This window comes from Rathayibacter sp. AY1C9 (assembly GCF_002932315.1).
Lineage (GTDB): Bacteria > Actinomycetota > Actinomycetes > Actinomycetales > Microbacteriaceae > Rathayibacter.
Genome location: NZ_PSVZ01000018.1, coordinates 1 through 55,584 on the forward strand (window position 1 = coordinate 1; position 55,584 = coordinate 55,584).

The window sequence follows — 55,584 nt, forward strand, 5'->3', positions numbered from 1 at the left end:
CCGCCCGCCCGCCCCTAGAAATCGGAGAACACACCACATGACAACGACGTCAGCGACGTCGACGCGCGGTGGAGCGCGCGTCCACGTCCAGCGCTTCGGCACCTTCCTCTCGGGAATGGTCATGCCGAACATCGCGGCCTTCATCGCCTGGGGCTTCATCACGGCCCTCTTCATCCAGACCGGATGGCTCCCGCTCCTCGGCATCGACGCCACCTGGGTCCAGCAGTTCGGCGGCTGGAGCACGGATCCCGACGTGGTCAACACCGGCCTCGTCGCCCCGATGATCACCTACCTCCTCCCGCTCCTCATCGCGAACACCGGCGGCCGCATGGTCTACGGCGCCCGCGGTGGCGTGGTCGGCACCATCGCGACCATGGGCGTCATCGTCGGCGCCGGCATCCCGATGTTCATCGGCGCCATGATCATGGGCCCGCTGTCGGCGTGGCTGATGAAGAAGGTCGACTCGATCTGGGACGGCAAGATCAAGCCCGGCTTCGAGATGCTGGTCAACAACTTCTCCGCCGGAATCCTCGGCCTCCTCCTCGCGCTCCTCGCCTTCGCGGGCGTCGCGCCGCTCGTGGTCGGCCTCTCGACCGCCCTCGGGGCGGGCGTGGAGTTCCTGGTCAACGCGGGTCTGCTCCCGCTGACCTCGCTCTTCATCGAGCCGGCGAAGATCCTCTTCCTGAACAACGCCATCAACCACGGCATCCTCACGCCGCTGGGCGTGCAGCAGGCGGAGGAGGCGGGCAAGTCCTACCTCTTCCTCCTCGAGGCCAACCCCGGCCCCGGCATGGGCGTGCTCCTGGCCTTCGCGTTCTTCGGCGTCGGCGCGGCCCGCGCCTCGGCTCCCGGCGCGGCGATCATCCACTTCATCGGCGGCATCCACGAGATCTACTTCCCGTACGTGCTGATGAAGCCGGCGCTGCTCGCGGCCGTCATCCTCGGCGGTGCGACCGGTGTCGCGACGAACGTCGCGTTCAACTCCGGCCTCCGCGCCCCCGCCTCGCCCGGCTCGATCATCGCGGTGCTCCTGCAGACCGCGAACGACAGCTTCCTCGGCGTCATCCTCTCGGTGATCCTCGCGACCGCCGTGTCGTTCCTGGTGGCCTCGGTCATCATCCGGTCCGGCCGCAAGCGCGACCTGGCCGCGGAGCAGGAGGGCGACGACAAGCTCGCCGCCGCCGTCGCCGCCAACGAGGCGAACAAGGGCAAGGAGAGCGCCGTCGGCTCGCTCATCAACGCCCGCGGCGCCAACGCTCCGCAGGACTCGGCCGGCGCCTCGACCGCGGGGGCCACGGCCACCGCGACCCAGGTCCGGAACATCGTCTTCGCCTGCGACGCCGGCATGGGCTCGTCCGCGATGGGCGCCTCGGTGCTGCGGAACAAGATGAAGAAGGCGGGCTTCGAGGACGTCACGGTCACCAACAAGGCGATCGCCGCTCTCGAGGACGACGTGGACCTGGTCATCACCCAGGCCGAGCTCACGGAGCGCGCCCGCCAGCGCACCCCGGGCGCGATCCACGTCTCCGTGGACAACTTCATGAACAGCCCGAAGTACGACGAGGTCGTCTCGCTGGTCGCGGAGCAGCACGCTAAGTAGTACGCCAACCATTCGGACGGAACCCGTAGGGTGCGACAGAGCGGACACGCTCCGCTCGCCCCTGCGGGTTCCCTCGCTGTCAGCACCTCCACGGAAGGACGCACCCCATGAGCGACGTGCTCACCATCGGACAGATCGACGCCTCCGGCACCGCCACCACGAAGGAGGCCGCCATCAAGGAGGCCGCCGACATGCTGGTCGGCGTCGGCGCGGTCACCCCCGCCTACTACGAGGCCATGCTCGCCCGCGAGGCGACCGTCTCGACCTACATGGGCAACCTGCTCGCCATCCCGCACGGCACCAACGACGCGAAGGACGAGATCCGCTCCTCCGCCCTCTCGTTCGTGCGCTATGCGCAGCCGATCGACTGGGACGGCAACGAGGTGCGCTTCGTCGTCGGCATCGCCGGCGTCGACAACGAGCACCTCGAGATCCTCTCCAAGATCGCGATCATCTTCTCGGAGGAGGACGAGGTGCAGAAGCTCCTCGACGCCCCGGACGCGCAGTCGCTCTACAGCCTGCTGGGCGAGGTCAACTCCTGATGCCCACCGCCGTCCACTTCGGCGCCGGCAACATCGGCCGCGGCTTCGTCGGCCTGATCCTGCACGGCGCCGGCTACGAGCTCGTCTTCGCCGACGTCAACTCCGAGCTGATCGGCCGCCTCGCCGCCGCCGACAGCTACGAGGTGCACGAGGTGGGGGAGGAGGCGGCCACGCACGTCGTCGACCGCTTCCGTGCGATCGACTCGGCCGCCGACGAGGAGGCTCTCGTCCGCGAGATCGCCGCCGCCGACATCGTCACCACGGCCGTCGGCCCGAACATTCTGCGCTTCGTCGCCCCCGTGATCGCGAAGGGCCTCGCGGCCCGCGACGAGTCGGCGCCGCGGCTGGCGGTCATGGCCTGCGAGAACGCGATCAACGCCACGCGCCTCCTGCAGACCGAGGTCGCCGCGAACCTCGGCGCGGACGAGTGGGAGCGCCTGCGCACCCGCGCCGTCTTCGCCGACACCGCGGTGGACCGCATCGTCCCGAACCAGGACCCGGGCCAGGGCCTGGACGTGACAGTGGAGAGCTTCTTCGAGTGGGTCGTCGACCGCACTCCGTTCGAGGGCACCGAGCCGGAGATCCCGGGCGCGACCTGGGTCGACGACCTCGAGCCCTTCATCGAGCGGAAGCTCTTCACGGTGAACACCGGCCACGCGACGGCCGCCTACACCGGCTTCGCGGCCGGAGCGCACAAGCTCTCCGACGCGCTGGCGATGCCCGAGGTGCACGACGCGGTCAAGGCCGCGCTCGAGGACACCAAGGCGCTCATCGTGGCCAAGCACGGCTTCAGCGACGAGGAGCAGCAGGCCTACCTCGAGAAGACGCTGAAGCGCTTCGCGAACCCGTACCTGACCGACACGGTCGACCGGGTGGGACGCCAGCCGCTGCGGAAGCTGTCGCGGCACGAGCGCTTCATCGGACCGGCGGCCGAGCTCGCCGACCGCGGGCGCACGCCGGAGGGCCTGCTCGCCGCGATCGGCGCCGCGCTGCGCTTCGACGTGCCCGAGGACCCCCAGAGCGTGGAGCTCCACGAGAAGCTGGCCGCGCTCAGCCCGGAGGAGTTCGTGGCGGAGGTCACCGGCCTCACGGCCGAGCATCCGCTCTTCGACCGGGTCGTGGCGGTCGTGCGCGGGTAGTCCCGTGGCCGCACGGCGGCGAACGACGACGAGATCCCCTGCTTCTCGCGGGGGACCTCGTCGTCGTCTGCGGCGGCTCGGGCGGAGCGCTAGAACAGCCGCCAGCGGGTGAGCGGCCAGGCCACGGCGAAGACGCGTCCGGTGACCCTGTCGATCGGCACGGTCTTCACGCACGTGTCGATCGGCCCGCCGGCGCCGCGGCACTCGCCGAGCGAGTCGTTGGAGTTCGACCGGTGGTCGCCCAGGACGAAGAGGGAGCCCTCGGGGACGGTGTACTCGTCGAAGCAGCGGAGGGACGCGGGGCTCGTCGTGCAGTCGAGGGTCCCGGCGGTGAAGGGGAAGTCCTCGAACACGTAGGACTCGTCCAGCGGCTTCCCGTCGACCAGCACGTGCCCCTCGGCGTCGCAGCAGGAGACGGTGTGGCCCCCCTCGGCGATCAGCCTCTTGACGAGGAACTCCTCGTGGGAGGGGCCGATGCTGGTGACGTCGCCGAAGGTCTTCACGATCTCGGAGAGGGGGCTGCCGGCCTCGTCGCTCGCGCCCCAGTCGGCGTCGCGCGAGAAGACGACGATCTGCCCCTCCTCCGGCCCGCCCTGGAGGGCGAGGGTGCGGTCGACCAGGATGCGGTCGCCGAAGAACCCGCCGCCCTGGAGGGTGTTCTCCATCGAGCCGGTCGGCACCGTGTACACCTTCACGAAGAAGGTCTGCACCAGGGCGATGACCGCGATCGCCGCCAGGATCGTCACCACCGGGTGCGAGTACCAGCTCCGCCTCGCGGTCGCTGACCTCGTCGTGCGCGCCATGTGCTCTCCCTCCGGCTCGACGGAGCCAGCCTAGGCGGCGGCGGACGCGGGGCCCGGCAGGGGGCGCGCGTCGGGCGCGGAGGCGGAGGAGGGGGCGACACGCCCGAGGTGGCGGAACGGCCGCGATTCGCGTAGCATCGACCCTTGGTGTTTTGCGCGTGCTCCGGCATGCCCGCGAACCCCGATCCGGGCTCTCGCCCGGTGGTGGCTCGTCGCGGAAACATTCGCACGACCAGTACACACACTACTTCCGAACGACAGTGAGGCTATGGCCAAAAAAGACGGTGTCATCGAAATCGAAGGTGCGGTTGTCGAGGCGCTCCCCAACGCGATGTTCCGCGTGGAGCTGACCAACGGACACAAAGTTCTCGCCCATATCTCGGGCAAGATGCGTCAGCACTACATCCGGATCCTCCCCGAGGACCGGGTGATCGTGGAGCTGAGCCCCTACGACCTGACCCGCGGCCGGATCGTCTACCGCTACAAGTAGGCGTTCGCTCCGCTGACGTTCGCGACGTGCGTGTCCTGTAAGGAACGGCCCCGGCATCCGCCGGGAGCACGACGCCAGCGAAAACAAGGACAAGAACAATGAAGGTCAACCCCAGCGTCAAGCGCATCTGCGACCACTGCAAGATCATCCGCCGCCACGGCAACGTGATGGTCATCTGCAGCAGCAACCCCCGCCACAAGCAGCGCCAGGGCTAGTCCCGCTGCTTCCGCGAGGGAGCGCAGGGGCGGCGTGCCGCCTCCACTGCACAACTGAACACACCCGCAGCACCAGAAATCGCGCAGCACCCCGGCGACCCCGGGGTGGACGGCGAGGACACCTTCGGTCGGAGGCCGAGGCACCGGTGCTGCTTCACACCTCCACTCACTCACAGGAGAAGCCACAATGGCACGTCTGGCAGGAGTAGACATCCCGCGCGAGAAGCGCGTGGAGGTCGCACTGACCTACATCTACGGTGTCGGCCGCACTCGCGCGCTCAAGACCCTGAGCGACACCGGGATCGACGGCAACATCCGCGTCAAGGACCTCAGCGACGACCAGCTCGTCTCGCTCCGCGACTACATCGAGGGCAACTACAAGGTGGAGGGCGACCTCCGCCGCGAGGTCGCCGCCGACATCCGCCGCAAGGTCGAGATCGGCTCGTACGAGGGCCTCCGCCACCGTCGCGGCCTCCCGGTCCGTGGACAGCGCACCAAGACGAACGCGCGCACCCGCAAGGGACCCAAGCGCACCGTCGCCGGCAAGAAGAAGGCCGGCCGCAAGTAACGCGGGCGACACGGACCTAGAGGAGATACAGAATTGGCTACCCCCAAGTCGGCCGCGCGCAAGCCGCGCCGCAAGGAGAAGAAGAACATCGCTGTGGGCCAGGCCCACATCAAGTCGACGTTCAACAACACCATCGTCTCGATCACCGACCCCTCCGGGGCCGTCATCAGCTGGGCCTCGTCCGGCGGAGTCGGCTTCAAGGGCTCGCGCAAGTCGACGCCGTTCGCCGCCCAGCTCGCCGCCGAGTCGGCCGCGCGCCAGGCTCAGGAGCACGGCATGAAGAAAGTGGACGTCTTCGTGAAGGGCCCCGGCTCGGGTCGTGAGACCGCGATCCGCTCGCTCCAGGCCGCAGGCCTCGAGGTCGGCTCGATCAACGACGTCACCCCGCAGGCGCACAACGGCTGCCGCCCGCCCAAGCGTCGTCGCGTCTAAGCAGCACTCGCAGCCGTCGGCCGGCCGCACGAACCGCCTCCGGGCGGGGAGTGCGGCCGGCCGACGGATCGCGCATTTCTTTCACAACTCCACACCTCGCAAACGCACGTGTCATATAGCGGACACGTGATCGAAAGGAATCATCAGTGCTTATCGCACAGCGTCCGACGCTCACCGAGGAGAACATCTCGGAGTTCCGTTCCCGCTTCGTCATCGAGCCCCTCGAGCCCGGCTTCGGCTACACGCTCGGCAACTCGCTGCGTCGCACCCTGCTGTCCTCCATCCCCGGCGCCGCTGTCACCAGCATCCGGATCGACGGAGTCCTGCACGAGTTCACGACCGTCCCGGGCGTCCGCGAGGACGTCACCGAGATCATCCTGAACATCAAGGGACTCGTCGTCTCCTCCGAGCACGACGAGCCGATCACCGCCTACCTGCGCAAGCAGGGAGCCGGCCAGGTCACCGCCGCGGACATCTCGGCTCCGGCCGGTGTCGAGATCCACAACCCGGAGCTCGTCATCGCCACGCTGAACGACAAGGCGAAGTTCGAGCTCGAGCTCACGATCGAGCGCGGCCGCGGCTACGTCTCGGCGACCCAGAACCGCAGCGAGTTCTCCGAGGCCGGCCAGATCCCGGTCGACTCGATCTACTCGCCCGTGCTGAAGGTCACCTACCGCGTCGAGGCCACCCGTGCCGGCGAGCGCACCGACTTCGACCGCCTGGTCGTGGACGTGGAGACGAAGGCCGCGATCTCGCCGCGCGACGCCATCGCCTCCGCCGGACGCACGCTGACCGAGCTGTTCGGTCTCGCCCGCGAGCTGAACAACGCGGCCGAGGGCATCGAGATCGGCCCCGCGCCGGTCGACGCGGTCCTCTCGACCGAGCTGTCCATGCCCATCGAGGACCTCGACCTCTCGGTGCGCAGCTACAACTGCCTCAAGCGCGAGGGCATCAACAACGTCAATGAGCTCGTCGCCCTCTCGGAGACGCAGCTCATGAACATCCGCAACTTCGGTCAGAAGTCGGTGGATGAGGTCAAGGAGAAGCTGACGGAGCTCGGCCTGTCGCTCAAGGACTCGGTCCCCGGGTTCGACGGCGCCCACTTCTACAGCTACGACGACGAGAGCATCTAGGTCCTCCGCTCCGGAGCCCCGGCTCCTCGCGTCCGACCTGCTGACACCCCTTTAGTACTGGAGTAAACCCATGCCCAAGCCCACCAAGGGCCCCCGCCTCGGAGGCGGACCCGCACACGAGCGCCTGCTGCTGGCGAACCTGGCCGCGGCCCTGTTCACGCACAAGAGCATCAAGACGACCGAGACCAAGGCCAAGCGCCTTCGTCCGCTCGCCGAGCGCCTGGTGACCTTCGCCAAGCGCGGCGACCTGCACGCCCGCCGTCGCGTCCTCGCGACGATCGGCGACAAGTCGGTCGTCCACGAGCTCTTCACCGAGATCGCTCCGCTCGTCGCCGAGCGCGAGGGCGGCTACACCCGCATCACCAAGATCGGCCCCCGCAAGGGAGACAACGCGCCCATGGCCGTGATCGAGCTCGTCCTCGAGCCCGTCACGCCCAAGGCGAAGAAGTCGCGCACCGCCACGGCGCCCGTGTCCGCTCCGGTGGACGAGGCCCCCGCCGAGGAGCCCACTGCCGAGGAGACCCCCGTCGAGGAGGCGCCCGTGCAGGACGCTCCCGTCGAGGACGCCGCGCAGGACGCTCCTGTCGAGGAGACCGGCGCGACCAAGTAGTCACGCCCCCTCTCCCGAGAGCCCTCCGTCCCCTCCGGGGCGGGGGGCTCTCGTCGTTCCACGGGGCCGAGTGGCGCGAATCGTCGCTTACGATGGCACGGCTGCGCTCGTCGGGTGCGGCCGCGTCACGACCGGCGCTCCCGGGGTCCGCCCCGACGATCCTCGGAGGACTCCTGTGCGACTGCGCTCCTCGGCCGCTGCGGCGCTCCTCGCCCTGGCACTCGCGGGCGGAGTGAGCGGCTGCGCCTCCGGCGAGGTGATCGACGTGCCGGAGTCGGCGGGTCTCGCGAGCACGACCCCCGTGCCGTCGGCCGCACCGACCGTGTCCTCCGTGCCCTCCGTGCCGTCGAGCGAGGGCGTGGACTGCGCGACCGCTCTCCCCGCCTCCCTGGTCGAGCAGGAGGCCGGCTCGACGGCGGGCACCGTGTCGATCACCGCCGCGGGAGACACGTGCTCCTACGCCGTCGACGGCGGCGACCCGGTCGTCGTGCTGACGCTGCACCGCGGGCCCCTCGTCGAGACCTTCACCGGTGCGGGCGAGGCGCTCGGCGCCGTGCCGGTCTCGCTGGGCACGGCCGCCTACTGGGTGCAGGGCATCGCCTCCGCTCCCTCCGAGCTGGCCGTGCTCGCAGGCGGCTGGGAGGCGCGGATCGTCTCCTCGGTCGGCGAGCAGTCGACGCTGGCCGGCTAGGCGGTCTCGGCACTGGCGGCCGTCGACGTCCCGCTCGCGGTCGCCTGAGCCGCGACCACGGCGCGCTCTAGACTCGTCTGATGCTCCACCGCGTCCGCCTCGACCTGGCCTACGACGGCTCGCACTTCTCCGGGTGGGCCAAGCAGCCCGGCCTCCGCACCGTGCAGGGGGTGCTCGAGGAGTCGCTCGCCCTGGTGCTGCGCTCCGAGCAGCACCCGACCGTGACGGTCGCCGGGCGCACCGACGTCGGCGTGCACGCCAGCGCCCAGGTCGCCCACGTCGACCTCACCCCCGAGCAGTGGGGCCGCATCAGCACCGGCCGGCGCCGACCGGGGGAGGAGCCGTTCCCGCCCGCGTCGATCCTGGAGCGGCGGCTCCGCGGGATCCTCGGGCAGTACACCGACGTCTCGGTGCACCGGGTGACGGAGGCGCCGGAGGGGTTCGACGCGCGGTTCTCGGCGCGCTGGCGGCGGTACGAGTACCGGCTGGCCGACGCCTCCTCGATGCGCCACCCGCTCGACCGCACGTACACCACCTGGATCACCGACTCCCTCGACCTCGACGCGATGTCGGCCGCGGCCCGCTCGCTCCTGGGCCTGCACGACTACGCGTCGTTCTGCCGTGCCCGCGTAGGGGCCACCACCATCCGGAGCCTGCTCGACTTCACCTGGGAGCGAGACGCCGACGGAGTCCTGCACGCCCACCTGCGCGCGGACGCCTTCTGCCACAGCATGGTGCGGGCCCTCGTGGGGGCGTGCGTCGCGGTCGGCGCCGGGAAGCTCGAGGCGGGGGCGGTCCCGCTGCTCCGGGACGCCGCCAGACGGACCAACGCGTTCGCGGTGATGCCGGCCCGCGGCCTCATCCTCCGCGAGGTCGACTACCCCGAGGACGACGCGCTCGCCGAGCGGGCCCTGCTCACCCGGGCGAAGCGCACCGTGCGGACCGAGGGGCCGGACCCGGAGGACTCGGAGTGAGGCGAGGGCGCGCGACCGCGCCCCGCGACCCGTGGCGGCTCGGGTCGCACCTCCCGCCGCCGGAGCCCCTGCCGCCACGATCCGTGCTTGGCCGCACGGGGGCTTTGCTGTAATGTCGACCCTTGGTGTTTTCGGCCGTGTGCCGAGCGCCCGAAGTTGAGCCCTCCACCGGATCGGTTCGGCCCCCTCGCGGGTCGAACGGCCACGGAGCGGGATCCACGAACACCTCACTCCGACCAGAAAGCAGCACTCACGTGACTCGCACTTTTTCTCCGAAGCCGGCTGACGTCCAGCACGACTGGATCGTCATCGACGCGTCCGACGTCGTGCTCGGCCGTCTCGCCACCCACGCCGCGGCGCTCCTGCGCGGCAAGCACAAGGCCACCTTCGCGCCGCACATGGACATGGGCGACTTCGTCATCATCGTCAACGCGGAGAAGGTCGCCCTCACCGGCCAGAAGCTCCTTCAGAAGAAGGCCTACCGCCACTCCGGCTACCCGGGCGGCCTCTCGGCCACCACGTACGCCGAGCTCCTCGAGAAGAACCCGGTCCGCGCCGTCGAGAAGGCCATCCGCGGCATGCTCCCCAAGAACTCCCTCGGGCGCGCCCAGCTGCGCAAGCTGAAGGTCTACACGGGATCCGAGCACCCCCACGCGGCCCAGCAGCCGCAGGCGTACGCCTTCACCCAGGTCGCCCAGTAGGCTCCGGCCCTCCCCGACACCCCAGACTTCGAAGACAAAGGATCACCTACACCGTGGCGAAGATCGCAGACCAGATCGACGTGGCTCCCGAGAGCTACTCCACCGAAAGCCCGGCCACCGAGGCGTCCACGACGCCCCGCGCCGTCCTCAACGTCTCCGGCGCAGCCGTGGGCCGACGCAAGCAGGCCATCGCCCGCGTGCGCCTCGTCCCCGGCAACGGCGGCATGACCGTCAACGCCCGCGAGTTCGCGGAGTACTTCCCCAACAAGCTGCACCAGCAGCTGATCACCGACCCCTTCAAGGTGCTCGACCTGATCGGCTCCTACGACGTGGTCGCCAAGATCACCGGCGGCGGCCCCTCCGGTCAGGCCGGCGCGCTGCGCCTCGCCATCGCCCGTGCACTCAACGAGATCGACCGCGAGAACAACCGCGCGATCCTGAAGAAGGCGGGCTTCCTGACCCGCGACGCCCGCGTCATCGAGCGCAAGAAGGCCGGTCTCAAGAAGGCCCGCAAGGCGTCCCAGTTCTCGAAGCGCTAGTCGACGCGGCCTGACGGCCGCACGACCAGCAGCTCGAGAAGGGACTGCGCACCATGCCGCGCCTGTTCGGAACAGACGGCGTCCGTGGCCTCGCGAATCGCGAGGTCACGGCCGACCTGGCTCTCGGCCTCGCCCAGGCGGCCGCCCGTGTACTCGGAGCGGCCGCCCGGGTCGAGGGCCGTCGGCCCGTCGCCGTGCTCGCCCGCGACCCCCGCATCTCCGGTCAGTTCATCGGAGCCGCGGTCGCGGCGGGTCTCGCGAGCGCGGGAGTCGACGTGCTCGACGCCGGCGTCATCCCGACGCCCGCCACCGCCTACCTCATCGCCGACGAGAACGCCGACTTCGGCGTGATGATCTCGGCCTCGCACAACCCCGCCGCCGACAACGGCATCAAGTTCTTCGCCGCCGGCGGACGCAAGCTCCCGGACGAGCTCGAGAACCGCATCGAAGCGGCCCTCGGAGTCCCCCCGCTCACGCCGACCGGAGCCGACGTCGGCCGCATCACCCGCTTCTCCGACGCGGAGGACCGCTACGTCCTCCACCTGCTCGGATCCCTCGAGGGCACCCGTCTCGACGGCCTGCACGTGGTCATCGACTGCGCGCACGGCGCCGCCGCCGGTATCTCGCCCCAGGTGTTCACCGACGCCGGAGCGACCGTCACCGTCATCGGCAACGACCCCGACGGCCTCAACATCAACGACGGAGTGGGCTCCACCCACCTCGACAACGTCGCCGACGCCGTCCGCGCAGCCGGCGCCGACATCGGCATCGCCCACGACGGCGACGCCGACCGCTGCCTCGCGGTGGACGCCCAGGGCCGCATCGTCGACGGCGACCAGATCATGGCGATCCTCGCGACAGCCATGGCCCGCCGCGGCGCCCTCCGCGACGACGTCCTCGTGGCCACCGTCATGAGCAACCTCGGCCTCAAGCTCGCCATGCGCGACGCCGGCATCCGCGTGATCGAGACCGCGGTCGGCGACCGCTACGTCCTCGAGGCGATGAACGACGGCGGCTACTCGCTCGGCGGGGAGCAGTCCGGCCACGTCATCATGAGCCGCTACGCCACCACCGGCGACGGCGTGCTCACCGGCCTCCAGCTCGCGGCCGAGATGGCCCGGACCGGACGCACGATCGCCGACCTGGCCGCCGTCATGTCCGTCTTCCCGCAGACCCTCCTCAACGTGCGCGGCGTCGACCGCGAGGGCGTCCGCGACGACGAGGTCATCGCCTCCGCCGTCGCCGACGCCACCGCCGAGCTCGGCAGCGACGGCCGTGTGCTCCTGCGCCCCTCCGGCACGGAGCCGATGGTGCGCGTCATGGTCGAGGCGAAGACGCAGGAGACGGCCGACCGCCTCGCCGAATCGCTCGCCGCGGTCGTGCTCGAGCGGCTGCGTTCTTAAGGAGCCGCTCCCTGCGCGGCTCCTCGCGGTCGGCTTGGGGAGGTGGTCGCGATGGGTGGAGCGGGGTGCGTTCGCCGCGGGTGAAGCGCTTGGCACGCGGCTGTGTTCGTTGCGGGGCCGCTCCCTGCGCAGCCCCTCGCGGTCGGCTTCGCGAGGTGGTTGCGATGGGTGGAGCGGGGCGCGTTCGCCGCGCGTGAATCGCTTGGCACGCGATTCCCGCCGACGGCTCGTGGGTGGTGCCGAGCCTGCACCGATCCTGCGGTGGAAGGGTTCGGTGAGGTCGGTGGCTGCGCGGTGCGCGCGGCGGCGAACAGCGACCGGGGGCGCGGTCAGATCTTGCGGAGGAGGACCGAGGAGACGGTGTGGTCGGCCTGCTTGCGGAGGACCAGGCTCGCGCGGGAGCGGGTGGGGCGCACGTTCTGCAGCAGGTTCGGCTCGTTGATCGCGGCCCAGATGCTCCGCGCGCGCTCACGGGCCTCGTCCGGACTGAGCGCCGCGTAGCGGTGGAAGTAGGAGTTCGGATTCGCGAACGCGCCCTGCTGCAGGGTGAGGAAGCGCTCCTCGTACCAGCGCGCGATGTCGCTGGTCCGGGCGTCGACGTAGACGGTGAAGTCGAACAGGTCGCTGACCGCCAGGCCGTGACCGGGCACCGGCGGCTGCAGCACGTTCAGGCCCTCGACGATCAGCACGTCCGGCCGCCGCACGACGATCTCGGCGTCGGGGACGATGTCGTAGGAGAGGTGCGAGTAGAACGGCGCGCGCACCTCCGCGGCCCCGCCCTTCACCTCCGAGACGAAGCGCAGCAGCGCCCGCCGGTCGTACGACTCGGGGAAGCCCTTGCGGCTCATCAGACCGCGGCGCTCCAGCTCGCGGTTGGGCAGCAGGAAGCCGTCGGTGGTCACCAGCTCGACGCGGGGCGTGTCCTCCCAGCGGGCGAGCAGCTCCCGCAGCAGGCGCGCGATCGTCGACTTGCCCACCGCGACCGACCCCGCGACGCCGATCACGAACGGAGTCGGCTGCGCGCGCTCCCCGAGGAACGTGCTCGTCGCGCGGTGCAGGTGCCGCGCGCCACCGGCGTACAGGCTCAGCAGGCGCGAGAGCGGCAGGTAGACCTCCGCGACCTCGGTGAGGCTCAGCCGGTCGCCCAGCCCCCGCAGCTGCACGACCTCGGTCTCCGACAGCGGCAGCTCCGTGGTGCGGGCGAGCTCGGCCCAGTCGGAGCGGACGATCTCGACGAAGGGGGAGGGGTGCGCGTCGCGTGCGGGATCGCGAGGAGACGACGGCATGGGGACCGATCCTAGCGTCCGCCCCGCCGGGTGCCCGACGCCGCGGGAGGCGCCTCCGCGCCGCTTAGAATCGAGCGCATGTGTGGAATCGTTGGATACGTCGGTGAGCGCGACAGCCTGGCCGTGCTGCTCGGGGGCCTGAAGCGTCTGGAGTACCGCGGCTACGACTCGGCCGGCGTGGCCGTGATCGACGCCGACGGGCAGCTCGACAGCCGCAAGCGCTCGGGCAAGCTCAGCGTCCTCGTCGACGACCTCGAAGCGCACCCGCTGGCCGAGGGCACCACGGGCATCGGCCACACCCGCTGGGCGACGCACGGCGGCCCGACCGACCGCAACGCCCACCCCCACCTCGCGGACGAGGGCAGGCTCGCCGTCATCCACAACGGCATCATCGAGAACTTCCAGCCGCTCAAGGAGCAGCTGCTCGCCGAGGGCGCCGTCTTCGAGAGCGAGACCGACACCGAGGTCGCCGCGCACCTGATCGCCCGCGAGTACCGCCGCACCGGCGACCTCGTGCTCGCCTTCCAGGCCGTCGTCGCGCACCTCGAGGGCGCGTTCACCCTGCTCGCCCTGCACCAGGACCAGCCCGGCGTGGTCGTCGGCGCGCGCCGCAACTCGCCGCTCGTGATCGGCCTGGGCGACGGGGAGAACTTCCTCGGCTCCGACGTCGCGGCGTTCGTCGAGTTCACCCGCCGCGCGGTCGCCATCGGCCAGGACCAGATCGTCACGATCACCCCGGAGCTCGTCACGGTGACCGACTTCTTCGGCAACCCCGTCGAGACCGAGCCGTTCGAGATCGCCTGGGACGCGTCGGCGTCCGAGAAGGGCGGCTGGTCGAGCTTCATGGCGAAGGAGATCACCGAGGGCCCCGAGGCCGTCGCGAACACGCTCCGCGGCCGCATCCACGAGGGCGCGATCACGCTGCCCGAGCTCGACGCGCTCGGTCCGGTGCTGACGGAGATCGACCGCATCACGATCATCGCCTGCGGCACGGCCGCCTACTCGGGCATGGTCGCCAAGTACGCGATCGAGAAATGGGCGCGCGTCCCCGTCGAGGTCGAGCTCAGCCACGAGTTCCGCTACCGCGACCCGGTGCTCACCCCGCGCACCCTCGTCGTCTCGATCAGCCAGTCCGGCGAGACGATGGACACGCTGATGGCGGTCAAGTACGCCCGCGAGCACGGCGCCAAGACGCTCTCGGTCTGCAACACCCAGGGCGCGACGATCCCACGCGAGTCGGACGCCGTGCTCTACACGCACGCGGGCCCGGAGGTGGCGGTCGCCTCGACCAAGGCCTTCGTCGCCCAGATCGCGGCGCTCTACCTCTTCGGGCTGCACCTGGCCGCGGTGCGCGGTGCCGCCTCCACCGAGCTCGTCGCCTCGCAGGCGGCTCAGCTCGCCGCGATCCCGGAGAAGCTCTCCCGCGTGCTCGACGCCTCCGACGACATCGCCCAGCTGGCCGGCTGGATGGCCGACACCCGTGCGGTGCTGTTCCTCGGCCGCCACGTCGGCTACCCGGTGGCGCTCGAGGGCGCGCTGAAGCTCAAGGAGCTCGCCTACATCCACGCCGAGGGCTTCGCGGCGGGCGAGCTCAAGCACGGCCCGATCGCACTGATCGAGCCTGGCCAGGTCGTCTTCGTGATCGTGCCGAGCCCGAGCGAGTCGTACGAGCTGCAGCGCAAGGTGATCTCGAACATCCAGGAGATCAAGGCCCGCGGCGCCCGCGTCATCGCGATCGCGGAGCAGGGCGACACGGCCGCGATCCAGATCGCCGACGAGGTCGTGCCGATCCCGCTCGCCGACCCGCTGTTCGAGCCGCTGCTCGCCGTCACCCCGTTGCAGATGTTCGCGATGGAGCTCGCCGCCGCCAAGGGCCTCGACGTCGACCAGCCGCGCAATCTCGCCAAGTCGGTCACGGTCGAGTGATCGAGCCGTGATCGTGGGGATCGGGGTGGACGTCGTGGACCTCGCGCGCTTCGAGCGCTCGCTGACGCGCACGCCCCGGCTCCGCGACCGGCTGTTCGCCGAGAGCGAACGCTCGCTCCCCGTCGCCTCGCTGGCGGGCCGCTTCGCCGCCAAGGAGGCGCTGATCAAGGCGCTCGGCGACTCCGTGGGCGCCCGCTGGCACGACATGGTCGTCGAGCGGGACGAGCACGGGAATCCGTCCTTCGCGCTGCACGGCCCGGCCCGGGCGGCCGCGGAGGCGCGCGGGATCACGCGCGTGCACCTCTCGATGACGCACGACGCGGGCGTGGCCTGCGCGTTCGTGGTGGCAGAGTCGTGAGCGTCCCCGCGTCGTACCGAGAGGCGGTGATCGACGTCGACGCGATGGCGGTGAACGCCGCGCGTCTGCGCGAGCTCACCGGCGCCCGCCGGCTGATGGCCGTCGTCAAGGCCAACGGCTACGGGCACGGCGCCCTGGCCGCGGCGCAGGCGGCGCTCGACGGCGGCGCGGACGCCCTCGGCACCGCGGAGCTGCGGGAGGCCGTGGCCCTGCGCGAGGCAGGCGTCGTCGCTCCGATCCTCTGCTGGCTGCACGACCCCGGCGAGGACTTCGACGCGGCGCTCGAGCACTCGATCGACGTCGCCGTCTCCTCGGTCGACCAGCTCGACACGCTCGCGCAGTCGGCGGAGGACCGCGGCGTGCGCGCGGCCGTGCAGCTCAAGGTCGACACGGGCCTCAGTCGCAACGGCGCCGCGGAGGAGGAGTGGCCGCACCTGGCGGAGGCGCTCGCCCGTCACAGCGCTCGCGGCACCGTCCACCTCACCGGGCTGTTCTCGCACCTGTCCAACACCTCGCGCGAGGACGACCTCGCCCAGCTCGCGCTCCTCCGCCGCGCCGAGGCCGTGCTGGCGGCGCACGGGGTGCAGGCGCCGGTCCTGCACCTCGCGGCGACGGCGGCGGCGCTGCGCCTCCCGGAGGCCCGCCTCGACATGGTGCGCAGCGGCATCGCCCTCTACGGACTCTCGCCGTTCGAGGACGAGACCTCGCTCCAGCTCGGGCTCGTCCCGGCGATGACGCTGCAGGGCCGCGTCGCCGGCGTCCGCCGGGTGCCCCACGGGACCGGCGTGAGCTACGACTACACCTGGCGGGCCGAGGGCGGGACGACCCTCGCGCTCGTGCCGTTCGGCTACGCGGACGGCATCCCGCGGAGCGCCTCCGGCGTCGCGGAGGTCTCGATCGGCGGCCGCCGCCACCGGATCGCCGGGCGGGTCGCGATGGACCAGTTCGTCGTCGACGTGGGGGATGCGAGCGTCGCGACGGGCGACCCGGTGACGCTCTGGGGCGACCCGACGACCGGCGTCCCCTCGGTAGACGAGTGGGCGCGGTGGTGCGGCACCATCAACTACGAGCTGGTCACCCGACTCGGGCCGCGGGTCCAGCGGCGGCTGCTGAGCGCGGCGGACGGCCGTGCCTGAGCGCTCCTGGTTCGCGGACCGTGTCGTCGAGGTCGCCGATCCGGAGGCCATGGCGGAGCTCGGCCGCGAGCTCGGCCGAGTGCTGCGCGCCGGCGACCTGCTGGTGCTGACCGGGCCGCTCGGCGCGGGCAAGACGACCTTCACGCGCGGGCTCGGCGAGGGCCTCGACGTGCGGGGTCCCGTGACGAGCCCCACCTTCGTGATCGCGCGGACGCATCCGCCGCTGCACGACGGGCCGCCGCTCGTGCACGTCGACGCCTACCGCGTGGCCTCGCCGGTCGAGCTCGACGACCTCGACCTCGATCCGGTGCGCTCGGTGATCGTCGTGGAGTGGGGGGCCGGGATGCTGGACGGCGTCGCGGAGTCCTGGCTCGACGTGGTCATCGAGCGGCCGACCGCCGGCTCCGACGCCGAGGAGGGCGAGGAGCCGATCGAGCCGCGGACCGTCCGCTTCCGCGGCACCGGCTGGAGCTGAGCCCGCGGGTACCCTGGACGCGTGCTCCTCGCGATCGACACCTCCTCCGGAACCTCCGTCGCCGTCGTCGACTCCGCGGGCGCCGTGCGCTCGGAGCGCACCGAGACCGACACCATGCGCCACGCGGAGGTGGTCGGCCGGCTGATCCAGGAGGCGCTCGAGGCGGCGGACGTGGCTCCCGGGGGCATCGAGGCGGTCGCCGTGGGCATGGGCCCCGGCCCCTTCACCGGCCTCCGGGTCGGGATCGCCGCCGCCCGGGCTTTCGCGCTCGGCCGCGGCGTCCCCACCCTCCCCGTGGTCTCGCACGACGCGATCGCGCTCGCCGCGCTGCGGCACGGGCGCGCCGCCGGCTTCCTCGTCGTCACCGACGCCCGTCGTCGCGAGCTGTACTGGAGCGCCTACGACGGGCTCGACGATCAGGGACTCCCCGTCCGCCTCGCCGGCCCGGGCCTGGACAAGCCGCCGGCCCTCCCGCATCCGGAGCTCCCGCGCCTGGAGGCCGAGTCGGTCTCCGCCGGCGAGCTCGGAGTCGTGGCCGCCCGCCTGCGCGCGGCCGGTCGGCCCGGTGCCGCGGACGAGCCCCTCTACCTCCGCTCGCCCGACGTCACGCTGTCGGCCGGCCCCAAGCGGGTGACCGCATGAGCGAGGCCATGCTCCGCGACGCGCAGGCGGACGACCTCGACGCCGTCATGGCGATCGAGGAGTCCGAGTTCGCCGGCGACGCCTGGTCGCGCGGGATGATGGCGGAGGAGATCCGGAGCCGTCACACCCGGTACCTGGTCGCCGAGCAGGACGGCGAGGTGGTCGGCTACGCCGGGCTCCTCTGCCCCGTCGGCGCCCACGAGGGCGACGTGCAGACGATCGCGGTCGTCGCCCGGGTCCGCCGCACCGGCCTCGGCCGCCGACTGCTGCGCGCGCTCCTCGAGGCGGCCGGCGAACGCGGCGCCCGCGAGGTCTTCCTCGAGGTCCGCGCCGACAACCCCGCCGCGCAGACCCTCTACCGCTCGGAGGGCTTCGAGGAGATCGGCGTCCGCCCCGCCTACTACCAGCCCGACGGAGTGGACGCGATCGTGATGCGCCTGCCGCCGACCCCGACCCAGGAGACCCCGTGAGCACCGGACCCCTCGTCCTCGGCATCGAGACCAGCTGCGACGAGACGGGGATCGGCATCGTCCGCGGCACGACGCTGCTCTCGAACACCATCGCCTCCTCGATGGAGGAGCACGCCCGCTACGGCGGCGTCGTGCCCGAGGTGGCCGCCCGGGCGCACCTGGAGGCGCTCGAGCCCGCCCTGCACGCGGCGCTCTCCGAGGCCGGTGTCGCGCTCGGCGACCTGGACGCGATCGCGGTCACCAGCGGACCGGGGCTCTCGGGCGCCCTCATGGTCGGCGTCGGAGCGGCGAAGGCGCTCGCCGTCTCGCTCGGCCTGCCGCTCTACGCCGTGAACCACCTCGTCGGCCACGTGGGAGCCGACGTCCTCCGGGCCGACGGCAGCGAGGGCAGCCCCGTCGAGGTGCCGACGATCGCGCTGCTGGTCTCGGGCGGGCACACCTCGCTCCTGCACGTGCGCGATCTGGTGTCGGATGTCGAGCTGCTCGGCGAGACCATCGACGACGCCGCCGGCGAGGCCTTCGACAAGGTGGCGCGAGTCCTGGGCCTGCCCTATCCGGGCGGACCGCAGATCGACCGGGTGGCGGCGGACGGGGACCCGAAGGCGATCCGCTTCCCCCGCGGGCTCAGCCTGCCGAAGGACCTCGAGCGCCACCGCTACGACTTCTCGTTCTCAGGGCTGAAGACCGCGGTCGCCCGCTGGGTCGAGAAGCGCCAGGACGCGGGGGAGGAGGTGCCCGTGGCCGACGTCGCGGCGAGCTTCCGCGAGGCGGTCGCCGACGTCCTGCTCACGAAGGCGCTCGCCGCCTGCCGCGACCGGGGCGTGCCGCGCCTCCTGCTCGGCGGCGGCGTGGTCGCCAACGCCCGGGTGCGCGCGCTGGCGGAGGAGCGGTGCGCGGCCGCGGGAGTGACCCTGCGGATCCCGGCGCTCTCGCTCTGCACCGACAACGGCGCGATGATCGCCGCACTGGCGGCGCAGCTGATCGAGGCGGGGCATCCGCCGTCGGGGCTCGGCTTCGGGGCCGACTCGACCCTCCCGGTCACCGAGATCCAGGTCCGCTGAGGCCTCTACCGGGCGGCGGCCGGGCCGCGCAAGCGCCGTCCAGCTTTTTGACAGGCGGATCGTGCCACTGCCACTCTTGGCCGCATCCGCTCGTTCCTGACCCTGGGGGATTCCATGACCACTCCGTACACGCCCGCGTCCGACCGCTACAACATCCTGGCGATCATCGGCTTCATCGCCTCGTTCTTCGTCTCCATCGTGGGCATCGTGCTGGGCTTCATCGCCCTGTCGCAGATCAAGCGCACGGGGGAGAAGGGCCGCGGCCTCGCCCTCGCCGCCGTCATCATCGGCTTCGTCGCGATCATCATCACCATCATCTCGTTCGTCGCGCTCTTCTCGATCGCGGCGACCATGCCCTCGACCGGGTACTGATCGACACGCCTCCGAGGCTCGGGGGCGCCCGCACCACCAGGAGGACACCGTGACCGACGACACCGCGCCCGGACCGCAGACCGGACCGGCGCCCGCGCCGTTCGCCCCTCCGCTCGGCGAGCCGTCGGCGGCCTACCCGCCGCCGACGGCCGCCGCCGATCCCTACCCCGGTCTCCCGCCCCGCCGCCCGCCGATGAATCCGCTCGCGGTCGCGGCTCTGGTGTGCGGACTGCTGGGGCTGGCGCCCGCCGCCATCGTCCTCGGCCACATCGGCTTCGCCCAGGCCCGACGCTCCGGACAGCGCGGCCGCGGTCTCGCGGTCGCCGGCTTCGTGCTGGGCTACCTCGCGATCGTCCTCGCGGTGATCGCCTACCTCGCCTGGACGGCCTTCGTCGGCGACCTGCGCGACGGCGGCTACCTGCCCGCGTGAGCGGACGGAACCCCTCCGCCGCCGCCCGGGTGCTGGCTAGACTCGCGCCATGAGCGACGACAGCACCCGTCCCGGCCCCGGCTCCGACGAGCAGCACGGCTCCGTCCCGGTCCCGCCGGCCCCGCCCGTCGTCCCCCGCACGCTGAGCCTCGTCGGGATGATCCTCGGCATCGTCGGCCTGGTCATCACGCTCTTCGCCGCCGGCTTCGGCTTCCTGCTGTCGGCTCCGGCCGTCGTGCTCGGCTTCCTCGGACGCCGGCGCGAGCCGGCCGCACGCGGCTTCGCGCTGACCGCGATCATCACCGGGTTCGCCGGCATCGCCGTCTCGCTGATCTACCTGGCGGTCTTCCTCGTCTTCGTCGTGGTGGCCCTCGCCGCCGGCACCTCCGGCTACTGAGCCGGCGCGGGCCGCTCGACGCGCTCCGCGAGCAGCGCGCGGTGGCGCCCGGCGATCCGCGTCAGGATCAGCACCGCGCTGCCGGTGCCGGAGAGGCCCAGCCGCTTGCGGAAGCGGGCGGGGTCGACGTCCACCCCGCGCTTCTTGATCTCGAGCACGCCGATGCCGCGGGTGCGCAGCTCCTTCGCCAGCGTGCGCTCGTCCAGCGGCAGCTCGGCGAGGACTCGGAGGCTGCGGAGGAAGGGCGAGGCGGCCGCATCGTCGCCCGTCAGATAGGCGATGCCGGGCGAGAGCATCCGCGAGCCGCTGGAGCGCGCGAGCTCGCCCAGGAGGCGCGCGCGGATCGCGGAGCCGTCCGGCTCGTGCACGAACGCGCCGAGGGGGCCGACCTCCTCGTCCTCGCTGTCGCCCGCCGCGGTGAGCTCGGAGGAGCCGGTCGCGCCGAGCAGCAGAGCGGAGCGGCGCACGCCCGGGCGCGCCAGAGAACCGAACCAGAGCCCGGTCTCGACCAGCTCCCCGTCGACCGAGACCCACTGCGCCTCGGCGTCCCGCGGCAGGCGCTCGCGGTCGAAGCCGGGACCCACCTTCACGCCCACGGGACGATGCTCGGCCAGGCCGAACGCGAAGTCGAGCGAGGGGGAGTAGTCGTCCGGATCGTCGAGCCGGCGGGTCTCGCGGTGGCCCGCCGTGCGGCGTGCCGGGTCCAGGTAGACGGCGTCGAAGCCGTCGAGGTCGAAGGCCTCGGCCGTCGAGTGCACGGCGCTCGCCGCGGGGAACGGGGCGAGGTTGAAGCTGGCCAGGGTCGCGGTGACCTCGTCGGCCTCGACGGCGGTGACCGCCAGGTCGATCGCGGCCATCGCGAGGGCGTCGCCGCCGATCCCGCTGCCGAGGTCGGCGACGCGCGCCGCTCCCGCCGCGGCGAACCGGCCGGCGTGCAGGGCGGCGACGCGCAGCCGCGTCGCCTGCTCGAGTCCCGCGTCCGTGAAGAGCATCGAGCGGGCGAACTCTCCGAACTTCGCCTCCGCCTTCTGCCGGAGCCTCGCCTGGGTGAGCACCGCGGCGACGAGGACGGGGGAGTGGCCGGCGGCCCGGAGGCGTGCCACGGCCCGCACCAGGTCGTCGGACCGGTAGCCGTCGAGGGAGTCGAGGAGCCGGAGGCCCTCGGGGGAGAGGAGCTCGACCAGCTCGTCGCGTCGCATCCGGCCATGGTAGGCCACGGCCTCCCGGCGGGTCCGCCGCCCCGCTTGGCACTCTGATTGCACGAGTGCCAGCGGAGCCCCTACGATGGATCTAGCACTCTCGGAGCGTGTGTGCCAGAACCGCGTTCCGCCCACATCGTCGTCAAGAAAGAGGTCAACCGTGTCGGTGTCCATCAAGCCGCTCGAAGATCGCATCGTCATCAAGCAGGTCGAGGCGGAGCAGGTGACCGCTTCCGGTCTCGTCATCCCCGATACCGCCAAGGAGAAGCCGCAGGAGGGCGAGGTCGTCGCCGTCGGACCCGGTCGCATCGACGACAACGGCAACCGCGTGCCGCTCGACGTCGCCGTCGGCGACAAGGTGATCTACTCCAAGTACGGCGGAACCGAGGTCAAGTTCGGTGGCGAGGACCTGCTGGTCCTCTCCGCTCGCGACGTCCTCGCGGTCGTCGTCCGCTAGGCAGCATCCCTCGGAAGGGCCCGTCGACCTCGGTCGGCGGGCCCTTCCGTCGTTCCCGGTCCTCCTCGCGACCAGTGGCCTGATCCGCCCGCTGCGGGGCCGTCCTCCCACCCCGCGCCTGCGTAGCATCGGGGGAGTGACCAGCTCCCGCACCCCTGCCGAGGCCGTCTCGCCGTCCCCTTCGGACGTGCCCGTCGGCGAAGGAGTGGAGGCGCTCGGAGCGGCGGGACGCCCGGGCGGGATGTCCGGCACGGGGCTGCTGTTCGCGTTCTCGGCCTACCTGCTCTGGGGTGCGATGCCCCTCTACTTCATCGCGATGGCGCCGGCCTCGCCGTTCGAGATCGTCGCGTTCCGGGTGCTCTTCTCGCTCGTCTTCTGCGTGATCCTGCTCACGGTCCTCCGCGGCTGGCGCTCCTTCGGCGCGCTGCTGCGCCGCCCCCGCCTGCTCGGCGTGATGGCGATCGCGGGCGTGCTCATCTACGTCAACTGGCAGGTCTACGTGATCGCCACGACCACGGGCCACGTCATCGAGGCGGCCCTGGGCTACTTCATGAACCCGCTGGTCACGGTGCTGCTGGGCGTCCTGGTGCTGCGCGAGCGCCTCCGGCCCCTGCAGTGGGCCGCGATGGGCGTCAGCGCGGTCGCGGTGCTGGTCATCGCGGTGGGCTACGGATCCTTCCCGTGGATCTCGCTCGCCCTCGCCTTCTCGTTCGGCCTCTACGGCCTGGTGAAGAGCCGCGTCGGCGGCACGGTGGACGCGGTCGGCGGGCTGACGCTCGAGACGCTCTGGCTGACGCCGCTCGCCGTGGTGCAGCTGGCGGTCGTCGGCTCCACGGTGGGGCTGACCCTGACGACGGAGGGGACGGGGCACGCCCTCATCCTCGCCTCGGCCGGGATCGTCACGGCCGTCCCGCTGCTCCTGTTCGCGGGCGCCGCCCGGCGCCTCCCGCTGTCGATCGTCGGCTTCGTGCAGTACCTGACGCCGTTCCTGCAGTTCCTCGTCGGGGCCTTCGTCCTGCACGAGGAGATGCCGCTCGAGCGCTGGATCGGCTTCGCGCTGGTGTGGGCCGCCCTGGCGATCTTCTCAGGCGACCTCGTCGCCGCGGAGCGCAGACGGCGCCGATCCTCCGTCTGATCTGCGGAACGCGTCGTCCTGGCGCGGCGCGACAGCGGAATGGTAACGATCCGGTCGCGAAACGTATTGGTAACACCCCTGTATTGTTCACGGCTGCTTCGAAGGTTAGGTTGGCCGAGCGGTTGCCACCGGCGCCGCTCCCACTGACACACACCTCTCAAGGAGCAACATGGGCGTTTACGCGAAGGCCGGCTCGGCCCGCGCGCGGTCCCTCCGGGCAACCCTCGGCGGCGTCGCCATTCTGGGCGCCAGCGCTCTCGTCCTCGCCGGCTGCGCCGGCGGCGGCGACAGCGGATCGAGCGGCGACAGCGGCTCGGGCGACCTGTCCCTCAAGATCGGCACGATCCTCCCGCAGACCGGCACCCTCGCCGTCCTCGGCCCGCCCGAGATCGCGGGCGTCGACCAGGCGGTCGTCGACATCAACGACGCCAAGGCCGGCATCACGATCGACGTGGAGCAGAAGGACTCGGGCGACACCACGACCGACATCGCGACGCAGTCGGCCACGTCCCTCATCGCCGACAACGTCTCCGCCATCATCGGCGCGGCGTCCTCGGGCGTCTCGAAGACCTTCATCGACCAGGTGACCCAGGCGGGCGTCGTCCAGATCTCGCCGGCCAACACCTCGCCGGACTTCACGACCTACGACGACGACGGCTACTACTGGCGCACCGCTCCCTCGGACGTGCTCCAGGGCCGAATCCTCGGCAACAAGATCCTCGGCGACGGCAAGACCAACGTCTCGATCCTGTACATGAACGACGCGTACGGCACCGGCCTCGAGAAGAACATCAAGGAGACCCTCGAGGCGGGCGGAGCATCCGTCGCGGCCGAGGAGATCTTCGAGCCGGCCTCGACCGACTTCAACTCGGCGCTGACCTCGGTCCTCGCCCCGAACCCCGACGCGCTGGTCGTCATCTCGTTCGACGAGATCAAGACCATCGCGGAGCAGCTCTCGGCCAAGGGCTTCGACTTCTCGAAGCTCTACGGCACGGACGGCAACTACGGCGTCATCGGCGAGTCCGACACCAACGTCGACATCGCCGGCGCCCAGTTCACCAACCCGGGCGTCCAGGCGTCCGAGGACTTCCAGGGCAAGCTGCAGTCGCTCGTCGAGTCGCAGGGCAACGACGCGCTGACCGTGTTCAGCTACGCGCCGGAGTCGTACGACGCCACGGTCCTGACCGCTCTCGCCGCGCTCCAGGGCAAGGCGACGGACGGTGCGACCATCCGCGACAACCTCATGTCGGTCTCGGAGGGCGGCACCAAGTGCACGACCTTCGCCGACTGCGCGAAGCTCATCGCCGACGGCGAGGACGTCGACTACGACGGCCTCTCCGGCCCGATCTCGTTCGACGAGAACGGCGACACCAGCGAGGCCTCGGTCTCGATCTACAAGTACGGCACGGGCAACACCACCTCCTTCGAGGAGACCGTCGAGGGTTCGCTGAACTGATGACGCGGTGACGCGGCTCCTGCCGCATCCCTGAGGGGCTCGGTCTTCGGACCGGGCCCCTCCGCCGTTCCCGGAGCGGAGAGCAGGAGACGCGCCGGTCGTGCGGACGCAGCGAGGCGCGGCGGTCGTCCGGGAGGGTGGCCGCTGTCGGGTGCGGGCGGACGGCTCCGCGGCGTCCAGGGCCCGGCGTGGCGTCGAGGAGCCACCCGGGAGGAGGAGCGGCTCTGACGGCCTGTACGCGCCTCCGAGCGCCTCTCCCGGCCTCGAGGGGGCGCCCTGCCGAACCGCGGGCGGGAGCGACGACGTCGAGCGGGAACGCAGAAGCGCGCGCCCTCCAGTGGGAGGACGCGCGCTCGTGGAGTGCGGAGGGCCTAGGAGGCGCGGAGCAGCTCCGCCTCCTGCGCCAGGCGGTACGTGACGAAGGAACGGCTGTAGTTGCGGCGCTTGCCGCCGGTGGTCTCGGCGATGACGACCTGGGCGTAGACGCCGACGACGCGCCAGCGCTCGTAGTCGCCGATCGCACCGGTGCCGAAGCCGGCTCCGAGTTCCACAGGGGCGGGGGTGTATCTCTTCATGGTCGGCTCCTTCGAGGCGGACGACGCGGCGCTCGAGGCGCTGCGGGGAGGGGAGGAGATCGGCGGCCGATCGCGGTCCCTACCGGGGGAGAGGGGAGCGGGACGTCCCCCTGCAGGGCTGTCCCGTGTACCCAAAACTACGGCAGGCAGGGCGATATCCTGTCCCCCTCGTGGGTGTCGCTGGTGCGGAGAGACTCTCGCTGTCCTGCCCTCGTCCCGCGGACAGGAGACCGAGGGTCCGGCCCGCCGTTCCGCCGACTTCCCGGGGGTTCGGCGGGCATCGCGGAGAGACCGGTGAAGGCCTGTCCGCGCCGGGAGAGCGGCCCCCCCGCCTCCCTTCTGCGGCACCCCTTGCCGGCGCGTCTCCGGGCACCGAGCCGCCTGCCTTCCCGCCCTGCTCGGAGTGGTCTCCGAGCCGCCCGGCGCCCTGCGCGAGCGGCCCCGCCTCCGCCCCGGAGCCGCACCGGCCCCTCGGCCCGCTCGCGCCCGCTCCGCGCCCCGGCAACGACGAAGGGCCCGCCGTCCGGAGACGACGGGCCCTTCGCAGCGGGGGTCAGCCGCCGACGGTCGGGGTGCTCGTGGTGACCTCGTTGGTCGTCGCGAGCGTGCCCAGGTAGAGCTCGATGACCTTCGGATCGTTCATCAGCTCCCGGCCCGCGCCCTCGTAGGCGTCGCGGCCCTGGTCGAGGACGTAGCCGCGGTCGCAGATCTGCAGCGCCCGCCGCGCGTTCTGCTCGACGATCATGATCGAGACGCCCGCGCGGTTGATCCGCTGCACGTTGACGAAGGTCTCGTCCTGCCGCATCGGGGACAGGCCGGCGCTGGGCTCGTCGAGCAGCAGCATCGACGGGTCCATCATCAGAGCCCGCGACATCGCCACCATCTGGCGCTCACCGCCCGAGAGCGACCCCGAGCGCTGCTTGAGCCGCTTGCTGAGCTCCGGGAAGAGCTCGGTGACGAACTCGAGCCGCTCCTTGTACAGCTTCGGCTTCTGGTACATGCCCATCTCGAGGTTCTCCTCGATGGTGAGCGACGGGAAGACGTTGTTGTTCTGCGGCACGAAGCCCACGCCCTTGGACACCAGCTTGTCGGCCTTGAGGCCGGTGATGTCCTCGCCGTTCAGCAGGACGGTGCCCTGGCGGATGTTGACCAGGCCGAACATCGCCTTCAGCAGCGTCGACTTGCCTGCACCGTTCGGGCCGATGATCCCGACGAGCTCGCCGCGCTTCACGTAGACGTTCGAGCCGTTGAGGATGTTGACCCCCGGCACGTAGCCCGCGTGCAGATCGTGCGTCTCGAGGGTGTTCGGAGTCGTCGTGTCGGCGGTCATCTCTCGTCCTTCTCGAATTCGACGGCCGGGGCGTCGGTCGTCGGGGCGACGCTCGTCGGCGCGGAGGCCGACGGGGACGCCGTTCCGGCCGCCGGAGCGTCGTGGCCGGGCGTCGGGACGCCGGCCTGCTCCGCCTGCCGCTCCACGTCCTCGCGGACGAGGTCGGAGTCCATCTCCTCGGCGATCTCGAGCTGGCCCTCGATCGTGCCCAGGTCGGTGTCGTGGTGCGCGCCCAGGTACGCGTCGATGACGGCCGGGTCGTTCATCACGGTCGAGGGCGGGCCCTCGGCGACGACCTTGCCCTCGGCCATCACGATCACCCAGTCGGCGATCGTGTTGACCATGTGCATGTCGTGCTCGACGAAGAGCACGGTCATGCCCTCGTCCTTCAGGTTCACGATGTGGCCCAGGAGCGACTGCGTCAGCGCCGGGTTCACCCCGGCCATCGGCTCGTCGAGCATGACGAGCTCGGGCTCCGACATCAGCGCCCGCGCCATCTCGAGCAGCTTCTTCTGGCCGCCCGACAGGCTCGACGCGTAGTCGTCCCGCTTCGTGTCCAGCTTGAACTTCTCGAGCAGGCGGATCGCGCGCTGCTCGATCGAGTCCTCCTCCTTCGACCACAGCGGGCGGATGAGCGAGGTGAAGATGTTCTCGCCCTTCTGCCCCTTCGCGCCGAGCAGCATGTTCTCGAGCACCGTCATGCCGCCGAGCGCCTTGGTGAGCTGGAACGTGCGCACCATGCCCATCCGCGACACCCGGTAGGCCGGGACGTTGGCGAGGTTCTTGCCCTTGAAGTTCCACTTGCCGGTGTTGGGCTTGTCGAAGCCCGTCAGCAGGTTGAAGAACGTGGTCTTGCCGGCTCCGTTCGGGCCGATCAGGGCGGTGATGGATCCGCGGGGGATCTCGAGGTGCTCGACGTCGACCGCGGTCAGGCCGCCGAAGCGGCGGCTGACGTTGTCGGCGACGACGATGGGGTCCTTCTTCCTGACCCCGGGGACGATTGCTTCCTCGGTGATGTCCGAGACCGGCGTCTTAGGCAAAGTGCAGATCCTTCTTCTTGCCGAAGATCCCCTGGGGTCTGAAGATCACCAGGAGCATGAGGGCTACCCCCACCACGATGAACCGGATGGGTCCGGTCTGCACGGTGGTGAGGCGGATGAGGTCGTTGTTGAGGACCCCGGTGTCGATCCCGAGCGTGAGCAGTCCGTCGGTCAGACCGAGGACGACCCAGAAGATGATCGAGCCGACGACGGGTCCGAAGACCGTCGCGGCGCCGCCCAGCAGCATGATCGTGTAGAGGAAGAACGTGAGCTGGGTGCCGTAGTTGTCGGGCTGGAGCGAGCGGGGGAGGATGAACAGCGCTCCTGCGAGGCCTCCGAGCACGCCGCCCAGGATGAGCGCCTGGATCTTGTACGAGAAGACGTTCTTGCCGAGCGAGCGCACGGCGTCCTCGTCCTCGCGGATGCCCTTGATGACGCGGCCCCAGGGGCTGCGCATCAGGAGGAACACCAGGAGGCAGGCCAGGAGCACGAGGCCCCAGCCGACGATCCGCACCCACCACTGGTCCTGGCTGTAGGTGAGGACGCCGATGCCCCAGCGGCCCTCGGGGAGCGGGTTGAGGTCGTTGAACGCCTTCGCCGCGCCGTTGATGCCCTCCGAGCCGCCGGTGATCGCCGAGAACTCGGGGGTCTTGACCGAGAGCCGGATGATCTCCGCCGCCGCGATCGTCACGATCGAGAGGTAGTCGGCCCGCAGCCGGAGCGTCGGGATGCCCAGGATGAGCGCGAAGACGGTCGCCGCGACGATCGTCGCGAGGAAGGAGCCCCAGACGGGCCATTCGAACTTGACCGAGGTGATGGCGAAGGCGTAGCCGCCCACTGCCATGAAGCCGGCCTGTCCGAAGTTGAGCAGCCCCGTGAATCCGAAGTGGATGACCAGGCCGATGGTCGCCAGCGCGTACGCGGCGACAGTGGGATCGACGATCTGCCCGATCGCCAGCCAGATGAAGTTGAGGTTCATGGTGTCCTAGCCGATCCGTTCCTTGCGGCCCAGGATTCCCTGCGGCCTGACCAGGAGGATGATGATCATGAGAACGAGCGGAGCCACGTACTTGAGGTTCTCCGGGATCCAGATCGTCGAGATGTTCATCATCAGTCCGATGATGAGCGAGCCGACCAGCGCGCCGTAGGCGGAGCCGAGTCCGCCGAGCGTGATCGCCGCGAAGATCAGCAGCAGGATCGACGCTCCCGTGTCCCAGCGCAGCGACTGGTAGTAGCCGATGTAGACGCCCGCCAGCGCGGCGAGAGCGCCCGACATCACCCAGACGACGCGGATGACGCGCTCGACGTTGATGCCCGAGGCGGAGGCGAGGGCCCGGTTGTCCGAGACCGCCCGCATCGCCTTGCCGATCTTCGTCTTCGTGAGGACGTAGGCCACGGCGACGATGCAGACGACGCCGACGACGGCGCCGACGATGTCGGTGAACTTCAGGCTGATCCCGAGCTCCGGCACCGTGAAGAACGGAGCGGTGCTGTTGGGGAGCGAGAGGCGGTCGGCTCCGAAGAAGAAGACGAACACGTAGCGCAGGGCCAGCGAGAGGCCGATCGTCACGATCATCAGCGGGATGAGCTGGATGCCCTTCTTCCGCAGCGGCTTCCAGAGCAGTCCGTCCTGGACGAAGCCGAAGGCCCCGCCGAGGATCACCGCGATCGGGATGGCCAGCAGCGCCGGGAGTCCGAAGACCCCGGAGAAGAGGTACGCCATCAGCGCGCCGAAGGTGACCAGCTCGCCGTGGGCGAAGTTGTTCAGGCCGGTCACGCCGTAGATCAGCGAGGCGCCGATCGCCGCGAGGGCGATCAGGAGCCCGAAGATCAGGCCGGTGACGACCTTCGGCCAGAAGATGATCCAGAACGTGTCGGCCGACACCGGCTGGTTCACCGCGTTGGACGTCCCGTCGGGGTTCGTCGCGTCGTTGCCGGTCGTGCCCTCGGTCGCGGGGCTCGTCGGAGCCGCGGAGTCCGTCGGGACCGGGACGGTCGCTCCGGAGCCCTTCGGGTTGGCCGTCGAGACGATGAAGTTCACGATCTGGTTCTGCGAGGCGACGATCTTCACCTGCTTCGGGTTCTGACCCGCGGCGGGGTAGCCCTTGTCGGCGGGCAGGGACTCCTCGTCGACGGTCACCGTGTAGGTGCCCGCGGCGTCGAGGGGGAACGTGGCCCGGCCGTCCTCGCCGGTGGTCACGGTCGCGGAGGCGTCGCCGCCGATCTCGACGGTCACCCCCGTCAGGTTCTCGTTCGTCCCCTGCACGCGGACCCAGGCGATGATCGACTGGTCGGCGGTGGTGGCGGCGAGTGCGGCGGGGGCCGCCGCGGCGATCCCGGTGAGGGTCGCGGCGAGCAGACCCAGGGACAGGAGCCGGTCTCGGAGCCTCGGGCGTCTCCTATCCACGGGGCGCCTCCCGGTCCGTCGGATGCAGGGTCGTCGAGCGCTGGCGGCGCATCGAACGGCTGGCTGTGAGCAAGACGTCTACCTCTCGTCAGGGTGCACAGACGGATGGGGTCTCCGGGCACGCCCGAATCGCCGTCGTCAAACAACGTTGGTTGACCATACGTTCCGCATGTGTCGGCGGTGTTTCACCGTCCGCACTTACGCGTGACGACATTATGAGGGAGAGGAGAGCGCTCCAGCGCCCATCCGCGGCCCGGCGGCCGCGCCGTCGAGGAATACCGCGAGCCTCCCGGCGCTTAAGATCGAACAACCGTGGCGCTCGTGAGCGGACTCCTCCCGTCCTCTCCGGGCTCCCGCACTCGACCTGCTAAGGGGCATTGATGGACCAGCCGGATCCCTTCGGATTCCTCGGACTCACCTACGACGACGTCATGCTCCTCCCAGGGCACACCGACGTCATCCCGAGCGAGGCCGACACGGCCTCCCGTCTCACCAAGCGCATCAGCGTGGCGACCCCGCTGCTCTCCGCGGCGATGGACACCGTCACCGAGGCGCGCATGGCGATCGCGATGGCCCGCCAGGGCGGCCTCGGCGTCCTGCACCGCAACCTCTCCATCGCCGACCAGGCCGACCAGGTCGACCGGGTGAAGCGGAGCGAGTCGGGCATGGTCTCGAACCCCGTCACCACCACCCCGGACGCCACCGTCGCCCAGGTCGACGACCTCTGCGGCCAGTACCGGATCAGCGGCCTCCCCGTCGTCGACTCCACCGGCGTGCTCGTGGGCATCATCACCAACCGCGACATGCGCTTCGTCTCGCCGTTCGAGAAGGCGACCACGCTCGTCCGCGACGTGATGACCAGCACCGGCCTGATCACGGGCCGCGTCGGCATCCCCGACAGCGAGGTCATCGCCCTCTTCGCGCAGCACAAGATCGAGAAGCTGCCGCTCGTCGACGCGCAGGGCAAGCTCGCCGGCCTCATCACGGTCAAGGACTTCGACAAGTCGGAGCAGTACCCCAACGCCACGAAGGACGACGAGGGCCGCCTCCGGGTCGGCGCCGCGATCGGCTTCTTCGGCGACGCCTGGCAGCGCGCCACCGCCCTGCTCGACGCGGGCGTCGACGTGATCGTCGTCGACACCGCCAACGGCGACTCCGCCGGCGTGCTCGACATCATCGGCCGCCTGAAGTCCGACTCCGCGTTCGCCGGCGTTGACGTCATCGGCGGCAACGTCGCGACCCGCTCCGGGGCGCAGGCCCTCGTCGACGCGGGCGCCGACGCCATCAAGGTCGGCGTCGGCCCCGGCTCGATCTGCACCACCCGCGTCGTCGCCGGCGTCGGAGTCCCGCAGGTCACCGCGGTCTACGAGGCGTCCCTCGCCGCGCGCGAGTCCGGCGTCCCCGTGATCGCCGACGGCGGCCTCCAGTACTCCGGCGACATCGCCAAGGCGCTCGTCGCCGGCGCCGACACCGTGATGCTCGGCTCGCTCCTCGCGGGCTGCGAGGAGAGCCCCGGCGACCTCGTGTTCCAGAACGGCAAGCAGTTCAAGACCTACCGCGGCATGGGCTCCCTCGGCGCCCTGCAGACCCGCGGCGAGCGGACCTCCTACTCGAAGGACCGCTACTTCCAGTCCGACGTGCCCACCGACGACAAGCTGATCGCCGAGGGCATCGAGGGCCAGGTGCCCTACCGCGGCCCGCTCGCGAACGTGGCGTACCAGCTCGCCGGCGGGCTCCGCCAGTCGATGTTCTACGTCGGAGCGCGCACCATCCCCGAGCTGAAGGAGCGCGGGAAGTTCGTGCGAATCACGGCGGCCGGGCTGAAGGAGTCGCACCCGCACGATGTGCAGATGGTGGTGGAGGCGCCGAACTACCGGCGCTGAGGGGTCTGGTGGGGGCCGGCGGCGGATCGGGATCGCGGCCCCTCTGCCCGATGGGCCTGCGGCCCATACGCCCACCACGCCGGAGGGGCCGCGATCCCGATCCGCCGCCTCCCTCCGGGAGACGAGCACCGGTCCTCGGCTGAGGACCGGGGGACGCAGCGCGAGCGGCGCGAGGCGCCGCCGCGACTGCGGGGGGAGGCTTCCGCCTGTGCCGACGGGGGAGTGGTCGTGCACCGCGCGCGAGCGCGACGGAGTGGGGACGGGCTTCCCGCTTTGCAGCGAATCGTGGTGGCGGCCGCGCTGGCTCCACCTGCTGGTGGTGTGCGCCCGCTCGCGTCGATCGCGGCCTGGTGCGGAGCCCGGTGGGAGCGGTAGCCGGTGATCCGCGTTCCAGCGGATCGTCGTAGCGCGGACGCGACCCGCTCTTCGGAACGCGACCATCCGCTGGGGCCGACCGCGGGCGAGCGACGAGCGGGCGGTCGTGAGCCGCGGCTGACACCGCTCAGCGGTAACCGGCGATCCGCGTGCGAGCGGATCGTCGTAGCGCGGACGCGACCCGCTCTGCGGAACGCGACCGCCCGCTCGGGCCGACCGCGGGCGAGCGACGAGCGAGCCACAGTAAACTCAGCGTCATGGAGATCGAGATCGGGCGCGCCAAGCGCGCCCGCCGCGCGTACGCCTTCGACGACATCGCCGTCGTCCCGAGCCGCCGGACGCGCGACCCCGAGGTCGTGTCGGTGAAGTGGTCGATCGACGCGTACCAGTTCGCGACGCCGATCCTCGCCGCGCCGATGGACTCGGTGGTGTCGCCGGCGACGGCGATCCGGCTCGGGCATCTGGGGGCGCTGGGCGTCCTCGACCTCGAGGGTCTGTGGACGCGGTACGAGGACCCGGAGCCGCTGCTCGAGGAGATCCGCCGGCTTCCGGCCGAGACCGCGACGCAGCGGATGCAGGAGATCTACTCCGCTCCGATCCGCCCCGAGCTGGTGACCGCGCGCCTGGCCGAGATCCGCGCCGCGGGCGTGACCGTCGCCGGGGCCCTGTCGCCCCAGCGGACCGCGGAGCTGTACCAGACCGTCGTCGACGCCGGGGTCGACGTGTTCGTCATCCGCGGCACGACCGTCTCGGCCGAGCACGTCTCGCGCGACACCGAGCCGCTGAACCTCAAGAAGTTCATCTACGAGCTCGACGTGCCCGTCATCGTCGGCGGCGCCTCCACCTACACCGCGGCCCTGCACCTCATGCGCACGGGCGCCGCGGGCGTCCTCGTCGGGTTCGGCGGCGGTGCCGCCTCCACCACCCGCACGACGCTCGGCATCCAGGCTCCGATGGCGACCGCGGTCGCCGATGTCGCCGGCGCTCGCCGCGACTACCTCGACGAGTCGGGCGGACGCTACGTGCACGTCATCGCGGACGGCGGCCTCGGCACCTCCGGCGACATCGTGAAGGCCGTCGCGGTGGGCGCGGACGCCGTGATGCTCGGCTCGGCGCTGGCGCGCGCGACCGACGCTCCGGGCGGCGGCTGGCACTGGGGCGCGGAGGCGCACCACCCGCAGCTGCCGCGCGGCCGCCGCGTCGAGGTCGGCACCGTCGGCACCCTCGAGCAGGTCCTCTACGGCCCGGCGACCGGCGCCGACGGCACGGCGAACCTCATCGGCGCCCTGCGCCGCTCGATGGCGACGACCGGCTACTCCGACCTCAAGGAGTTCCAGCGGGTCGAGGTCGTCGTCGCGCCGTACCAGCCCAGCTGACGCTCACCGACCGAGGCGATCCTGACCGTCGAGGCCACCGCGAACAGCGGGCTCCTTCGACGGCCCGGGAGTCCCTGGACGCGGCGGACGCCGGCGCGGGCCGGCCGGACGTGCTGGCGTCGTAGGCCTCGCGCCAGCCCGGCGGACGACACTGCGGACCCGCGCGCGCGAATACGGTCTTCCCGGCGCTTCTGGGCGAGAAGCACGTGCTCGGGCGAGCGGCCCCCGAGGAACGCCGGGTCGGTTCGGATCGACGGCGGTCTGCGCGAGATCCGAGACGGCGAGTCCGTCGATCAGTGCGGGTGAGGGCGGACGCGCGCTCCGCGACGCCGTTCCACGTCCGGCTGCCCGGGTCCGTCGCCCCTCGACATGCACGGTCTCCGCAAGAGGCTCGACCAAGGGGCGTCCCGGACCGCCGCCGCTGCCGCCGACTCGCGGATGACGAAGGGCGCGCTCCAGGTCGCGGCCACGGCGTCGATCCGCGCCCGCTGCCGCTCGTCCGCGGAGGCCCCCGCCCACTCGCCGGTCGGCGCGTACCGCGGTGCAGCCGCACGAGCTCTTCCGACCGGCCTCACGCCCCGTCTCGATAGATCCCCACTGCACGCTTCCGCCCACCTTTCCCTCCCGCCCGCTCCCTCTGTAGAGACTCCACCCCACTCCCTGTGGACAGCGGTGGAGCCCGGACCGTCGAGCCCGCCGGGAAACTGCGGGATCCCTCGACGGGTCGGGGTTCCCTCGGCAGGAGGGCTCCGCACGCGCCTAAGCTGGAAGTCCCGAGTGGGAGCGCCGCACGGCGCGGAGGGAGCACGCATGGTCGAGGTCCGCAGGGTCAAACTGCCCGGTGTCGGCGTTCTGCACACGTTCCTGACGGCCGACGGCGGCAAGGTCGGGGTCATCGCCCACCGCTCCGGCCACAGCGACCTGATCACGTTCGCCGAGGGCGACCAGGACGGCGCCAAGGTGTCCCTCCGCCTGAGCGACGACGAGGCGCACACCCTCGCCGAGCTGCTCGGCGGCACGCAGATCACGGAGTCGCTGACCGCGCTCGACCAGATCCCGGGCCTCTCGATCGACTGGTTCACCGTCGACTACGACGACCACATCGCCGGACAGCAGCTCGGCAAGCCCGCCGACCGAGGGATCGTCGGGCTGACCGTCGTCGCCGTGGTCCGGGGTGACGCCGCCAACCCGGCGCCGGCCCCCGACTTCCGCGTCTTCCCCGGCGACACCCTCGTGGTCGCCGGCAGCCCCGAGAAGGTCGCCAAGGCGTTCGCGTTCTTCCGCACCGGCAGCTTCGCCAAGACGGTCGACGCCCCGCCCGGAGCCTGAGGATGCACCACGGCGAAGACCTCATCGTCCTCGGCGTCCTGTTCGTCGTCGCCTACGTCCTCGGCCGGCTGGGGAGGACGATCGGGCTCCCGGCCATCCCGATCTACATGGTCGTCGGGCTCCTCGCGAGCCCGAACTTCCACCTCTTCCCGCTCGACTTCGAGTCGAGCTACATCGAGCTGACCGCGGTCTTCGGGCTGATACTCCTGCTGTTCAACCTCGGCCTGGAGTTCGACCAGGACGAGTTCTTCGGGAACGCCGGCCGCCTGATCCTCTCCGGCGGCTCCTACATCGCGGTCAACATGGCCGTCGGCCTCGGCTTCGGCTTCGCGCTGGGCTGGGGGAGCCGCGAGGCGCTGATCATCGCCGGCATCACGGCGACGAGCTCGAGCGCGATCGTCACCAAGCTGCTGATCGAGCTCAAGCGCCTGGCGAACCCCGAGACGCCGATGATCCTGGGCGTCACGGTCGTCGAGGACATCTTCATCGCGGTCTACCTGGCGATCGTGTCCGTCGTGCTCTCGGGCGAGACGGAGCCGTGGCCGGTGGTGCTCAAGCTCGTCATCGCGTTCGCGTTCCTCGTGGTGATGTTCGCGATCGCCCGCTGGGGCGGGAAGGTCGTCTCCCGCTTCTTCCGCACCCGCGACGACGAGCTGTTCACGATCCTGTTCTTCGGTCTCGCCATCCTGTTCGGCGGCATCGGCGAGGTCCTCGGAGTGACGGACGCCATCGGCGCGTTCCTGATCGGACTGGTCATCGGAGCGACGCGGTTCCGGTCGAGGGTCGAGCACATCGCGATCCCGCTGCGCGACGTGTTCGGAGCCTTCTTCTTCGTCAACTTCGGTCTCGGGCTGGATCCCGGTGCGTTCCCGAGCGTCGTGGTCCCGGTGCTGATCGCCGCGGTGATGACCATCGTCCTGAACCTCGGCGCGGGGCAGTTCGTCGCGTGGCTCAACAAGCTCGGACCGCGCGCGGGCCTGAACGCGGCGTTCATCCTGCACAACCGCGGCGAGTTCGCGCTCATCCTGGCGACGCTCTCGCTCTCGGCGGGGCTCGACGAGCGGATCCAGCCCTTCGCCGGCCTCTACGTGCTGATCATGGCGATCGTCGGGCCGATCCTCGCCTCGCGCTCCGAGAGCATCGGCGCGTTCCTCTCGCGGCGGCGGCACCGCCCGGCACCCGCAGCGGCCACGGCCATGGACGAGGAGGACTTCGCTCTCGTGGAGGCGGCGATGGCCGCGCCCGCCGTCTCCGCGGAGGAGGCCCCCGCTCCTCCGAGGCGCCCCGCGGAGCCGGACGAGCTCGACGACGAGTTCCCCGATCCGATGCGCCAGGCGCTCATCGACCAGGCGATGCAGCAGTCCGACGGCGCCGACGACGCCCGGCCCCGCCGCCCGAGGGAGCCCGACTACTGATCCCACGGAGCTCCCACACTCACGGGTTAGGCTCGATCCGGCCCGCGGGACACCGCACGGATCGAGGGCGGACGAGGGACGAATGACGCAGAGCACGGTCGGGCAGGTGGCCCGGCGCCCGCGCTGGATCGCCGCGCTGGCGCTCGCACTCCTGATCGCCGGGCTCTTCGCCGCGCTCGGGCAGTGGCAGGTCGGACGCGCGGTCGAAGCCGCCGCGCCCGACTCCGGAGTGTCGGAGACGACGCTCCCGCTCGCCGAGGTCGCGGCCCCCTCCCGCTCGATCACGGCGACCGCCGACGGACAGCGCGTGGAGGGCTCGTCCGTCTTCGTGCCGGGCGGTGCCGAGATCCTCGGCGGCCGCCTGAACGGCGAGCAGCCGGGCTGGTGGGTCATCGCCCGCACCCGCACCGCCGACGCCGACCTGGTGCTCGCCTACGGCTGGACGCAGGACGAGGCGCAGGCGCAGTCCGTCGCGGACGCGCTCAACAGCGGGAGCGAGCAGGCGCCCTCCTCCTTCACCGGCCGCCTCGTGGCCAACGAGGCCGCGGAGGTGCCGGCGGAGGGCCTGGACCCCGCCACCCTCACCGCGCTCTCCGTCCCCGCGCTGATCAACCGCTGGCCGGACCCGCCGCAGGACGTCTACCAGGGCTACGTCGTCGTCGACGAGCCGGTCGCCGGCCTCGGGGCCATCGACTCCCCGGCGCGCGTGAGCGACGTCTCGCTGAACTGGCTCAACGTCTTCTACGCGATCGAGTGGGTCGTCTTCGCCGGCTTCGCCCTCTACCTCTGGTTCCGCCTCGTCAAGGACGCGTGGGAGCGCGAGGCCGAGGAGGCGCTCGACGCCGAGGAGCGCGCCCGCGCCGACCTAAGCGACCGGGCCGAGGCCCCCGCCCCCGCACCGTAAACTGGTCGTCATGCCCCTCGAGCCCAAGCCCGCGCAGTTCCCTGCGATCCGGAGCGCGCTGCGCTTCTACCGGGTGACCTCGATCATCACCGGCGTGATGCTGCTCCTGCTCTGCGCGGAGATGCTCCTCAAGTACGTCTTCCACCTCGAGCTGTTCGCCTTCGGCCAGCAGGGCGTCCTGCACTTCGCCCCGATGTACGAGGTGCCCGGAGGCGAGTTCACGTCGAGCGGCACCGGCGCGAACCTGTCCACCGGCATCCTGATCGCGCACGGCTGGTTCTACGTCGTCTACCTCTTCGCCGACTTCCGCCTGTGGAGCCTCATGCGCTGGCCGTTCACGCGCTTCGTGCTCATCGCGCTCGGCGGCGTGGTGCCCACCCTCTCCTTCTTCGTCGAGACCCGCATCGCCCGCGAGGTCGAGCAGTACCTCGAGCGCCGGACCGCCGGTACCGACCCGAAGACCCCGACCGACTCCGTGGAGGCCCCCCATTAGCGAGCAGCCCACCGCTCCCCAGCCGCACCTGGCCGCGCAGCCCGTCCTCGTCGTCGACTTCGGCGCGCAGTACGCGCAGCTGATCGCCCGCCGGGTCCGCGAGGCGAACGTCTACTCCGAGATCGTGCCCTCCGACGCCACGGCCGCCGAGATCGCCGCGAAGTCGCCCGTCGGCATCATCCTCTCGGGCGGCCCCTCCAGCGTTTACGAGGAGGGCGCCCCGCAGCTCGACCCCGCGATCTTCGACCTCGGGATCCCGGTCCTGGGCATCTGCTACGGCTTCCAGGTGATGGCGAAGACGCTCGGCGGCGAGGTCGCCAACACGGGGCTGCGCGAGTACGGAGCGACGGACGCCGCCCTCTCGACCGACGGTGGCGTGCTCCTCGGCGAGCAGCCCGCCGACCAGACGGTGTGGATGAGCCACGGCGACTCGGTCGCACAGGCGCCCGAGGGCTTCGAGGTCCTCGCCTCCACGAGCTCCACCCCGGTCGCGGCCTTCGGCAACGACGAGCGCCGCCTCTACGGCGTGCAGTGGCACCCCGAGGTCAAGCACTCCGCCTACGGCCAGGCCGTCATCGAGAACTTCCTCCACCGTGCCGCGGGCATCCCGGCCGACTGGAACTCCTCCAACGTGATCGACGACCAGGTCGCCGTGATCCGCGAGCAGGTCGGCACCGGACGCGTGATCTGCGGCCTGTCCGGCGGAGTCGACTCCGCCGTCGCCGCTGCGATCGTGCACCGCGCCATCGGCGACCAGCTCACCTGCGTCTTCGTCGACCACGGACTCCTCCGCAAGGACGAGCGCCGCCAGGTCGAGGAGGACTACGTCGCCGCGACCGGCGTCCGCCTGGTCACCGTCGACGCGCGCGAGCAGTTCCTCGACGCGCTCGCCGGCGTCAGCGACCCGGAGCAGAAGCGCAAGATCATCGGCCGCGAGTTCATCCGCACCTTCGAGGCCGCCGCCGAAGCGCTCGTGCTCGAAGCCCAGGGCGAGGGCGAGACGATCGACTTCCTCGTCCAGGGCACGCTCTACCCCGACGTCGTCGAATCCGGCGGCGGCACCGGCACCGCCAACATCAAGTCCCACCACAACGTCGGCGGACTCCCCGAGGACCTGCAGTTCGCGCTCGTCGAGCCGCTCCGCACCCTCTTCAAGGACGAGGTCCGCGCGATCGGCCGCGAGCTCGGCCTCCCCGAGGTCATCGTCGGCCGCCAGCCCTTCCCCGGACCCGGCCTCGGCATCCGCATCGTCGGCGAGGTCACCCAGGAGCGGCTCGACCTCCTCCAGGACGCCGACGCCATCGTCCGCGCCGAGCTCACCGCCGCCGGCCTCGACACCGAGATCTGGCAGTGCCCCGTCGTCCTCCTCGCCGACGTCCGCTCCGTCGGAGTCCAGGGCGACGGCCGCACCTACGGCCACCCCATCGTCCTGCGCCCCGTCTCCTCGGAAGACGCGATGACCGCCGACTGGACCCGCCTGCCCTACGACCTCCTCGCCAGAATCTCCAACCGCATCACCAACGAGGTGAGCGGCGTGAACCGGGTGGTGCTGGATGTGACGTCCAAGCCCCCCGGCACCATCGAGTGGGAGTGATTCCGCGGGTCTCCGCACGGTCATCTGCGGCGTTGTCGGCGGTTGCGATACCTCCGGTATCGCGCCCTTCTCCGCCTTGCAGCTGACCGCGCGGAGACCCGCGGAACGTCAGGAACGGCTCCCTTCGAAGGGGGCCGTTTCTTGTTGAGGGGAGCGGGTGCGGAACGAGCCCCTGCGGGGCCGTTCCTGGGTGCAGGTAGAGGGGAACGAGCCCCTGCGGGGCCGTTCCCGGGTGCAGGTAGAGGGGAACGAGCCCCTGCGGGGCCGTTCCTGGGTGCAGGTCGGGGAACGAGCTCAGGTGGCTGTTCAGGGAACGGGTGGCCGCGGTGCGGCCGGGGGATCGGTGAGGGGTGACCGGTGCCTGGCGAGGCATACCGAGTGGCGGTCAGGGGTTCGAGGCCCTGCGGGGACGTTCCGGGGGTGCCGATCGAGAGGCGGGCTTCTGCCGGGTGGTCGGGGAACGCGGGTCTGCGCTGGTCCGGGGGCCGTGGTGCAGGCGGAGGCGGCAGGCTCGCGAGCGCAGGTCAGGCGGGGGTGTCGAGCACGCCGATGAAGCGGGTGCCGATGCCGTCGTACTCGTCGCGGCGGTGGCCCTCGGGGTGGTACGGCCAGGAGGCGGGGGAGTGGTCCTCGCAGACGAGGAACGTGAACTCGGGCCACCACTTCTTCGGGCGGGCGGCCTCGGAGCGGCCGCAGACGGCGCAGTCGAGGATCACCCACACGGGACGCCTGCCGGTGCGGTTCGCGCGCGACTGGACGAGCCAGGCGGGCGGATCCTGCTCGAGGGCGGCGAGCTCCTCCTCCGACAGACGGGTGGGGATGCCGTGCCGCGTCGCCATCTCGAGGGGGATGTCGAGGCGCTGAGCGGCCTCGCGACGCGTGATCATCCGGCCACCCTAACCCAGCGCCGCGCGCGGACCCCGAGGCCGCAGCGACGCGCGCGCGAGCAGCCACTCCAGCGGGCCCTGCCCCACGAGCCGCCTCCAGAGGAGAGCGGCGACGATCGAGCCGACCACGAAGACGCCGAGCAGCGTCCAGCTGCGCCACGCCTCGAAGTCGAACGGCTCGTACGGGACCAGGTACACCGCCAGCGCCACGAGCTGCAGCGAGTAGATCGTCAGCGGCATCGCACCGACGGCCGCGATCGGAGTCGCCGCCCGTGCCAGGAGCGGCAGCCGCTGCAGCAGAGCCGTCAGCGCGCCGAGGACCACGCAGGCGACCCCGCCCGCCCCGAGGAGCTCGGCGGTGGTGCTGGCGTGCGCCTCCACCGCCTCCGGACCCCCGAGCAGCCGCCCGCCGCCGTAGCCGAGCACGGCCGAGACGGCGCCGCCGACGACGACCCAGCGCTGGGTGGTCGCGGACCGGACGTCGCAGCGCGCGATCAGGAGGCCGAGCACCACGTACGCCAGCCACGACGGCACCGGGTAGTACTGGGTGAACCAGATGAGGGGCTGCGCGGCCAGGAGCGCCTCGTCGGGCGACAGGGTCGAGAGCCAGGAGCCGCCGGCGCTGGTCAGCGCGTCGACCGCGAGGGGCCCGGCGATCGCCGCGGCCGCGACCAGCACAGCGAGGACCGCCCGCGGCAGAAAGAGCAGCAGCGCCGCGACGAGGAACATCACCCCGTAGTGCGGCAGGATCACCGCGATCGGCGTCCCGAGCAGGGTGAGGGCGACGCCGATGACGAGCAGGTACAGCCCGCGGAGCAGGATCGATCCCGTGTCGTGCCAGGGCCGCGAGGAGCGCTGTGCTCCGCCCGTCATCAGCCCGATCGACACTCCAGCCAGCACGGCGAAGAGGACGGAGCTGCGGCCGTTCCAGAGCATCTCGCTCTCGACCGGGGCGAGGTGGGCGGCGAACATGCCGAGGACGGCCAGGCCGCGTGCGACGTCGAGGCCGACGATCCGGGAGTCTGCGGCGCTCATCCCTCCATCGTGCCAGGCGCTCCCGGCAGTGCACCGGGAACGGCGCTGGGGCCGGGAACGACGACGGGCGCCCGACCCGGAGGTCGAGCGCCCGTCGGACGTGGTGCGCCGTGCTACTCACGGAAGATCGCGACGAGGCGCAGGATCTCCAGGTACATCCAGACGACGGTGACCAGGATGCCGTAGGCGCCGGTCCAGCCGTAGATGCGGGGGAGGCGGTTGCGCACGCCCTGCTGGATGAACTCGAAGTCCATCACGAGCGAGTACGTGGCGAGCGCGACGGCGATGAGGCCGATCACGATGCCGATGAAGCCGGTGCGGAGACCGAAGCCGCCGCCGACGCCGAAGAGGCCGAGGCCCAGGTTCACCAGCGAGAACACCGCGTAGCTGATCATGCCGATGAAGAAGATCTTGTTGAGCTTCGGCGAGGTGCGGATCTTGCCGTTCATGAACAGCGCCAGGGTGACGCCGATCACGATGACGGTCGCCATGAGGGCCTGGACGACCGCTCCGGCGTACGCGCTCTCGAAGAACTTCGAGATCGCACCGACCGCGATGCCCTGGGTCGCGGCGTAGCCGAGGATCAGGGCCGGCGACGGCTGCTTCTTGAAGGCGTTGACGATGCCCAGCACCAGCGCGACGAGCACGGCGGGGAGCATCAGGTCCGGGACGAACCAGCCGACGGCCGCACCCGCGAGGAGCACGACGAAGGCGAGGGCGGTCTTGGCGAGGGTGTCCTCGACCGTCATCCGGTCGGTCTCGACGGAGCCGGCGGCCGGACGGGAGTACATCTGGTCGAGCGTGCCGGGGGAGACGTCCGGGAGGTCCTGCACGCGGCCGGCGTAGCCGCGGTTGCTGAACTCCGGGCGTCCGAAGGCCGGATTGTTGCTTGCCATGGTTCCTCTTCTCTCAGGTGCGCTGGTCTCCGAGGGAACTCGCGGATCTGAGTCGCTGTGGGTGCGGGGTGCGCCGCGGATCCGAGAGGACTGCGACGATGGACACCACCATATCTGAGAGCACCTCTCAGAGTCTGGCTGTTCTCTTCGAGCGGACCTCGACTCCGCTGCGAGCCGCGCAGTGCCGCCCGTAGGATCGCGGCATGCCCGCGCGTCAGTCACCGCTCGTCATCGGCCACCGCGGAGCGAGCGGCTACCGACCGGAGCACACCCGCTCCGCCTACGAGCTGGCGATCGCGCTGGGCGCCGATGCGCTCGAGCCCGATCTGGTGGCGACCCGCGACGGCGTGCTCGTCCTCCGCCACGAGAACGAGATCTCCGGCACGACGGACGTCGAGAAGCGCCCGGAGTTCGCTGCGCGCCGCACCACCAAGCGGATCGACGGCCGCGAGATCACCGGCTGGTTCACCGAGGACTTCACCTGGGACGAGCTGTCGGAGCTGCGGGCCCGCGAGCGGCTGCCGGCGGTGCGCGGCTCCAGCGCCACGTTCGACGGGCAGTTCCCGCTGCTGCGCTTCAGGGAGCTGCTGGCGCTGCTGGACCGGGCGGCGGAGGACGATCCGCTCGCTCCGCCGGGGCTCGTCGCCGAGATCAAGCACGCGACGTACTTCGCCGGGATCGGGCTGCCGCTGGACGTGCTGCTGCGCGAGGAGCTCGCCGCCGCGGGCTGGGGTCCGCGCGACCCGCGGCTCACGATCGAGAGCTTCGAGAAGACCGTTCTGGAGCGGCTCGCGGTGAGCGGAGTCGGCGCCCGCCGGATCTACCTGCTCGAGTCGCGCGGCGCCCCGCCCGACCTCGTGGCCGCCCACGGCGCCGACGCGGCCCCCTACTCCGCCTTCACCACGCCGGCGGGACTGCGGAACCTCGCCGGAGCCGTCGACGGGATCAGCGTCGACAAGAGCATGCTCTTCTCGCGGGACGCGGCCGGCCGGGCGACGGGGACCGGTCCGCTCGTCGAGGACGCGCACGCGGCCGGGCTCGAGGTCTACTGCTGGACGCTGCGCGCCGAGAACCGGTTCCTCGAGAAGGTGCACCGCCGCGGGAAGGACCCGGCGGAGTACGGCGGCTGGCAGGAGGAGTTCGCGATGATCCTCCGCTCGGGAGTGGACGGCGTCTTCGCCGACCAGCCCGATCTGGCGATCGAGGCGCGGGCGGCCGAGCAGGAGCGCCTGCTCCGCGGCTGAACCCGGATCGTGATCGGGCGCTCCTCCGGCGCGTGCCGAGCGGACGCGGAGGCTGCGCTGGCATCATCGGCTCACCACCGCCCGCCCGACCCTCGAGAGGAGGCCCCGTGTCCACCCGAGAGCGCATCACCCGCCGCTGGATCACCACCGCCGTCCTCGCCGTGATCGGCGTCGCCGTCGTCTACTGGCTCGCCGTGCTCACCCCTCAGGGCCAGGGCGTCGAGAACTCGGGGCTCCGGGGCGCCGACCTCGTCTTCGGCCGCGCCACCGGCGCCGCCGCGGGGGCGCTCGCGGACGTCACCCCGCTCTCCATGGTCGTCGGCGCCCTGCTCGTCGCGGCGATCGCGCTGATCCGGAGGCGCCCGGCGCTCGCCGTCGCCTCCGTCGGCTCGATCGTCGTCACGGCCGGGCTCACCCAGCTGCTCAAGAACGTGGTCCTCGAGCGGCCCGAGCTGGTCGACACCGACTCCTGGTACACCGGCGGCAGCTTCCCGAGTGGGCACACCGCGGCGGCCGTCTCGGTGGTCTTCGCCCTGGCGATGGTCGTCCCCGGGCGCGCGCGGACCGTCGTGCTCGCGCTGGGCGGCGCGGTCGTGGTGCTGGTCGGCAACCTGACGATGGCCGCCTCCTGGCACCGGGCGAGCGACGTCCTCGGGGCCGACCTCGTCGCGCTCGCCTCCGCCTCCGCCGCCTGCGCGTGGCTGACCACCAGGGCCCAGGTGGGCCGAGCGCCGAAGAGGCCCGCGCGGCGCGGGGTGAACCGGTTGCTCCTGGTGTGCTCGGTGATCGTGGTGCTGCTGCTCGCGGCTCTCGCCGTCCAGGGCATCCAGTACTACCCCGACGACACGAAGGACCTCACCGCCTTCGCGCTCCTGCAGCTCCTGGCGGTGTCGACGTCGGCGCTCGCCGTGCTCGGCTTCTCCCTCGCGTGGCGCGGACTGGACGTCGGTGGGGCACTCACCTCGCCCGCGCCGCGTCAGCGGACCGCCTGACCGCTCCCGGTGTCGGAGGGGCGATCTACACTCGGAGGGACATGAGCTTCCTCTTCGATCCGAGCGACTCCCGCGCCACCCCGGTCATCGTCGGCCCCCCCGGCGGCCCCGGGGACGCGCCCCGCACCGACCCGGCGCACGAGCAGCTCGTCGCGGGGCTGAACCCCCAGCAGCGCGAGGCGGTCGAGTACCGCGGAGACGCGCTGCTCATCGTCGCGGGTGCGGGCTCGGGCAAGACCAGCGTCCTCACCCGGCGCATCGCGAGCCTCCTGGGCAACGGCGAGGCCTGGCCGAGCCAGATCCTCGCGATCACGTTCACCAACAAGGCCGCGGCCGAGATGCGCGAGCGCGTCGAGAAGCTGGTGGGGCAGAGCGCCGAGGGGATGTGGATCTCGACCTTCCACTCCGCGTGCGTGCGGATCCTGCGCCGCGAGGCCGAGAACTTCGGCATGACCAAGTCGTTCACGATCTACGACTCGGGCGATCAGCGCGCCCTGCTCAAGCGCATCGTGAAGGACCTCGAGGCCGACTCGCTCGGGATCACCGTCGCGAGCGCCTCCGCGAAGATCTCCAAGCTCAAGAACGAGCTCGCCGACGTCGACTCCTACGCCCGCACCGCGAACCTCAGCGACCCGAACGAGGAGATGTTCCTCCAGGTCTTCCGGGCCTACTCGCGGGCGCTCGAGGGGGCGAACGCGTTCGACTTCGACGACCTGATCGCGCAGACCGTCTACCTCTTCCGCGCCTTCCCGCACGTCGCCGCGAAGTACCAGCGGCGCTTCCGCCACGTGCTGGTCGACGAGTACCAGGACACGAACCACGCCCAGTACTCGCTGATCCACGAGCTGACCCGGCCCGTGCCGCCGGCGACGATGGCCGCGGCGCAGTTCGACCGCCCCTACCGCGGACCGGTCACGGCCGACGGCTCCATCCCGGGGGCCTCGCTCACCGTCGTCGGCGACTCGGACCAGTCCATCTACGCGTTCCGCGGCGCCGACATCCGCAACATCGTCGAGTTCGAGCGCGACTTCCCGGGCTGCCGCGTGATCCTGCTCGAGCAGAACTACCGCTCGACGCAGAACATCCTCTCGGCGGCCAACGCCGTCATCTCGAACAACTTCGACCGTCGCGCGAAGAACCTCTGGTCCTCCAGCGGCGACGGGGAGAAGATCGTCGGCTACACCGGGTACTCGGGTCACGACGAGGCGCAGTTCGTGGTCGACGAGATCGCCCGCCTGCACGCGGCGGGCACCGGCTACGACGAGATCGCGGTCTTCTACCGCACCAACGCGCAGACCCGCGCGCTGGAGGAGATCTTCATCCGCTCCGCGCTGCCCTACCGGATCCTGGGCGGCACGAAGTTTTACGAGCGCGCCGAGATCAAGGACGCACTGGCGTACCTGATCACGGTGGCGAACCCGGCCGACGTGCTGGCGCTGCGGCGCATCATGAACACTCCGAAGCGGGGCATCGGCCCCGCGACGGAGGCGCAGCTGCAGTCGTTCGCCGACACCAACGCGGTGACCCTGCGGGAGGCGATGCGCAACGCCGGCTCGCTCGGGATGGGCCCGAAGGTGACGAAGGCGATCGTCGACCTCGCGACCCTCCTCGACGAGTGCGCGCTGATGCTCGACCCCGCACGGGAGGGCGGCGAGGCGAAGGTGCACGAGGTGCTGACGGCGCTCCTCACCCGCAGCGGCTACCTCGACATGCTCCGCGCCAGCCGCGACCCGCAGGACGAGGCCCGCGCCGAGAACGTCGACGAGCTCATCGCCGTCACCAAGGAGTTCGCGCGCAACAACCCGGACGGCGGGCTCGTGGACTTCCTCACCGAGGTCTCGCTGGTCGCCGCGGCCGACGACCTCGACGACGACTCCGGCACCGTCTCGCTGATGACGCTGCACACGGCGAAGGGCCTCGAGTACGACGCCGTGTTCCTCACCGGCATCGAGGAGGACCTGCTCCCGCACCGCATCTCGGCGAACGAGCCCGGCGGCCCGGCCGAGGAGCGGCGGCTGTTCTACGTGGGGATCACCCGGGCCCGCAAGCGCCTCTACCTCTCGCTCGCGATGACCCGCGCGCAGTACGGCGAGACGTCGGTCGCGATGCCGAGCCGGTTCCTGCAGGAGATCCCGGGAGAGCTGATCCAGTGGCGCCAGTCGCCCGGCGCGGCGACCTCGCGCGGCGGCACGCAGCCCCGGGCCCTGAACGCTCAGCGGCCCGGCTTCGGCAAGTCGCGATCGAACACCGAGTTCCGGGAGGCGCTCGCCGCGGCGCCGAAGGCCAAGGGCGAGTTCCCGAACCGGATCACCGGCATGGTGCGCGACAACGGCGACCTCGAGCTGATCGCGGGCGACCGCATCCGGCACACCGACTTCGGTGAGGGGCGCGTGAACGCGGTGACGGGCGAGGGCTCGAAGCGCGTCGCGCACGTGCTCTTCGACCAGGTGGGCGCGAAGAAGCTGCTGATCAAGGTCGCGCCGATCGAGAAGATCTAGTCCGGTGGCGGCCGGATCGGCGGCCGCGCGGCTCGCGACGGAGGTGTTCTCCCCGGCGGTCCTCGCGGTGCTCGTGCCGGTCGTGGTCGGCGCGCGCGTCGCGGATCCGCCCCTGCTCGGCGTCGCCTGGGGAGCGCTCGCGGCGCTCTTCGTCGGCGTGGTGCCCTACCTCGTCATCCGCCTGCTGAGGCGCACCGGCCGGATCCACGGCGACCATCACGTGCCCGACCGGCGCGAGCGGGCGCTGCCGATCGCGCTGGCGCTGGTGTCGATCGCGGCCGGCCTGGTACTGCTCGCCGTGCTCGGCGCTCCTGCCGCGGTGACCACGTTCGGCGTGGTGACGGTGGCCGTGGTGCTCGCCGTCGGCGTGGTCAACCTGGTCTGGAAGCTGTCCGGGCACGCGGCGGTGGTCGCCACCTGCGCCGTCGTCGTGCTGATCGCCTACGGACCGCTCTCCCTGCTGATCAGCGTGCCCATCGTCCTCTGGGTGCTCTGGTCGCGGGTGCGCCTCGGCGCGCACACCCCCGCCCAGGTCCTCGCGGGCGCCGCCGTCGGCACCGTCTTCGCCGGGACCGTCTGGTCCCTGCTCGGCTGACGTCCGTCCCTTCCCGTGTGCCCTCTGGTCGCCTTCCGCGAGATTCCACTCGAGTGGGAGGCACGCCGTGGCGGGCTCACCCGAGTGGCATCTCGCGGAAGGGGTCAGCCGGCGTAGCGCGCGACGAGCTCCCGCTTGAGGATCTTGCCGCTGGGCCCGAGCGGAAGGGCGTCGACGAACTCGACGCGGCGGGGGAACTTGAAGGCGGCGAGATGCTCGTTCGCGTAGGCGATCAGCTCCTCCGCGGTGGCGGTCGCCGACGGGGCGAGGATCACCGCGGCCATCACCTCCTGGCCGTGGCGCTCGTCCGGGATCCCGAAGACCGCCGCGTTCTGCACGGCCGGGTGCCCGATCAGCACCTCCTCGACCTCGCGCGGGTACACGTTGTAGCCGTTGCGGATGATCATGTCCTTCGTGCGGTCGAGGATGCGGATGTAGTCCTCCTCGTCCTTCGTGCCCAGGTCGCCGGTGCGGAACCAGCCGTCGATCACCGCCTCCGCGGTCGCCGCCGGGTTGCCGAGGTACCCCTTCATCAGGTTGTGCCCGCGCACCACGATCTCGCCGAGCTCGCCCCGGGGGAGCAGCTCGACTCGGTCGGTCACGTCGGGGCGGGCGACCTCGACCTCGACGCCCCAGATCGGCGTGCCGACCGTGCCCGGCCGCGGCGGGACTCCGACGTGGTTGAAGGTGGCGACCGGGGAGGTCTCGGTGAGCCCGTAGCCCTCGTAGATCTCGACGCCGAACACCTCGCGGAAGCGCTCGATCACGGCGACGGGCAGGGCGGCGCCTCCCGAGACCGCGTAGCGCAGCGGCGGCCGGTCCTCGCGCCGGGTCGCGGCGTCGAGCAGGGCGACGTACATCGTGGGCACGCCCTCGAAGACCGTGCAGCCGTGGGCGATCATCGCCTCGAGCGCGGCGTCGCCGTCGAACTTCGGCACCAGGACGACCGTCGCGGCGGTGCGGAAGGCCGTGTTCATCGCGCAGACCTGCCCGAAGGTGTGGAAGAGCGGCAGCGCCCCGAGCACCACGTCGCCGCGGTGCAGGTCGAACGTGTTCATCAGCAGCACGTCCGACTGCGAGACGATCGCGAAGTGCGTCCCCTCCGCCCCTTTCGGGCGGCCGGTGGTGCCGCTGGTGTAGAGGATCGTCGCCGTGTCGGAGGGGGAGCGGGGCACGTAGCCGTCGATCGGGGTCGCCTCCGCGGCGAGGTCCTCCAGGCGCGGGAGGGGCGAGCCGGTGCCGTCGGGCACCATCACGCTCAGCACAGGGACGCCGGCGAGGTCCGCTCCGGCGGCCCCCTCGGCGAGCAGCGGAGCGGCGCACACGAGCGCGACGGCTCCGGAGTCGCGCAGAACATAGGCGATCTCGTCGTGCTTGAGCAGGGCGTGCACCGGGACCACCACGGCGCCGAGCGCGAGGACGGCGAAGTAGCCGCGGGGGAAGTCGGGGACGTTCGGGACCAGCAGGGCCACGCGGTCGCCCGGTCCGATCCCCTGGGCGCGCAGGGCTCCGGCGTAGGCACGGGTCTGCCGCCAGAGGGTCGCGTAGTCGACGGCCTGCTCGCCGACGCGGATGGCGATCGTGTCAGGGGTGCGCCGCGCCGCCTCCGCCAGGATGGCCGCGACGGAGAGGGTGCCGAAGCCGGCGGCGGGCGGGGGAGCGGCGGGGGCCTCGGCCGTGCGGGGTTCGGTGATGCTCATCAAGGCTCCAGTCGTCGTTGACCGCCGCGGCGGATGCCGGGTGCTTCACCGTAGATCCGCCGGGCGGCCGCGTCGAGCGATCCGCACCGGATGTTCAGCACGGACGGGCGGGGAGTGCGCATCCCGGCGCCGAGCGGAAGGGGGTGCGGGAGGCGCGGGCGGCTGCCTACAGTCGGACTGCTGCGGCCCGGTTCCGCGGGTCGGACGACGGGAGGCGCGATGCGCGGCGAGGCGACGCTCTACACGGATGCGGTGGTGACGGCTCCGTTCGCCCTCGCGGTGATTGCGGAGGCGACCGGCTCGCGAGTGGTCGGCGCGCGGACCGCGGACGCGCACGTCCCGCTCTACAGCGGTCCGACGAGCGCGCGGGTCGAGATCGCGGGGTTCGGCGACAGCGTGCCGGTCACCGTCGACGTGCGCGACGAGCGCGGGATCGACGAGGCGCGTGCGGCCGCGCAGGCGCTCGGGCTGGAGCTCGCCGCCTACGCGGGCTGGGAGGTCGTGGCCGGCTTCTGAGCGTCGCGTCGGACCCGGGCGAGGTAGTAGCGGCTGGGCGCCGTCCTCACGATCGCGGGCAGCAGGCGGTAGACGGCGAAGGTGCGCGAGAGCGCCTGCTCGAACCGCGCCTCCTGCCGTGCGGTCCAGTGGAAGCCGAAGGGCTCGCGGAGCGCAGCCGGGAGCAGGCCGGCGGTGATCAGGCGGAGGTAGGGGCCGAGCGGGCGCAGGTACCAGGCGGCGATGCTCGGGCCCAGCAGGTCGTGGGCGACCCGGCGGGCCGCGGGCGTGACCTCGAGGCGCTCCAGCTCCCGCTCCCAGTAGGCGTCGAACGCGGTGCGGGAGTCGGGCCAGAGGTCCGCGGGCATCTGCAGGGCCGCGCCGACGACGACGGAGCGGCGCACGATGTCGTCCGCCTCCTCCTCGCTCAGCGCGCCGAAGGCGCCCTCGTAGAGCTGCAGCATCGACTGGGTGAGCGTCGCCGCGACCCAGCGCTGCAGCTCCGGGTCGAAGGCCGTGTAGCCGGGGCCGCGCACGGGCACGTGCGCCCTGTTCACGCGGCGGCGGACGGCGCGGACGTCCTCGGGAGTGCCGTAGTGCAGGACGTAGAGGTAGGAGAGCGTCCCGTGCAGGCGGTTCACGGCCCGGTGCACGAAGTCGGAGTGGTCGGCGACGCCCTGCCCGACCGCCGGGTGCGCGATCTGGAGGAGGATCGCGCGCGCCCCCGCCAGCAGGAACACGCCCTCGCGGAAGACGTCCGGGGTGCGGGTGGCCGACGACATGGCTCCACGCTACGCGGGAGCGGCGGGCGGAGGAGGGGCCGGTGACCCCCGGCGGGCGTCCGGCGGGCGCGGAGCGACCGCACGGGAAGCCCGCGGCGGGTGCGGAGTAGACTCGGCGCGGCCCAGGGACAGTGCCGAGACTCCGGCGTCGTCCGGGCCACCTCGAACTCGAAACGCAAGCGCGCTCGGCGCGGAATGGGAATGCAGCGTGGATCTCTTCGAATACCAGGCCCGTGATCTGTTCGAGAAGTACGGCGTCCCCGTGCTCCCGGGCATCGTCGCCGACACGCCGGAGGAGGTGCGCGCCGCGGCGGAGAAGCTGGGCGGCGTCACCGTCGTCAAGGCGCAGGTCAAGATCGGCGGCCGCGGCAAGGCGGGCGGCGTGAAGGTCGCGAAGACCCCCGAGGACGCTTTCGCCGCGGCGCAGTCGATCCTCGGCCTCGACATCAAGGGCCACGTCGTCAAGCGCGTCATGGTCGCCGGCGGTGCGCGCATCGACCGCGAGTTCTACTTCTCGGTGCTGCTGGACCGGGCCAACCGCTCCTACCTCTCGCTCACCTCCTACGAGGGCGGCATGGAGATCGAGCAGCTCGCCGTCGAGCGCCCCGACGCCCTCGCGCGCGTCGAGGTCGTCCCCGGCCAGGGCATCGACCAGGCCAAGGCCGAGGAGATCGCCCGCGCGGCGAAGTTCCCGGAGGAGCTGATCGCCAAGGTCGCGCCCGTCCTGGTGAAGCTCTACGACGTCTACACCGGCGAGGACGCCACGCTCGTCGAGGTGAACCCGCTCGTGCTCACCGAGGAGGGCGACATCGTCGCGCTCGACGGCAAGGTCTCGCTCGACGAGAACGCCGGCTTCCGCCACGCGGACCACGCCGCGCTCGAGGACAAGGACGCCGCCGACCCGCTCGAGGCGAAGGCCAAGGAGAACGACCTCAACTACGTGAAGCTCGACGGCGAGGTCGGCATCATCGGCAACGGCGCGGGCCTGGTCATGTCGACGCTCGACGTCGTCGCCTACGCCGGAGAGAGGCACAACGGCGTGAAGCCGGCCAACTTCCTCGACATCGGCGGCGGAGCCTCCGCCCAGGTGATGGCGAACGGCCTCGACGTGATCCTCGGCGACGAGCAGGTCAAGAGCGTCTTCGTCAACGTCTTCGGCGGTATCACCGCGTGCGACGCGGTCGCCAACGGCATCCTCCAGGCGCTCGAGATCCTCGGCGACTCGGCCACGAAGCCGCTCGTCGTCCGCCTCGACGGCAACAAGGTCGAGGAGGGCCGCGCGATCCTCCAGGCCGCCGCCAACCCGCTCATCACGCTCGCCGCGACCATGGACGAGGGCGCCGACAAGGCCGCCGAACTCGCCGCCGCGTAACGGACCCGACGACTCAAGGAATCAGAGAACAAGCATGTCGATCTTCCTCACCAAGGACTCCAAGGTCATCGTCCAGGGCATCACCGGCGGCGAGGGCACCAAGCACACCGCGCTGATGCTCAAGGCCGGCACGAACGTGGTCGGCGGCGTCAACGCCCGCAAGGCCGGCACGACCGTCACCCACGGCGACGTCGAGCTCCCCGTCTTCGGCACCGTGAAGGAGGCGATGGAGGCCACCGGCGCCGACGTCTCCATCGCGTTCGTGCCGCCCGCCTTCTCGAAGGACGCCGTCATCGAGGCGATCGACGCCGAGATCGGCCTCCTCGTCGTCATCACCGAGGGCATCCCGGTGCAGGACTCCGCGGAGTTCTGGGCGTACGCGCAGGAGAAGGGGAACAAGACGCGGATCATCGGCCCCAACTGCCCCGGCATCATCACGCCGGGCGAGTCGCTCGTGGGCATCACCCCCGCGACGATCACCGGCAAGGGCCCGATCGGCCTCGTCTCGAAGTCGGGCACCCTGACCTACCAGATGATGTACGAGCTGCGCGACCTCGGCTTCTCGACCGCCATCGGCATCGGCGGCGACCCGATCATCGGCACGACGCACATCGACGCGCTCGCCGCGTTCGAGGCCGACCCCGAGACGAAGGCGATCGTGATGATCGGCGAGATCGGCGGCGACGCCGAGGAGCGCGCCGCGGACTTCATCAAGGCGAACGTCACGAAGCCCGTCGTCGGCTACGTCGCGGGCTTCACCGCCCCCGAGGGCAAGACGATGGGCCACGCCGGCGCCATCGTCTCCGGCTCCGCCGGGACCGCGCAGGCCAAGAAGGAGGCCCTCGAGGCCGCGGGCGTGAAGGTCGGCAAGACGCCGTCCGAGACGGCCGCCCTGCTCCGCGAGGTCTACGCGGCGCTCTAGCGCCCGTCCTCCCCGCACCACCGTCGGAACGGACGGTGCCCCTGCTCCGGCGGGCGGCGCCGTCCGTTCCGTCGTCGGGGCGGGTCCGGCCGGAGTAGCGTCGCAGAGTGACCCGCCGCCTCGGACTCGACCTGCTGACCTTCGTGCCGTACCCGGAGGGCCCCGAGCAGCCCGGCGACGCCGCGCGGAGCCTCGAGGACGGGCTCGCTCTGCTCGAGCTCGCCGAGGAGCTCGGCTACGGCACCGGCTGGGTCCGCGTGCGGCACTTCGAGCGCTACCTCGCGTCTCCGATGACCTTCTTCGCGGCCGCCTCCCAACGGACCCGCCGCCTCCGCCTCGGGACCGCGGTCATCGGCGCCCGCTACGAGTCGCCCGTGCGCCTCGCCGAGGACGCCGCGACCGTGGACCTGCTCTCGGGCGGACGCCTCGACCTCGGCGTCAGCAGCGGCTTCGCGCATCTCGCCTCCGTCTTCGACGGGGTGTTCGGGCAGGCCGAGCGCGACTTCCGCGAGGAGGCGCAGGAGCGCATCGCGCGACTCCGCGAGGCGCTCTCGGGCGCCGTGCTCGGCGTCGCGGAGTCGGCCCTGATGTCGGTCCCGGTCGGCGCTCCGCTGGTTCAGCAGCCGCACGCGCCCGGCCTCGCCGACCGGCTCTGGTACGGGGCGGGAACGGTGTCCTCCGCGGTCCGGGCAGGCGAGCAGGGCATGCACCTGCAGGTGTCCACGCTCAACACCGAGGAGACGGGCCTGCCGTTCGCCGAGCAGCAGGCGGTGCAGATCCGCGCCTACCGCGAGGCCTTCACCGCCGCGCACCCGGGGCGCACGTCGAGGGTGACGGCGGGCCGCATCGTGCTGCCGCTGCTCGACGCCGCCGACGAGGAGGCGCACCGCCCCTTCATCGAGGGCTACCTCGCGCGGATGGACGACGAGGGCCGCCCCCGCACGGCCGACCGGTCGATCATCGCCGCCCCGATGCGCTTCAGCCCCCTCCATGTCGGGAGCCCGGAGCGGATCGTCGCATCGCTCGCCGCGGATCCGGCGCTCGCGGAGGCGGACGCGCTCACGGTGACGCTCCCGGCGGTCGGCGGGGTGGAGTCGCACCGGCGCATCCTGCGCGCCGTCGCCGAGCGCATCGCCCCGCAGCTGGGCTGGACGCCCGGCGCCTGAGGATCAGCGCCGCGCGAGCAGTGCCCGGACGGGCCGCTGCAGCAGGAGCAGGAGCAGCCACCAGAGCCCGACCGACGGGATCAGCAGCGCCAGCGCCAGTGCAACGAGGAGCAGCGCGAAGGGCAGCAGGGCGGGCGCGAGCGGCAGGGGCCCTGCGCCGGGCCGCCTGAGCCCCGGGTGCCGGGAGAGGCGCAGCTCGATCAGGACCAGCGCCCCGCTCATCGCGGCCATCGTGCCGATGTAGAGCCCGATCGTCGCCCGGGAATCCGGGAACAGTGCCAGCGCGCTCGTCGAGAACGGGAAGAACGCCAGCGCGGCCAGCCACAGCAGGTCCAGCCACACCAGGGCGCCGTCGTAGTCCCCGGCGATCTCGAAGACGCGGTGGTGGGGGATCCAGAAGACGGCGATGACCGCGAAGGAGAGCGCGAAGGCGAGGACCGAGTCCAGGTGCTCCGCGAGCAGCGCCGGGACTCCGCCGCCCTCCCGGGCGACCTCGGGAGCCAGCTGCACCAGCGGCAGGACGAGGACGGTGATGGCGATGGCGGCGGTCGCGTCCGAGAAGTTGACGAGCCGGTCGAGCCCGCGCTCCGTCCGGCGGTGGGCCGCTCGTCCTCCGGGGCGACCGCGGTGCACCAGGCGCTCGATCGGACCCGAGAGCAGGAGCAGCAGGAGCGCGAACATGTTGACGGCCGGCACGGCGACGGCGAGCACGAGGGCCGCGAGGAGGACGCTGATCACGATCAGCGACCTCGAGAGGGAGCGCCGCGGCTCCGCCCCCGGGGCCAGGAGATCCGGATCGCGGCGCACGATGAGCTGCATCGCGAGGGTCGCCGCGCTCGCCGCGATCATCGTGCCGATGTAGAGCGCGATGACGCTGCCGTCGGTGTCGAGCACGTTCGAGATCAGGTTCGCCGCGAAGGGGAGCAGGACGACCGCGGCCAGCCAGACGAAGTTCGCGACGACGAGCGCGGGCGAGTACCGGGCCACGCCCTCGAAGACGGAGTGGTGGACCGCCCAGAGCCGCCCGATCACGGCGAACGTGATGAAGAAGGCGGAGAGGGTGCCGTAGTGCCCGGTGAGGAGGGACCCCAGATCGGCCGCGCGGCCCTCCTCGACCACGTCGACCAGGGGGAGGACGAGGAACGTGATGGCGATGGCGACGACGGCGTCCGAGAAGTTCACGAGGCGGTCCAGGCCGCGCTCCGTCCGTGCGTCCGAGGTCCCCGTCATGGCTCCGACACTAGAGGGCCGGGCGGCGCGCCCCTGACCCGCCTCCGAGCGCGCCGCCGCTAGGCTCGTCAGGCCCATGAACCGGATCACCGTCGCCCTCCTCGCCGCCTTCGACGCCGCGCTGTCGGCGCTGATCGGGATCGCGATCCCGCTCGTCCCGCTGACCGTCCTCTGGGCCGTGCAGTACGACACGACGGTCGACTTCGGCGTGTTCTGGCGAGTAGCCGCCGACGCCTGGCTGCTCGGCCACGGGGCCGACCTGCAGGCGGCTCTGGCCCCCGACTCCGCCCTCGCCGTCGCGCTGCCCGGAGGTGCGGACGCCTTCCCGGTGACAATCGCCCCGCTGGCGTTCGCACTCCTCACCGTGCTGCTCGGCGCGCGCACCGGCCGCCGCGCCCAGGAGTCGCCG

The 55,584-nt window shown here is 71.5% G+C and carries 57 protein-coding genes (1 of these 57 only partly in view); 43 read left to right on the top strand and 14 right to left on the bottom strand.

Going from position 1 to position 55,584, the window contains the following annotated elements; genetic code table 11:
* Positions 1-37 precede the first annotated feature (37 nt).
* From C5D09_RS12180 to C5D09_RS12190, 3 genes are all read left to right on the top strand, one after another.
* Entirely contained in the window at positions 38-1,600 is a 1,563-nt protein-coding gene (locus C5D09_RS12180) for a PTS mannitol transporter subunit IICB (RefSeq protein ID WP_104269407.1), read from the top strand.
* A gap of 107 nt (positions 1,601-1,707) precedes the next feature.
* Positions 1,708-2,142 carry a PTS sugar transporter subunit IIA gene (locus tag C5D09_RS12185; protein WP_104224996.1) on the top strand — a complete coding sequence of 145 codons (435 nt, stop codon included), beginning with the start codon at positions 1,708-1,710 and terminating at the stop codon, positions 2,140-2,142.
* Complete coding sequence (locus C5D09_RS12190; RefSeq protein ID WP_104269408.1) at positions 2,142-3,281, top strand: mannitol-1-phosphate 5-dehydrogenase; 1,140 nt, start codon at positions 2,142-2,144, stop codon at positions 3,279-3,281. The genes C5D09_RS12185 and C5D09_RS12190 overlap by 1 nt, the downstream gene beginning before the upstream one ends.
* Positions 3,282-3,370: 89 nt before the next feature.
* Here the strand turns inward: C5D09_RS12190 and lepB are convergent, their stop codons facing one another.
* Entirely contained in the window at positions 3,371-4,084 is a 714-nt protein-coding gene (gene lepB, locus C5D09_RS12195) for a signal peptidase I (protein WP_104269409.1), read from the bottom strand.
* A gap of 268 nt (positions 4,085-4,352) precedes the next feature.
* Between lepB and infA the strand changes: the two genes are divergently transcribed.
* The 11 genes from infA (at position 4,353) to glmM (ending at position 11,840) form a co-directional block, all read left to right on the top strand.
* Positions 4,353-4,574 carry a translation initiation factor IF-1 gene (gene infA, locus C5D09_RS12200; RefSeq protein WP_022883252.1) on the top strand — a complete coding sequence of 74 codons (222 nt, stop codon included), beginning with the start codon at positions 4,353-4,355 and terminating at the stop codon, positions 4,572-4,574.
* A gap of 98 nt (positions 4,575-4,672) precedes the next feature.
* Entirely contained in the window at positions 4,673-4,789 is a 117-nt protein-coding gene (gene rpmJ / locus C5D09_RS12205) for a 50S ribosomal protein L36 (RefSeq protein ID WP_055787164.1), read from the top strand.
* Positions 4,790-4,976: 187 nt separating this feature from the next.
* Positions 4,977-5,357 carry a 30S ribosomal protein S13 gene (gene rpsM / locus C5D09_RS12210; RefSeq protein WP_068251511.1) on the top strand — a complete coding sequence of 127 codons (381 nt, stop codon included), beginning with the start codon at positions 4,977-4,979 and terminating at the stop codon, positions 5,355-5,357.
* A gap of 33 nt (positions 5,358-5,390) precedes the next feature.
* Entirely contained in the window at positions 5,391-5,789 is a 399-nt protein-coding gene (rpsK, locus tag C5D09_RS12215; RefSeq protein ID WP_055787170.1) for a 30S ribosomal protein S11, read from the top strand.
* Positions 5,790-5,935: 146 nt separating this feature from the next.
* Positions 5,936-6,922, top strand: coding sequence for a DNA-directed RNA polymerase subunit alpha (locus C5D09_RS12220; protein ID WP_104224999.1), 987 nt, complete (start codon positions 5,936-5,938; stop codon positions 6,920-6,922).
* 70 nt (positions 6,923-6,992) lie between these two features.
* A complete protein-coding gene (rplQ, locus tag C5D09_RS12225) occupies positions 6,993-7,532 on the top strand; it encodes a 50S ribosomal protein L17 (RefSeq protein ID WP_104251133.1) in 540 nt (179 codons plus the stop codon).
* 175 nt (positions 7,533-7,707) lie between these two features.
* The gene (locus C5D09_RS12230) at positions 7,708-8,223 is read left to right on the top strand and encodes a hypothetical protein (protein ID WP_104269410.1); all 516 of its coding nucleotides are present in this window, start codon (positions 7,708-7,710) and stop codon (positions 8,221-8,223) included.
* A gap of 80 nt (positions 8,224-8,303) precedes the next feature.
* Positions 8,304-9,197 carry a tRNA pseudouridine(38-40) synthase TruA gene (locus tag C5D09_RS12235; protein ID WP_104261555.1) on the top strand — a complete coding sequence of 298 codons (894 nt, stop codon included), beginning with the start codon at positions 8,304-8,306 and terminating at the stop codon, positions 9,195-9,197.
* A 254-nt stretch (positions 9,198-9,451) separates the two neighbouring features.
* Complete coding sequence (rplM, locus tag C5D09_RS12240) at positions 9,452-9,898, top strand: 50S ribosomal protein L13 (RefSeq protein ID WP_104225003.1); 447 nt, start codon at positions 9,452-9,454, stop codon at positions 9,896-9,898.
* Between the two features lie 53 nt (positions 9,899-9,951).
* On the top strand, positions 9,952-10,437 hold the full coding sequence (gene rpsI / locus C5D09_RS12245) for a 30S ribosomal protein S9 (protein WP_104225004.1): 486 nt from the start codon (positions 9,952-9,954) through the stop codon (positions 10,435-10,437).
* 53 nt (positions 10,438-10,490) lie between these two features.
* Entirely contained in the window at positions 10,491-11,840 is a 1,350-nt protein-coding gene (glmM, locus tag C5D09_RS12250) for a phosphoglucosamine mutase (RefSeq protein ID WP_104269411.1), read from the top strand.
* Between the two features lie 329 nt (positions 11,841-12,169).
* On the opposite strand, the gene coaA is transcribed toward glmM, so the two are convergent.
* Positions 12,170-13,126 (bottom strand): type I pantothenate kinase, encoded by a 957-nt coding sequence (coaA, locus tag C5D09_RS12255; RefSeq protein WP_104234153.1) that lies wholly within the window; start codon positions 13,124-13,126, stop codon positions 12,170-12,172.
* A gap of 78 nt (positions 13,127-13,204) precedes the next feature.
* Here coaA and glmS point away from each other — a divergent pair, with 78 nt between their 5' ends.
* From glmS to C5D09_RS12305, 10 genes are all read left to right on the top strand, one after another.
* A complete protein-coding gene (glmS, locus tag C5D09_RS12260) occupies positions 13,205-15,052 on the top strand; it encodes a glutamine--fructose-6-phosphate transaminase (isomerizing) (RefSeq protein WP_104227413.1) in 1,848 nt (615 codons plus the stop codon).
* Positions 15,053-15,059: 7 nt separating this feature from the next.
* The gene (locus C5D09_RS12265; RefSeq protein ID WP_104225009.1) at positions 15,060-15,410 is read left to right on the top strand and encodes a holo-ACP synthase; all 351 of its coding nucleotides are present in this window, start codon (positions 15,060-15,062) and stop codon (positions 15,408-15,410) included.
* A gap of 26 nt (positions 15,411-15,436) precedes the next feature.
* Complete coding sequence (alr, locus tag C5D09_RS12270) at positions 15,437-16,546, top strand: alanine racemase (RefSeq protein WP_258066993.1); 1,110 nt, start codon at positions 15,437-15,439, stop codon at positions 16,544-16,546.
* A 49-nt stretch (positions 16,547-16,595) separates the two neighbouring features.
* Positions 16,596-17,021, top strand: coding sequence for a tRNA (adenosine(37)-N6)-threonylcarbamoyltransferase complex ATPase subunit type 1 TsaE (gene tsaE, locus C5D09_RS12275; protein WP_104269431.1), 426 nt, complete (start codon positions 16,596-16,598; stop codon positions 17,019-17,021).
* Positions 17,022-17,042: 21 nt separating this feature from the next.
* A complete protein-coding gene (gene tsaB, locus C5D09_RS12280) occupies positions 17,043-17,663 on the top strand; it encodes a tRNA (adenosine(37)-N6)-threonylcarbamoyltransferase complex dimerization subunit type 1 TsaB (RefSeq protein ID WP_104225011.1) in 621 nt (206 codons plus the stop codon).
* Positions 17,660-18,133 (top strand): ribosomal protein S18-alanine N-acetyltransferase, encoded by a 474-nt coding sequence (gene rimI, locus C5D09_RS12285; RefSeq protein WP_104269413.1) that lies wholly within the window; start codon positions 17,660-17,662, stop codon positions 18,131-18,133. The genes tsaB and rimI overlap by 4 nt, the downstream gene beginning before the upstream one ends.
* Entirely contained in the window at positions 18,130-19,194 is a 1,065-nt protein-coding gene (gene tsaD / locus C5D09_RS12290; protein WP_104225013.1) for a tRNA (adenosine(37)-N6)-threonylcarbamoyltransferase complex transferase subunit TsaD, read from the top strand. The genes rimI and tsaD overlap by 4 nt, the downstream gene beginning before the upstream one ends.
* A gap of 114 nt (positions 19,195-19,308) precedes the next feature.
* Positions 19,309-19,566, top strand: a complete 258-nt coding sequence (locus C5D09_RS12295; protein ID WP_104225014.1) for a DUF4190 domain-containing protein — start codon at positions 19,309-19,311, stop codon at positions 19,564-19,566.
* A gap of 49 nt (positions 19,567-19,615) precedes the next feature.
* Positions 19,616-19,996, top strand: coding sequence for a DUF4190 domain-containing protein (locus C5D09_RS12300; RefSeq protein ID WP_104234159.1), 381 nt, complete (start codon positions 19,616-19,618; stop codon positions 19,994-19,996).
* A gap of 49 nt (positions 19,997-20,045) precedes the next feature.
* Positions 20,046-20,393, top strand: a complete 348-nt coding sequence (locus C5D09_RS12305) for a DUF4190 domain-containing protein (protein ID WP_104269414.1) — start codon at positions 20,046-20,048, stop codon at positions 20,391-20,393.
* On the opposite strand, the gene C5D09_RS12310 is transcribed toward C5D09_RS12305, so the two are convergent.
* On the bottom strand, positions 20,387-21,592 hold the full coding sequence (locus C5D09_RS12310) for an SAM-dependent methyltransferase (protein WP_104269415.1): 1,206 nt from the start codon (positions 21,590-21,592) through the stop codon (positions 20,387-20,389). The genes C5D09_RS12305 and C5D09_RS12310 overlap by 7 nt on opposite strands.
* A gap of 160 nt (positions 21,593-21,752) precedes the next feature.
* On the opposite strand from C5D09_RS12310, the gene groES reads away from it, so the two are divergent.
* From groES to C5D09_RS12325, 3 genes are all read left to right on the top strand, one after another.
* Entirely contained in the window at positions 21,753-22,049 is a 297-nt protein-coding gene (groES, locus tag C5D09_RS12315; RefSeq protein WP_097167691.1) for a co-chaperone GroES, read from the top strand.
* 241 nt (positions 22,050-22,290) lie between these two features.
* Positions 22,291-23,184, top strand: a complete 894-nt coding sequence (rarD, locus tag C5D09_RS12320) for an EamA family transporter RarD (RefSeq protein WP_104224726.1) — start codon at positions 22,291-22,293, stop codon at positions 23,182-23,184.
* A 169-nt stretch (positions 23,185-23,353) separates the two neighbouring features.
* Positions 23,354-24,640: an ABC transporter substrate-binding protein gene (locus C5D09_RS12325; protein WP_104234163.1), complete on the top strand. Its 1,287-nt coding sequence runs from the start codon at positions 23,354-23,356 to the stop codon at positions 24,638-24,640.
* Positions 24,641-25,011: 371 nt separating this feature from the next.
* On the opposite strand, the gene C5D09_RS12330 is transcribed toward C5D09_RS12325, so the two are convergent.
* The 5 genes from C5D09_RS12330 to C5D09_RS12350 all read right to left on the bottom strand — a co-directional run bounded on the left by C5D09_RS12330 (position 25,012) and on the right by C5D09_RS12350 (position 29,992).
* Positions 25,012-25,215 carry a hypothetical protein gene (locus C5D09_RS12330; RefSeq protein ID WP_146076626.1) on the bottom strand — a complete coding sequence of 68 codons (204 nt, stop codon included), beginning with the start codon at positions 25,213-25,215 and terminating at the stop codon, positions 25,012-25,014.
* A 553-nt stretch (positions 25,216-25,768) separates the two neighbouring features.
* Entirely contained in the window at positions 25,769-26,545 is a 777-nt protein-coding gene (locus C5D09_RS12335) for an ABC transporter ATP-binding protein (protein WP_104224729.1), read from the bottom strand.
* A complete protein-coding gene (locus C5D09_RS12340; RefSeq protein WP_104224730.1) occupies positions 26,542-27,585 on the bottom strand; it encodes an ABC transporter ATP-binding protein in 1,044 nt (347 codons plus the stop codon). Before C5D09_RS12340 ends, C5D09_RS12335 begins: the two co-directional genes overlap by 4 nt.
* Positions 27,578-28,564, bottom strand: coding sequence for a branched-chain amino acid ABC transporter permease (locus tag C5D09_RS12345; protein WP_104224731.1), 987 nt, complete (start codon positions 28,562-28,564; stop codon positions 27,578-27,580). Before C5D09_RS12345 ends, C5D09_RS12340 begins: the two co-directional genes overlap by 8 nt.
* A gap of 6 nt (positions 28,565-28,570) precedes the next feature.
* Complete coding sequence (locus C5D09_RS12350; protein ID WP_104269416.1) at positions 28,571-29,992, bottom strand: branched-chain amino acid ABC transporter permease; 1,422 nt, start codon at positions 29,990-29,992, stop codon at positions 28,571-28,573.
* Positions 29,993-30,372: 380 nt separating this feature from the next.
* Here C5D09_RS12350 and guaB point away from each other — a divergent pair, with 380 nt between their 5' ends.
* The 7 genes from guaB to guaA all read left to right on the top strand — a co-directional run bounded on the left by guaB (position 30,373) and on the right by guaA (position 39,361).
* The gene (gene guaB / locus C5D09_RS12355) at positions 30,373-31,875 is read left to right on the top strand and encodes an IMP dehydrogenase (RefSeq protein ID WP_104269417.1); all 1,503 of its coding nucleotides are present in this window, start codon (positions 30,373-30,375) and stop codon (positions 31,873-31,875) included.
* Positions 31,876-32,507: 632 nt separating this feature from the next.
* Entirely contained in the window at positions 32,508-33,626 is a 1,119-nt protein-coding gene (locus C5D09_RS12360; RefSeq protein WP_104224734.1) for a GuaB3 family IMP dehydrogenase-related protein, read from the top strand.
* A gap of 810 nt (positions 33,627-34,436) precedes the next feature.
* A complete protein-coding gene (locus tag C5D09_RS12365; RefSeq protein WP_068256939.1) occupies positions 34,437-34,955 on the top strand; it encodes a cation:proton antiporter regulatory subunit in 519 nt (172 codons plus the stop codon).
* A 2-nt stretch (positions 34,956-34,957) separates the two neighbouring features.
* On the top strand, positions 34,958-36,370 hold the full coding sequence (locus C5D09_RS12370; protein WP_104234167.1) for a cation:proton antiporter: 1,413 nt from the start codon (positions 34,958-34,960) through the stop codon (positions 36,368-36,370).
* 82 nt (positions 36,371-36,452) lie between these two features.
* The gene (locus tag C5D09_RS12375) at positions 36,453-37,274 is read left to right on the top strand and encodes an SURF1 family cytochrome oxidase biogenesis protein (protein WP_104269418.1); all 822 of its coding nucleotides are present in this window, start codon (positions 36,453-36,455) and stop codon (positions 37,272-37,274) included.
* Between the two features lie 10 nt (positions 37,275-37,284).
* Positions 37,285-37,767: a DUF3817 domain-containing protein gene (locus tag C5D09_RS12380; RefSeq protein WP_104234169.1), complete on the top strand. Its 483-nt coding sequence runs from the start codon at positions 37,285-37,287 to the stop codon at positions 37,765-37,767.
* A gap of 28 nt (positions 37,768-37,795) precedes the next feature.
* Positions 37,796-39,361, top strand: coding sequence for a glutamine-hydrolyzing GMP synthase (guaA, locus tag C5D09_RS12385; RefSeq protein WP_104269419.1), 1,566 nt, complete (start codon positions 37,796-37,798; stop codon positions 39,359-39,361).
* 524 nt (positions 39,362-39,885) lie between these two features.
* Here guaA and C5D09_RS12390 read toward each other — a convergent pair.
* The 3 genes from C5D09_RS12390 to C5D09_RS12400 form a co-directional block, all read right to left on the bottom strand.
* The gene (locus tag C5D09_RS12390) at positions 39,886-40,248 is read right to left on the bottom strand and encodes a hypothetical protein (RefSeq protein WP_104269420.1); all 363 of its coding nucleotides are present in this window, start codon (positions 40,246-40,248) and stop codon (positions 39,886-39,888) included.
* A 9-nt stretch (positions 40,249-40,257) separates the two neighbouring features.
* Positions 40,258-41,283 carry a DUF418 domain-containing protein gene (locus tag C5D09_RS12395; RefSeq protein WP_104269421.1) on the bottom strand — a complete coding sequence of 342 codons (1,026 nt, stop codon included), beginning with the start codon at positions 41,281-41,283 and terminating at the stop codon, positions 40,258-40,260.
* Positions 41,284-41,396: 113 nt separating this feature from the next.
* A complete protein-coding gene (locus C5D09_RS12400; protein ID WP_104263479.1) occupies positions 41,397-42,179 on the bottom strand; it encodes a Bax inhibitor-1/YccA family protein in 783 nt (260 codons plus the stop codon).
* Between the two features lie 203 nt (positions 42,180-42,382).
* Here C5D09_RS12400 and C5D09_RS12405 point away from each other — a divergent pair, with 203 nt between their 5' ends.
* The 4 genes from C5D09_RS12405 to C5D09_RS12420 all read left to right on the top strand — a co-directional run bounded on the left by C5D09_RS12405 (position 42,383) and on the right by C5D09_RS12420 (position 47,508).
* Positions 42,383-43,423, top strand: coding sequence for a glycerophosphodiester phosphodiesterase family protein (locus tag C5D09_RS12405; protein WP_104269422.1), 1,041 nt, complete (start codon positions 42,383-42,385; stop codon positions 43,421-43,423).
* Between the two features lie 107 nt (positions 43,424-43,530).
* Complete coding sequence (locus tag C5D09_RS12410) at positions 43,531-44,415, top strand: phosphatase PAP2 family protein (RefSeq protein ID WP_104261606.1); 885 nt, start codon at positions 43,531-43,533, stop codon at positions 44,413-44,415.
* A 41-nt stretch (positions 44,416-44,456) separates the two neighbouring features.
* The gene (locus tag C5D09_RS12415) at positions 44,457-46,913 is read left to right on the top strand and encodes an ATP-dependent helicase (RefSeq protein ID WP_104261607.1); all 2,457 of its coding nucleotides are present in this window, start codon (positions 44,457-44,459) and stop codon (positions 46,911-46,913) included.
* 4 nt (positions 46,914-46,917) lie between these two features.
* Positions 46,918-47,508 (top strand): phosphatase PAP2 family protein, encoded by a 591-nt coding sequence (locus C5D09_RS12420; RefSeq protein WP_104269423.1) that lies wholly within the window; start codon positions 46,918-46,920, stop codon positions 47,506-47,508.
* Between the two features lie 104 nt (positions 47,509-47,612).
* Here C5D09_RS12420 and C5D09_RS12425 read toward each other — a convergent pair whose 3' ends face one another.
* Entirely contained in the window at positions 47,613-49,208 is a 1,596-nt protein-coding gene (locus tag C5D09_RS12425) for a long-chain fatty acid--CoA ligase (protein WP_104227298.1), read from the bottom strand.
* 219 nt (positions 49,209-49,427) lie between these two features.
* On the opposite strand from C5D09_RS12425, the gene C5D09_RS12430 reads away from it, so the two are divergent.
* Positions 49,428-49,724: a hypothetical protein gene (locus C5D09_RS12430; protein WP_104224926.1), complete on the top strand. Its 297-nt coding sequence runs from the start codon at positions 49,428-49,430 to the stop codon at positions 49,722-49,724.
* Here the strand turns inward: C5D09_RS12430 and C5D09_RS12435 are convergent.
* The gene (locus tag C5D09_RS12435) at positions 49,691-50,485 is read right to left on the bottom strand and encodes an oxygenase MpaB family protein (RefSeq protein WP_104269424.1); all 795 of its coding nucleotides are present in this window, start codon (positions 50,483-50,485) and stop codon (positions 49,691-49,693) included. The genes C5D09_RS12430 and C5D09_RS12435 overlap by 34 nt on opposite strands.
* Positions 50,486-50,693: 208 nt before the next feature.
* Between C5D09_RS12435 and sucC the strand changes: the two genes are divergently transcribed.
* The 3 genes from sucC to C5D09_RS12450 all read left to right on the top strand — a co-directional run bounded on the left by sucC (position 50,694) and on the right by C5D09_RS12450 (position 53,945).
* The gene (sucC, locus tag C5D09_RS12440; RefSeq protein WP_104224928.1) at positions 50,694-51,857 is read left to right on the top strand and encodes an ADP-forming succinate--CoA ligase subunit beta; all 1,164 of its coding nucleotides are present in this window, start codon (positions 50,694-50,696) and stop codon (positions 51,855-51,857) included.
* A gap of 34 nt (positions 51,858-51,891) precedes the next feature.
* On the top strand, positions 51,892-52,779 hold the full coding sequence (sucD, locus tag C5D09_RS12445) for a succinate--CoA ligase subunit alpha (RefSeq protein WP_104224929.1): 888 nt from the start codon (positions 51,892-51,894) through the stop codon (positions 52,777-52,779).
* 107 nt (positions 52,780-52,886) lie between these two features.
* Positions 52,887-53,945 carry an LLM class flavin-dependent oxidoreductase gene (locus C5D09_RS12450; protein ID WP_104269425.1) on the top strand — a complete coding sequence of 353 codons (1,059 nt, stop codon included), beginning with the start codon at positions 52,887-52,889 and terminating at the stop codon, positions 53,943-53,945.
* Between the two features lie 3 nt (positions 53,946-53,948).
* Here the strand turns inward: C5D09_RS12450 and C5D09_RS12455 are convergent, their stop codons facing one another.
* Positions 53,949-55,175, bottom strand: a complete 1,227-nt coding sequence (locus C5D09_RS12455) for a TMEM175 family protein (protein ID WP_181135045.1) — start codon at positions 55,173-55,175, stop codon at positions 53,949-53,951.
* Positions 55,176-55,251: 76 nt separating this feature from the next.
* Between C5D09_RS12455 and C5D09_RS12460 the strand changes: the two genes are divergently transcribed.
* Positions 55,252-55,584: the 5' portion of a DUF6350 family protein gene (locus tag C5D09_RS12460; RefSeq protein WP_104269427.1), read on the top strand. 882 nt of this gene lie beyond the right edge of the window; 333 of the gene's 1,215 nt are visible here — the first part of the coding sequence; it begins with the start codon at positions 55,252-55,254; the stop codon falls past the right edge of the window.

Coding starts and splice junctions, on each gene's coding strand:
- C5D09_RS12295 (WP_104225014.1), top strand. CDS start 19,309: ATGACCACTCCGTACACGCCCGCGTCCGACCGCTACAACATCCTGGCG.
- C5D09_RS12415 (WP_104261607.1), top strand. CDS start 44,457: ATGAGCTTCCTCTTCGATCCGAGCGACTCCCGCGCCACCCCGGTCATC.
- C5D09_RS12430 (WP_104224926.1), top strand. CDS start 49,428: ATGCGCGGCGAGGCGACGCTCTACACGGATGCGGTGGTGACGGCTCCG.
- tsaE (WP_104269431.1), top strand. CDS start 16,596: ATGGCGGAGCTCGGCCGCGAGCTCGGCCGAGTGCTGCGCGCCGGCGAC.
- C5D09_RS12180 (WP_104269407.1), top strand. CDS start 38: ATGACAACGACGTCAGCGACGTCGACGCGCGGTGGAGCGCGCGTCCAC.
- coaA (WP_104234153.1), bottom strand. CDS start 13,126: ATGCCGTCGTCTCCTCGCGATCCCGCACGCGACGCGCACCCCTCCCCC.
- glmS (WP_104227413.1), top strand. CDS start 13,205: ATGTGTGGAATCGTTGGATACGTCGGTGAGCGCGACAGCCTGGCCGTG.
- C5D09_RS12335 (WP_104224729.1), bottom strand. CDS start 26,545: ATGACCGCCGACACGACGACTCCGAACACCCTCGAGACGCACGATCTG.
- C5D09_RS12390 (WP_104269420.1), bottom strand. CDS start 40,248: ATGATCACGCGTCGCGAGGCCGCTCAGCGCCTCGACATCCCCCTCGAG.
- C5D09_RS12345 (WP_104224731.1), bottom strand. CDS start 28,564: ATGAACCTCAACTTCATCTGGCTGGCGATCGGGCAGATCGTCGATCCC.
- guaB (WP_104269417.1), top strand. CDS start 30,373: ATGGACCAGCCGGATCCCTTCGGATTCCTCGGACTCACCTACGACGAC.
- C5D09_RS12190 (WP_104269408.1), top strand. CDS start 2,142: ATGCCCACCGCCGTCCACTTCGGCGCCGGCAACATCGGCCGCGGCTTC.
- C5D09_RS12380 (WP_104234169.1), top strand. CDS start 37,285: ATGCCCCTCGAGCCCAAGCCCGCGCAGTTCCCTGCGATCCGGAGCGCG.
- C5D09_RS12310 (WP_104269415.1), bottom strand. CDS start 21,592: ATGCGACGCGACGAGCTGGTCGAGCTCCTCTCCCCCGAGGGCCTCCGG.
- lepB (WP_104269409.1), bottom strand. CDS start 4,084: ATGGCGCGCACGACGAGGTCAGCGACCGCGAGGCGGAGCTGGTACTCG.
- C5D09_RS12375 (WP_104269418.1), top strand. CDS start 36,453: ATGACGCAGAGCACGGTCGGGCAGGTGGCCCGGCGCCCGCGCTGGATC.
- C5D09_RS12400 (WP_104263479.1), bottom strand. CDS start 42,179: ATGGCAAGCAACAATCCGGCCTTCGGACGCCCGGAGTTCAGCAACCGC.
- rplQ (WP_104251133.1), top strand. CDS start 6,993: ATGCCCAAGCCCACCAAGGGCCCCCGCCTCGGAGGCGGACCCGCACAC.
- rpsM (WP_068251511.1), top strand. CDS start 4,977: ATGGCACGTCTGGCAGGAGTAGACATCCCGCGCGAGAAGCGCGTGGAG.
- rimI (WP_104269413.1), top strand. CDS start 17,660: ATGAGCGAGGCCATGCTCCGCGACGCGCAGGCGGACGACCTCGACGCC.
- rpmJ (WP_055787164.1), top strand. CDS start 4,673: ATGAAGGTCAACCCCAGCGTCAAGCGCATCTGCGACCACTGCAAGATC.
- C5D09_RS12185 (WP_104224996.1), top strand. CDS start 1,708: ATGAGCGACGTGCTCACCATCGGACAGATCGACGCCTCCGGCACCGCC.
- C5D09_RS12405 (WP_104269422.1), top strand. CDS start 42,383: ATGCCCGCGCGTCAGTCACCGCTCGTCATCGGCCACCGCGGAGCGAGC.
- C5D09_RS12455 (WP_181135045.1), bottom strand. CDS start 55,175: ATGACGGGGACCTCGGACGCACGGACGGAGCGCGGCCTGGACCGCCTC.
- glmM (WP_104269411.1), top strand. CDS start 10,491: ATGCCGCGCCTGTTCGGAACAGACGGCGTCCGTGGCCTCGCGAATCGC.
- C5D09_RS12360 (WP_104224734.1), top strand. CDS start 32,508: ATGGAGATCGAGATCGGGCGCGCCAAGCGCGCCCGCCGCGCGTACGCC.
- C5D09_RS12330 (WP_146076626.1), bottom strand. CDS start 25,215: ATGAAGAGATACACCCCCGCCCCTGTGGAACTCGGAGCCGGCTTCGGC.
- C5D09_RS12365 (WP_068256939.1), top strand. CDS start 34,437: ATGGTCGAGGTCCGCAGGGTCAAACTGCCCGGTGTCGGCGTTCTGCAC.
- rarD (WP_104224726.1), top strand. CDS start 22,291: ATGTCCGGCACGGGGCTGCTGTTCGCGTTCTCGGCCTACCTGCTCTGG.
- sucD (WP_104224929.1), top strand. CDS start 51,892: ATGTCGATCTTCCTCACCAAGGACTCCAAGGTCATCGTCCAGGGCATC.
- C5D09_RS12395 (WP_104269421.1), bottom strand. CDS start 41,283: ATGAGCGCCGCAGACTCCCGGATCGTCGGCCTCGACGTCGCACGCGGC.
- infA (WP_022883252.1), top strand. CDS start 4,353: ATGGCCAAAAAAGACGGTGTCATCGAAATCGAAGGTGCGGTTGTCGAG.
- C5D09_RS12425 (WP_104227298.1), bottom strand. CDS start 49,208: ATGAGCATCACCGAACCCCGCACGGCCGAGGCCCCCGCCGCTCCCCCG.
- C5D09_RS12435 (WP_104269424.1), bottom strand. CDS start 50,485: ATGTCGTCGGCCACCCGCACCCCGGACGTCTTCCGCGAGGGCGTGTTC.
- C5D09_RS12235 (WP_104261555.1), top strand. CDS start 8,304: ATGCTCCACCGCGTCCGCCTCGACCTGGCCTACGACGGCTCGCACTTC.
- C5D09_RS12325 (WP_104234163.1), top strand. CDS start 23,354: ATGGGCGTTTACGCGAAGGCCGGCTCGGCCCGCGCGCGGTCCCTCCGG.
- C5D09_RS12305 (WP_104269414.1), top strand. CDS start 20,046: ATGAGCGACGACAGCACCCGTCCCGGCCCCGGCTCCGACGAGCAGCAC.
- C5D09_RS12370 (WP_104234167.1), top strand. CDS start 34,958: ATGCACCACGGCGAAGACCTCATCGTCCTCGGCGTCCTGTTCGTCGTC.